Origin of the sequence: Streptomyces malaysiensis subsp. samsunensis (assembly GCF_024519315.1) — a bacterium.
Taxonomy (GTDB): domain Bacteria; phylum Actinomycetota; class Actinomycetes; order Streptomycetales; family Streptomycetaceae; genus Streptomyces; species Streptomyces malaysiensis.
On sequence record NZ_JANIIC010000030.1, the window covers coordinates 1 to 54,424 of the forward strand.

Sequence of the window (54,424 nt, forward strand, 5' to 3'; positions counted from 1 at the left end):
CAGGTCAAAGCGTCGCAGGAAGGACTGCCAGCAGCGGTCCACGTCGTCCGCGGTGGCGCCGGTGCGTGACCACCACAGCCAGACCGGCTTGTTCGCCCCGCCGCTGGGCAGCTTCTCCACGACCAGGCGGACGACGGTGCCCTCGATGATGGGCAACGGCCCGTCGTGGCCGAGCCAGGCCGCCCGCCGTGTCAGCCGCGGGTGAAGCTGGTCCCACGCCTGCGCGGTCGCCTTCCCGTAGAGCCGGGTGTCCGTGACCGTCACGGCCTGCTCGGCACCCCAGGTGGCTGGGGTGCCGAAGACGAACTCGCCACCGTGCTTGGGCGGTCGACCGCCTTTCGGGTCATGGACACGCGGCGGCGTCGGCCGCCGCATGACGCGGTCGGAGCGGAGCCGACCGAGGATCTGCACCGGCAGGTCGCCCAGCAGGTGGGCGATGCGCGGTGCGTCGTAGCCGGCGTCCAGCACCACCAGGATCTCCGGGTCGCCGTCACCCCACTGGCCTGCGGCGACGAGCCGCTCGACGACTTCGCGGATCTGGACCGTGGTCACCGCGGCGACATCCGCCCCGGGCTCCAGGCGGACCGCGTCCAGCACCGCCGTCCAGGACGTGCGGCCGGTCTCCAGCGCGGCGACCACCGAGTACGGCCAGCCCGGCACCATCTGGTGTTTGCCCTCACCCCTGCCGTATGTGTGGCAGAAGGCCCGGTCAGGGCATGTGCCGGCGTCCGGCCGCAGCCACGGCGAGACGTCCGCAGCCAGCACCAGGCGGCCGTCGGCCGCTCTCGGCAGCGGCACCCCGGCCACCGCCCGGCGCAACCGCTCGACATCGATGTGACCACGGTTGAGCCCGCCGTACAGGGCTCCATGGCCGCGGCGGTGTTCCGGCGCGAGAGCCAGGTCCACCAGTGTTTTCACCGGGCCATCCGTGCACAGCAGGGCGTCGCTCAGCTCGAACAGGGCATCCCCGCGTCCGCTCAGGCACTCGTAGAACTCCGCCCGGAAGCGTGACAGCGTTGCGAACGCCTCCCGCTTGTCGGGCTGTTGCAGCACACTCATCTCCACGGCCCCGGTCTGGTCGCGTGCGTCCTTGGTCGGAGCACAGGATCAGGCCAGGGCCACCCACGTGTCCGGCGAATGCCCTGGTGAGCGAACCAAGTTCGAGTCGCGTTTCGACCCGGTGGATAAACGACAAGCTTAGTCGGCATCACCCATCGGTTGCCGGACAGCGTTTAGCTAACTCGCCACCGAAACCCGCAGGTGTTTCACCGCCGCCAACGTCAGGCCCACATCCTCCCCGGATACCTCGGCGGCCCGCGCCCCCGCTGCATCCTCGAACGGAACCGATTGGGTTTCGGATCAATGGTGGTTGAAGCTCGGCGCTGTTCCCTGGGTGAGTGCGGTTGCCAGGGCGGCGAGGCGGTCGTGTTCCTCGGGTGTGAGACGGCTGAACCGGTCGGCGACCGATTCGGCGAAGCGCTCCCGCAGGCGTGCGATCAGCTGTTCGCCCTCCTGGGTGGCCGTTACGCGATTCACCCTACGGTCCTCGCTGTCGCGCTCTCTCGCCAACAGCCCTCGCTTCTCCAGCCGGTCGATCATGCCAGTGACATTGGTCCTGTCGCAGCCGAGAGTGATGGCCAGTTCACTGAAGGACGGCCGATCGGACGTCAGGACGCACAGCAGCTGGGCCTGCTGAGTGGTCAGGCCGAACTCGCGCCCGATGAGCGCGTAGAGGGCGGCGGCCTCGCGGTGCAGCGTGGCTACGGCCGTGGCAAGGGCGTGCGAGGTCATGGGGGACAGTCTAGATGATTGACGTTGTCGACCATTTACGAGACGATCTCACCTATCGACATCATCACCTTTTGAGGGCTCGGGTATGCGCATGAACAGCAAGGTCGCGGTCGTGACGGGAGCATCCCGGGGAATCGGGCGCGCTGTCGCCGAACGGTTGGGGGCGGCTGGAGCCCGGGTGATCGTCAACTACCACTCGGACGCCGTCGCGGCGAAGGATGCCGTGACCGCCGTCGAGCGTGCGGGCGGACAGGCCACCGCGGTGCGAGCCGATGTGCGCGACCCGGCACAGCTGAGCTCCCTGTTCGAAGCGGCCGTCGAGGAGTACGGCGGGCTGGATGTCCTCGTCAGCAATGCCGGGAGGGCGTGGCAGATGTCTCTGGCGGACGCCACGGACGACGACTTGGAGCTGCACCTCACCATCAACACCTGGCCTGTCTTCAGAGCCCTGAAGGAAGCCTCGCTCCGTATGCGCGACGGTGGGCGAACACCGGGCTGACGTCCCGCACCGCAAACCGGCCCGGGCGGCCGCTGCTGAAGGGCGAGGAAGAGGACAATGCCGCGCACCGCAAGGTCCGCGCCCGGGTGGAGCATGTGATCGGCCGGATGAAGAACCACAAGATCCTCCGCGACTGCTGACAGCACGGCAACGGCCTCAACCCGCCTTAGCGGCCGAGGGCTTGGCGCACGGTCAGGTTGTGGTGCTTCCGCAGCCGGTACAGTTCCCAGCACGACAACACCGTCACCGACACCGGAGCGCCGAGCAGGAACACGATCCGGGCAAGGACGGGAACCTCGGCGTTCTCGTTGTTGATCACGTCGAGGGCGGCCATCACCCACACGAGCAAGGTGGCGAGGATCGGCGGCAGCACCTCGTGGATGTCGGCGGTGCGGAACACGTGCATGAGGCACAGCGCGATCCCGTACAGGGCGAAGCCCAGCGACCACGCGCAGAGGGTGACGAGGATGACCATGCCGGGGGTCCCGATGGCGTCACGGAAGCCGGCGGTCGCCGAGTCGGGTGCGACGGCGAGGGGGAACGTGGCCATGGACCCCATCAGAGCCGCCACCGCCCCGAAGGACTTCAGGGACCGACGCAGGTAGAGCCCGCGCAGCGCACCCTGCGCGGCGAACGCGAAAAGGGCGATCGCGAACGGGAAGGCGCACACGAGGACGAGTGTGCTGATCCAGCTCTGGTTGAACTTGTCGTCCGCGACGGTCTCGACGCCCTTGGCGGTGTCGACCGGTTTGTACGTCATGACCAGCACGAGCCAGGCGCCGAGGCCGAGCCCGGTCCGCCACATCTGGATCTTGCGCACCGTCAGATCCTCGACGGTGTCCGGGCGCGAGGGGCGGAAAGCCCGCTGGGCGGCGTAGAAAGGGTTGTAGACGCACTTGAGGATCCGCTGCCCGCGCGTGAGCGGCGGCCGGGGCGGGCGCGGGAACGGCGGCTGCGGGCCACCGCCGGGCGGCTGTGGCGGGTACGGGCCCTGCGGATGCCCCGGGTACCCCTGCGGCGGCACGGGCGCGGGCTGCGGCGGGTAGGGTCCCACGCCGGGTCCGCCGGGGTGCGGGTGGTGTCCGGCCCCGGGGTAGGGCCGGGACCTTGGCCCGGCTGTCCACCGGGTCCGGGTCCGCCCGTCGGACCCCAGTAACCATTGCCGTTCGTACTCATGCAGTGCCCCCGATGTTTGCTCTGTGCCGTGCGGGGCGCGGCTCGAACCGCCCGCTCAGCGCGCGGCGTGATCTTACCCATCGCGGAGGCCGAGAAGCACACGTTTCGGGACCGGCCTGGCACCGGTGGGTAACGACCTGGGGTGCGATAGGGAGCGGCAGCGTTCCTCCGGCAGACCTGATCGCCCGACCCTGCTCGCCACGACCTGTAACCGTCTGTCATTCCGAAGCGGCTCAGGCCCTGTTCGCCTCGGTCGACCGGTGAGCGTCCGGCGGCCCTTTCGCCTCCGGGCGCTTTGGTGATCGAGCCGTCATTGGCGATCTGGTCCAGGACAAGGCCGACGATTCGGTCGTATGCCTTCAGGACTACGTGGCGAAGCAGGGCGAAGACGCCCAGCCGGATTCACTCGTCACGGCGGTTGCGGATCGTGGTGGCTGAGCAGGTGGTGTCCGCTATGGCTGGGCAGGAGCATCCGAAACGGAGGAGCCGGAGCAGCTTGTTGAAGATGATCCGGTCGCTGGGGCAGCAGCGCCGTGAATTGGTCCCGGAGGAGTTCGGTTGGCCATGATGGCAGTGCAGGCACAGGTCTCCTGGTGATCACAGAGCGTCGCAATTCCGTGATCACTGAGCTCTCGAAGAAGCTCCGGGCCGACTGGGCGACCTGGCGGATCTCGTTGTGGGGGAGTGGTATTCGCCCATATCGGATCCTGCTTTCGAGGAGTGGGGCCACGAGACGCTCTGACCGCCGTCGATCACGATGACTTCGCCCGTCATGAAGTCGGAGGCAGGGCCGGCGAGCGCCACGATCCAGGTGGATAGCTCGTCGGGGTGCGCGAACCGCCGGGCCTGAATGGCTCGCAGAATCTTCTGGGGGGAGTTCTTCGTCGGCGCGCATCTCGAACATTCATGTCGGTGGCGAGGTAGCCGGGGTGCCGCATCCACAGCGCTTCGCCGGGCTGCACTTCTTCAACCCCGCTCCGCTCATGAAGGTGATCGAGCTCATGCGGGCCCTGTAGACCGACGAGAGTATCGTCGAGCGCGCATCGGCGGGGCGGGTTCACTGGCGCGTATGTGATCGAGGCGGGTGGAAGGGACCGGTGAGGTTGATTACCCGGGAGTGGACACTGGCTGCGCGAGCATCCCGGCGTCGAGGTCGTGTGCCGTGACGGCTAGTACTGCAACGGTGCTTGCCGTGACTGCTGGTCAGTTCGGTCGTTGGGGTAGTTATGGGTGGGGACCTTGCTGGTGTCAGGTTTTGGGCGAGTGAGCTGGACGCTGTGCACGAGCGGTTCGTGCACCGTTTCAGCAGGTCGGAGCCGCGGGAGTCGGCACTGGCCGATATGCGGGGTCTGATCGCTCCGCGGCAGCGCAAGAACGGCTGGACCTTGGCGGAGGAAGCCGGTCACGCAGGCCCTGACCGCATCCAGCGCATGCTGAACCGGATTGACTGGGACGCCGACGAGGTCCTCGATGACGTGCGCCGGTACGTGGTCGGCAACCTGGGTGACCGGGACGCCCCTATGCGGCAGCTGGCGGCCGGACGCTGATCGACCGCCGTTTGTATCTGCCCACGTCCTGGACGGACGACCGTGACCGGTGCCGCCGGGCCGGCATCGGCGACGAGGTGGCCTTCGAGACGAAAGTGGCGATGGCCAAGGCGATGGTCCGCCGCGCGATCGCGGAGAAGATCCCGTTCCGGCGGGTGACCGCGGACGCTGCCTACGGCTTCTCCAAAGGCTGGCGGTCGGAACTGGAGCGGGCCGATGTCTTCCACGTCATGGCCACCACGCGCCACGACACCGTCGTGACCCGCTGGGTCATCGACCACCCCGTCCACGACCTGTTTCCCGGCCTGGCGAGGCAGAAATGGAAGCGCCGTTCCTGCCGCGACGGCGCCCACGGGCGGCGCATCAACGACTGGGCACGGGTCGAGGTCAGACCCTGGCACCGGCCCGACCCCGATCCGCAGACCGTCGGTGTGACCGTCAGCGTCACGGTGCATGCTGCGGTCCGGCTGACAGTGGGGTTCCCCGCTGCCTGGGGAGGCCGTCGGCTCTGCGGTCACCTCGCGGAGGTCATCTGCTCACTGGCTGATGGGGGGTGACCCGGACACCCGGGAATCCGTTGAGGACGGTGTTCTCGGCGGACTTATCACCGAGGAGGTGCAATCGGAAGAAGGAGCCGATGTACCGGCTCGTGGCGTCCTGCCGCTGGGGCGGGCTCCAGGTGTCTTGTGGGTCGCAGCTGGTGTCGTTGTCGTAGGCCCACTCGGAGTTGAGGAAGTTGTGGTTCGCGCCGGAGAGGTCGACCTCGTAGAAGGGGACCTTGTTCCGCCCGGCCGCGTTCTTGGCGAAAGTGCGACGGTTCATTACCGCGCCTCCGTCGCAGTCCCCGGCCAGCACCGCGAACGGGATCTGCGTGATGCGGTAGTTGAGGTGCTCGGGCGAATCCGGATCGGGAACGTGGTAGTCGGCAGGGGCGAGAGGGACCGCTGCCCGCAGGCGGACTCCGCGGGGGAGGTCAGCCTCGTGGATATCGGCTGCTTGCCAGGCCACGCCCCGGCCGCCGCGGGAATGTCCCATCAGCCCGACGTTGGTCAGATCGAGCCGGCCACGCAGCGCCCGCAGGGGCTCGGCCAGGGCCCCTCGCCGTCGTTCGCGTCACGGAGCATCTCCGGGTGCTTGTTCACCAGTGTGGCGCGCGCCATGTCGGCGGACGTGCCCAATTCCCCCGCGTTGATACCGTTCACGCTTACCGAAACGGCGACGAATCCCTGTTCCGCGAGCGATTTCGCAAGGTAGTCGTAACCTATGTAGCTCGGAGGTCGCCCTCTCCCTCTGTTCGATCCCCGGACGCTGACATGGTTCGTGTGCCGGGTCGCGCCACGAGAGGGTGTTCTCGATGGTGAGGCGGCGGGCCATGAGGCCGGTCATACCGAGGCAGATCATGGCTTCGGGCCGGTGCGGGTGGGTTTCGAGGTCGAGCGGCAGGCGATGGTGGAGCACGTGTACCGCTCCGTCACCGAGGCGGTCGAGCTCCTGGTGGTTCGCCGCGACGCTCGCCGAAACCGTCAAAGCCGCTTCGGCGAAGGCGGCCCGAGCCGGGTGGGCGATACGGCCCGTGCCGCCCTCGTCCCCAACGGCCAGTGGGAATGATCCCCGTTGGGACAACCTCAATGGCCGTCACCAACCGCCCCATCCTTGTCTCAGCTTCTTCTTGTCGATCTTTCCGACCGCGGTCGTCGGCAGCGATGGCACAATGACAACCTCCTTCGGCCGTTTGTAGCTGGTGAGCGCCCCGCGGGTGGCCGACCGGATCTCCTCGGCGCCGATGTCGGGACGGTCGGGCACGACGAAGGCGACGACGGCCTCGCCCCAGTCCGGGTGTGGTATCCCGGTCACAGCCACTTCTCGGACTCCGGGCACGCGAGCGAGCACCTGCTCGACCTCGGCGCAGTACACGTTCAGCCCGCCGGTGATGATCATGTCCTTCTTGCGGTCGACGAGGTAGAGATATCCATCATTGTCGAGATAGCCCAGGTCACCGGTATGCAGCCAGCCGTCGCGCAAGGTCTCGGCGGTTTCGGTTTCACGATTGAGGTATCCCTCCATCGTGTACGGAGTGCGTGCGACGATTTCGCCGACCTCGCCCGGGCCGCAGACAGACCCGTCGTCGTGGACCTCGACCTGCGCCATGGCGACTGCCTGCCCGCAGCTGGACAGTCGGTGCGTGGCGCGGTCCAGCCGGTGATCGTCGCGGCGCAACCGAGTCAGGAAGTTGGGCGCTTCCGACTGTGCGTACAACTGCATGAACACCGGCCCGAAGGTGCGCAGCCCCTGCTCCAGGCGCTCTACGGCGATCGGCGCGGCGCCGTAGAGAATCGTGCGCACCGACGTGGTGTCGACGTCCGGCCGCTTCGTCACCGCGTCCAGCAAGCGGTAGATCATCGTCGGCACGAGGAAGAGATAGCTGACGTGATCGCGATCGATCCGCTCAAGTACGACATCGATCTCGAAGCCTTCCTCGATGAAGACCGACGCACCCTTCGTCAGCGCCGCCTGTAGCAGGAACCCGGCGCTGTGCGGCAGGGGCGAGGTCAGCAGGAGGATGTCTTCCGCGACGAGTTCCATCTCGATGACGTGCGACAGGAGGTTGGCCGCGATGCCTCGCTGGGTGTGCACCACGCCTTTGGGCCGACCGGTCGTGCCGCCGGTGTACATGATCAGCGCGTGCGTCTCCGGCGGCACGGCCGGTTCGGCCGTCAAGGGTTCGTGAGCAACCGCCTCGTCCCACGAGTCCGGGCCTCCGTCGCCACCGCGAACGATCACCCGCGGGTCGGCTCCAAGAGCCTTCGCCGCGTGGACCGAGCCCAGCCGGTCCTTCTCCACCAGGCACACCCGAGCACCGGAGTCCGCCACGATGTACGCCTGCTCATCGGTCGACAGCATCAGGTTCACCGGCACCTTCGCCGCACCCAGCAACGCGATCGCCAGGTCGGCCACCACGTACTCCGCTCCGTTCCTCAAGATGACCACCACCGGGTCGCCAGGGACTATGCCGCGCTCTTGGAGGTGGCCGGCGACCGCCCGCGCCGCCTGGTCCAGGTCGGCATACGACCACGTCCGGCCGTCGGTCACCAGCGCGGGACGTGCACCGTGGCGCCGAACCGCTGCGAGCAAGTAGTCACGGAGAACTGCGTCGGTTCCCATCATGATCAGACCCTGGTGACGATCGGGTGACCGAGCCACTTCACCGCGTCGGCGAGGGCAGCCGACCGTACCACCGGTTCGCCGTTCAGCTCGGCGTACGCCGCGTGGACGTTCAGGACGAACCGTTCGGGATCGAGCAGGTGCGTCCAGCCGGAGAGGTCGGCACTCTGCGCCACGCCGAGCGGAGTCAGTCCCTCCGCGATGCCACGTCGCGCCTCGCCGAGGACGAAGCGGTAGTACCTCTCGTGCTCCGCGATCGTCTCCGTGAACCCGGCGGCGTCCAGGATCTCGCCGTGACCGGGCACGATGACCTCTGGCCGAAGGGAGGCCAACCACCCGAGGGAGTCGATCGCGCCGGACGGCCTGCCAGCCATGACCATCGGTGTATGCCCCGGGAACAGCAGGTCACCGGTGAACAGAACCCTCGCGTCAGGCACCCATACGATCAGGTCGCCATCGGTATGCGCCGTGTATCCGGGGTGGAGCAGATCCACCCGGCGGTCGCCGAGATGGATCGACATGTCGCCGGCGATCGCCAACTCGGGCGCTCGCAAGGTCAGGTCGCCGAACTCGGGCCTGGGCTCCCAGAAGCGGGGAAATGACCCGAGCGTGGTGTCGGCGAGCAGGCCGGCCCGCATGTTCTCGTGTCCGATCAGGCGCGTCGTGGTGGGGAGAAGGCAGTTCCCGTAGGTGTGGTCGCCGTGGTGATGGGTATTGATCGCGAATTCCAGCGGTCGAGAGGGGCAGGCCGTCTCGATGGCCTCCAGGAACGCGCGCGTGCGCCGTTCCGTGGTGCAGGTGTCCACCACCGCGATCGATGTATCACCGGCGATGAAGCCCGCGTTGTTGATCCACCAGGTGCCGTCCGGCTGAATCCAGGCGTAGACGTCGTCGGCGACCTCCACCAGACGGCCGTCCGGGGGCGGTGGGCAGACCTGGCCGACCGGGCTCATCGCGTACCCCCCAGCCGGCGCTTGGCCAGAATGGCCGACGCCGCGACCGCGATGACCACTGCCGCGCCGTTGAAGAACGGCTCGACCCAGTCGTCGGCTCCGGCGAGGGTCAGACCGTTGATGCTGATCGCGACGAAGAAGACGCCGACGAGCGTGCCTGCGACGGTGAACCGCCCCAGTTTGATGGTCGTCGACCCAAGGAAGATCGCCGCCAGCGCGGGCAGGGTGTACCCCGCGCCGACGCCAGCTGCCGCGCTGCCCGTGCGTGCCAGCAGCAGCACCCCCGCGAGTCCGGCGAGCGCGCCCGAGAGGGCGAACGCCATCATCACCGATCGGGCGACCGGCAGACCCACGAGCCGAGCCGCGGACTCGTTCGAGCCGATCGACAGCAGCGTTCTGCCGAATGCCGTCAGGCCGAGCATGTACGCGACGGCCAGTGCGACGACAATCAGCAGCCAGACGGGCCGGGCCACACCCAGCCAGTACTGATTGCCGAAGGCGGCGAGACTGTCGGGAATGCCGAGCAATGTCGTGTCGCCGGCCAGGTACGAGCCCACGCCGGCCAGCAGCGTCGACATGCCCGAAGTGATGACCAGCGAACTCGCGTTGAAGTAAGCGATGATCACCCCGTTGACGAGCCCGATGACCAGACCCGTCAGCATCCCGGCCAGCACGCCGATCGCCAGCGGCAGGCCCAGTTGTGTCACGACCTTGGCCGTCGTGATGGACGAGACCATGACGATGGCACCGACGGAGAGGTCGAACCGTTCGGCCACGAGCGGGACCAGGGCGGCGAGAGCGGCGATGACGAGAATCGACTCGTTGGCCAAGATGTTGCGCATGTTCGCCGTGGTCGGGAAGGTGCTCGAGGTCACGGGCCAGAGTGCGAAGAACGCGGTGATCGCTATCAGGAGCAACACCAGGCCGAATCGCTCGGCGATGTGCGACAGCCGACGCATCGGCGTCACGCGGGTCACCTTGGTTCCCGGCTCGGTGGGCTGGCTGTCGGTGGGGAGATGTGTCACCGAGGTGGTGCTCATTCGTCCTCCGTGGAGTTGAACAGGGTGTGCCCGACCCATTCAGGTGTGATGTCGGATCCCGTCGCACAGGCGACCGGGGTACCGCCGTCGAACACGTAGACGCGATCTGCGAGGTGGAGCAGTTCGTCGAGGTCCGAGCTCACCAGCAGCACACCGGCACCGCCGCGGGCGGCGTCCGTGATCTGCTCGTAGATCTCGGCACGAGCACCGACGTCGACACCTTGCGTCGGTTCGTCGAGCAGCAGAAGCTTCGGATCTTGGCCTAGCCACCGGGCCAGTACGGCCTTCTGCTGGTTGCCACCGGACAGATGGGCCATCACGGTGTCCGGTGCCGCCGCACGAATCGAGAACCGGTCGATATCGGATACCGCGTCTCGAAGCTCCTGGCGCCTGCGGAAGACCCCCTTCCGCAGGTAGCGGTGGAGGTCCGCGACGGAGAGATTCATCTCCAGGCCGAGGCTGTGGAACGCGCTGTGCCGGGCCCGGTCCTCGGGCACGTACGCGGCGCCATTGTGGATCGCTGCGTCGACGCGGCCGCGGCGGATCGGGCGGCCGCCGAGCATGACCCGGCCCGCCACATAGCCGTGGACACCGAAGATCGTCTCAAGCAGCGACGTCCGGCCGGAGCCGACCAACCCGGCCACCGCGACGATCTCACCGGGGCGGACGTCGAGGTCGACATCGTGCAGGGGGCCTCCGGTGAGTCCCTCGACCCGCAGGATCGGGGCGGCCGATCCGTCGGCTGCCGCGGATGCCCGCTTATGGAGGATGCCGCGCTCCTCACCGACGATCAATCGGGTCAATCGGCGTCGGTCGAGGCATTCCGCGGACTGGGTCGTCTGGTGGACGCCGTCGCGGAGCACCGTCACCGAGTGGCTGTGGTCCAGCACCTCGTCGAGGCGATGGCTCACGTAGAGGATGGTCTGGCCATCGGCCACGAGGGCGTCGAGCCTGTCGAGAAGCTCGTCCACCTCGGTGTGGGGGAGGCGAGCGGTCGGCTCGTCGAGTACCAGGAGGTTGACTTCCGTCGTGTCAGCGTCGCGCAGCCCACGGGCGATCGCCACCAAGGTGGCCTCTGCCGGCCGGAGGTCGCGTACGCAACGGCGCGCCGCCACCGGGACCCCGAGCCGGTCGAGCACGCTCTGTGCCTGGTGGTGCGCGGTCCGCCAGTCGATCGACCGGTAGGCCCGGGGCATATCAGGTCCCAGCAGGTTCTCCGTGACGCTCAAGGCGCCGAACAGTCCCAGGTCCTGATGGACGAAGCGGATACCTGCCTGGTGGGACCAGGCGGGGGTGATGCCGTCGGCGCTCCGCGAATGCGGCCCTACCGTGATCGTCCCGCCCGGATCGGCGCGGTACACCCCGGCCATGATCTTGATGAGGGTCGACTTTCCCGACCCGTTGCCGCCCACGAGCGAGTGGAACCGGCCCGGCGCGACCGAGAACGTCACATCGTCGAGGGCCCGCATGCCCGGAAAGGTCTTGGTCACTCCGGCCAGCGCGAGGGCGCCGGCCGGAGCGACGGTCGAGGAGGGTGTTCGCTCCACCTACGAGACACCCCAGATCCGCTTGTAGTTGCCGACGTAGGGAGCGCTTGGGTCATTGCCGTCGTACACGTCGGCCTTCGGGCGGTGGTCGGCGTCCATGCTGCCGAAGCCGAAACCGGCGTCCACCGCCTTCTCACCGGCGAACATGCGGTTCACGCCGTCGGCGGTCGCCCAGCCCGTCCAGCGCCAGGGCCGTCCGAGGGCGAATGACTGGACACCGCTCTTGACGAGCTTGACCGACGCGGGCACACCTTCCTGGCCGACGAGCAGGATCTCGCGGCCGCCGGCTCGCGCTTGCTGCACCGCGGAAGCCACTCCCAGCGAGATCGCGGCGTCCACGGGCACGGTCACGACGTTCGCCTTCGGAGCCTTCTGTAGCGCCGCTGAAACCTTTCCCTGGAGCTTGCCGGCCGCGAGATCCGCTCCGGTGTAGGACACGGTCGTCACCGTGCAGCCGCCACAGTCCTCGAAGCGTTTGTGCGCCGATTCACCGATGTGCCGCGTGCCGGCCGAGTCGTCCTGACGGAGCTGGATGATGTTCGCCTTGCCCTCCGTCTTGGCGATCACCCAGTCCGCCTGGCCCGGCCCGACGCATGTGTCGGTGAAGGTCGCGTAGTCGGTGTTGTCCGGGCCCCAGACGAGCTCGCCGTCGAAGAGCGCCTTGCCGCGGCCGGCCGCGTACTTGTCGTCGCAGTCCAGGGCGTTGGCCGCGAACACCTTGGTACCGGACTTCTGCGCCGCTTCGATCGCGCCCTTCACCGGCGCGCAGTCGATCCCGAACAGCACGAGTGCGTCGGCCTTCGCCGCGGCCGCCGCTCGGATCTGGGCGTTGTACACCGAGGGATCGAGCTTGCCGTCGGCGATGGTGACCTTCCAGCCGAGCGCCTTGCCCGCGTCGGCGAGTCCTTTGGCCGGCATGCTGCAACCCGGTGCCACGGTCGAGCACGCGATGGCCCAGACCTTCTTGCCCTTCTGCACGTCTTATCTCGCCTCACCCGGCCGACCATGACCGTCTCGGCGGGCGAGCGCGCTCACAAGGAGACAGGAAATGAGAAAGACCAAGACCATCCTCACGCTGCTTGCCACGGCCGCCGTCCTGACGGCATGCGGCTCCGGTGGAGCGAACGGCAGGGCGTCAGGCGGCGGGACGACCAGTGAGGACGTCCTCGCCGCCGCCCGTAAGGCGACGAAGGCGAACTTCACCGGCACCGATCGCGCCCTGCCCGCCAATGGCCCGAAGGCCCCCAGAAGGTGTTCTCCGTTGGTCCTACTCGCCCGTGTTCGAGACGCGGTGCTCACGCTCGGTGCCCATCCACTCGGGCTTCTCGGGGGTCCAGCCCAACCCCGCGCGCACCACCTCGTCGACCCACGCTCCGGATTCGTCGAGGCCCTTGATCGCCTTGCGTGAGATCGACGGGAGCAGCCGTCCGTCTTTCTTGACGGTGTCGCCACCCACCAGCACCGTGTCGATGTCGGCGACCGTCACGTGCATGACGATGGCGTTGATCGGATCGACGATCGGGTGCAGCCGGGGCGTGTCCGCACGGATCAGCAGCAGGTCTGCCGCCTTGCCCACCTCGATCGAGCCGCAGACGTCGCCGAGCCCGAGACCGCGGGCCCCGCCCAAGGTCGCGAAGTGAAGGACGTCCTCGGTCCTCAACGCGACGCCCTCGAGTGGCGAGGTGCCATCGGCCTCGATGACCGGCTGGTGGTAGCGGCCCCGCTCGCTGGCCAGGGCGATCCGCATGGCGGTGAAGAGGTCGGGCGAGTTGTTCGACTGGATGTCGGCACCGAGGCCCGTGGTCACCCCGGCCCGGTCCGCGGCCCGCAGGACCGTGTAGCCCAGTCCCATGCCCACTTCGGTCTCCGGCGTCGAGGAGACGGCACACCCGGTGTCGGCGAGGATCTTGAGGTCGTCCGCGTCGACGCAATTGCAGTGCGAGTGAAGTTGCTTCTCCCAGAGCAGTCCGGCCTCGTGCCACCGCTTGATGTCGGACCGGTGGCCCGGTCGCCACCGCGTGTTCGTGTGCGGATGGACCAGACCGTCCAGTTCCCGGCCCATCCGGATCTCCTGGGCGATCTGCTCGAACGGCACCCGCGCCATCTCGTGCGGAGACACCCCGAACCGGACCCGGTCGTCGTCACCGCTGAAGTACGTGGCCCTGATCCGGCGAGCGTCGTCGTAGCGCTGCTCAGGGCTGGTGAACCAGGGGTGGTCAACCGGCTGGTGGTAGAAGCCGTAGCACCAGACGGCACGGATGCCCGAGTCCTTGATGGCGGTGATGCCCGCATCGGCGTGTTCGGGCGTCACGATGCAATGGGAGAAGTCCACCGTGCAGGTCGTCCCGGCGTCCAGCAGAGCGGCGGCCGCGCCGTAGGTGCCGTTGTAGACATCGACCGCCCGGTGACTTCCCGAGTGATTGCGCCGGATGGTCCAGAAGTAGTCATCGAGCGTGAAGTCGGACGTCAGCGCCCGCATCGTCGCCTGCCAGAGGTGGTGATGCGTGTCCACCAGACCCGGGATGATCCAAGCCCAGGAGACGTCGCGCACCTCGGCTCCGGCACGTGTGAGACGGTCCCCGATCCGGGTGATGACGCCATCGGCGATCTCGAGGTCGACCTTCTGGAACTGCCGGAGCCGGGGGTCGCCGACGACGACGTGGGCGCCCGCCAGGATGTATGTGCTCACGTGCTGTGCCTTTCAGGGGTGTGTACGGTCCGGGGAGCGGGCTTCCGCCGCCATGGGATCGTGGGGGCAGGTGCGCCGAGCCGGGACGAGATGGTCCCGAGCGGGCCGCCGTCGAGGACGACGTGGTCGCCGGGCTGGAGCCAGCCCCTGAAGTCCGGGGTGCCCGACCCCTCCATGAGGCAGCCGCCCGGAAGTGTTCCCGACACGATCAGGTCTCCCGGATGGACGCCGGCGCCGGACGAGGCGTAGGCGACGAGTTCCTCGAATGACCAGTCCATGCCGGTGAACGGCTTCGCCAGTACGGTCTCACCGTTGACCTGGACGGAGACGTCGAAGGAGAAGCCGTCGACGCGTCGGAACGGCTTCGCCTCCGATGCCGACAGGATCCACGGCCCGAGGGAAATCGCAGCGTCCTTCCCCTTTCCTTGACCGATCTGCATGACGCGTTCCTCGGCCTGGACGTCCCGTGCGCTCCAGTCGCAGTACAGGACGTACCCTCCGATACACGCGGCCGCCTGGCCCTCGGTGAGGTTGGTGCCCCCGGAGGTGAGCACCGCGGCGATCTCGAACTCGAAGTCGAACGCGAGGCTGCCGGGCGGAATGGCGACCGGCGCATTCCAGGAGTGCAGCGAGGCCGGGTTCGCGAAGTAGAACGCCGGTCGGTCGAACCACGGTTGGGGCAGGTCGTCGAGCACGCCGCGTGCTTTCCGGCAGCTCCGTACATGATCGAGAAACCCCACGCAGTCGCGCAGGCTCGCCGTCCAGTCGACCGGGAGCTCGGGGTGGAACTCGATCGTCTCGTGTGATGTGGAGGCATCTACAGAGAGCGCTTCGAGCACCCCCGGCGCTCCATCGACCGGGCGAAGTCGATTGCCCACCACGTGGCCTGCCGCCGGCCCGTCACCGCTGTTCGTACGTCCGACCGGCACTGGTCACCTACTTTTTACACTCGAATCTATCATTACACTGAAGTGTAATGATTTTGAGTATGCCGCGTCACACTGTCAAGAGGTCCCGCGTCTTCAGAACCGCCGCCCTTGGCCATGAAGAGGAACTCGTACGTGTCCCAGCGCCCCGAGAGTGTCGCCGGGCACGGTGAGGAAGGTGCGGCCGACGGCTTCGACCCGTACCGGGGCGGGCAGGACGAGGCGGACGTATGCGTACGCGTCCGGCCCGCGCTGACGGACCGGCGCGTAGACGAACTCGGTCATTCCTGCTCTGTGAAACGCCGGCGCTGGTCGAGGATGCGGCTCGCCCGAGTGACGACCGGTGTGTCGATCATCTGGCCGTCCATCACGAGGACACCGCCGCTGTCGCGGTCGACAACCTCGCGGGCCCACGCGATCTCCGTTGGCGTCGGCGTCATCACGTCGTTGACCACTGGCACCTGGAGTGGATGGACACACAGCTTCGCGGTCAGACCCAGGCGTCTCGCACGCCGACTGTCGGTACGGGCCTTGGACGGATCGTGTATGTCGGTGGTCACCCCGTCGACAGGGCCGGGCCGGCCTGCCGCTGCCGACGCGATCACCAGACGGGAGTGCGCATGCAGCAGCGCCTCATCGTCATCGGGCGCCACACCCGGCTCCGTGGCCAGATCGACGTTCCCCAGCGCCGCGCGCACCACCCCCTCGGCTCGGCACAGCGTCTCGACGTTCGCCAGACCCGCCGCGGTTTCCACGAGAGGTATGACGGGGGCCGGATGCCGCGCTTCGGCGCGCACGCGCTCGACGTCGCTCGGGTCCTCGCACTTGGGCAGCATGATGGCGGTCGCCAGTCTTCCGACGGCGCTGATGTCGGCACTGAATCCTTCGGTTTCTTGCGGGTTCACCCGCACGATGGCCGAGCCACCACGGTCGAGCCAGGCGCGAGCCGCCTCTCGGGCAGCCGTCTTCCGGTCCTGTGCGACCGCGTCTTCGAGGTCGATGACGACGGCATCCGCACCGGATCTCACCGCGCGATCGAAGAGATCCGCACGATCACCGGGGACGAACAGCAGGGAGCGAGCATGGCCAAGAGAATCAGCCTCCAGTTTCATGCATTATCCTTTCTTTCATGCATCATACTTCCGGATCGGCTCTCCCGGTCGCCCGGCTCCCGCGCGACCTCCCGTTGCGGGGCGTTACGGTCGTCTCCTGCGAACAGGCCGTCGCCGCCCCGTTCGCGACCCGTCAGCTTGCCGACCTGGGTGCCCGGGTCATCAAGATCGAACGACCCGGCCGCGGTGACTTCGCCCGCGACTACGACGAGACCGTGCGAGGGATGTCAAGTCACTTCGTATGGCTGAACCGGTCGAAGGAGAGCGTGGCGCTGGACCTGAAGGACCCCAGCTCACATGACGTCATGGCCGCTTTGCTCGAACGGACTGACGTGTTCGTGCAGAACCTGGCTCCCGGCGCGGCCGATCGACTCGGACTCGGCGCGGCGGAGCTGCGCGCACGATGGCCGCGGCTGATCACGTGCTCCGTCAGTGGTTACGGGACCAACGGCCCGCTGCGGGATGCCAAGGCGTATGACCTGTTGATTCAGTCCGAGGCGGGTCTGGTATCGATCACCGGAACCGAGGCCGAGCCGGCGAAGACCGGCATTCCCGCCGCGGACATCGCCGCCGGTATGTACGCCTTCTCCGGCATCCTGACCGCGCTCTACGACCGCCAACGCACCAATGTCGGCACCGCGCTGGACATCAGCCTCTTCGACGCGCTCGTCGAGTGGATGGGATATCCGCTGTACTACACGGGCCATGGCGGGAACGCGCCGAAGCGCACCGGCACAAGCCATGCGGCGATCGCGCCTTACGGCACGTTCCGAGCCGGCGACGGAACCGACGTGGTGCTGTCGGTCCAGAACGAGCGTGAGTGGGAGGCGTTCTGCTCGATCGTGCTCGATGACTCCAATGTGTCGGCCGACCCCCGGTTCGCCACCGGGGCACTGCGGGTGCGCCACCGCGAGGAACTTGATCGCCTGATCCACGATCACCTTGTGATGCTCACCGGCGAGCAGTTCCAGGCGCGACTCGAGCAGGCAGCGATCGCTCACGCGCGTCAACGCGACCTCCACAGTGTGCTTGAGCACCCTCAGCTGAGCAGTCGGGGCCGATGGCGCGACGTTGACTCCCCGGTCGGCCACCTCCGGGCCACCCTGCCCCCGATCTGCATGGAGGGTGTCGAACCGCGGATGGACAGGATCCCCGCGGTCGGCGAGCACACCGAGGCTGTCCTGGCCGAGCTGGGACTTTCCGGGAGGACATCGATGATCACCTGAGCGGTACAGTCGAGCAGGGACCCACCGCCACTGGCGCTACCATGATGACTCGGTGTGCCGAGCCGCGAAGGATGTGACGTGCGATCGCAGCAACCGCTGGGTACCAAGCGGGACCAGATCGTCGATGACCTCCGTCAGCTGATCTTCTCAGGTGAGATCCGCCGTGGCGAACGCCTTCGTCAGGACGCGCTGGCCGAGCGCTTCCAGACGAGCATCACACCCGTGCGAGAAGCCTTCCGCATCCTGGAATCCGACGGGCTGGTCATCTCGGAGCCACACCGCGGCGTCCGGGTCGCGGCAGTCGACCTCGCCAGGGTGGAGACCATCTACGTCCTGCGCCGGCTCGCCGAGACCTACGCGATGAGACGGGCGACGGTGCGGGTGTCGGCACTCGACATGCGAACCGCCGAGGCGCTCGTCGCCGACATGGAACGAGCGGGATCTGCGCACGACTCGGAGCAGGTCCGTCGACTCAACCGCACGTTCCACTTCTTTTTCTATGACCGCTGCGGTATGCCTGGACTGGCCGACCACATCGCCTCGCTGTGGACCTCGTTTCCCTGGGATGTGCTCCTGGGATTGCCGGAGCGACTCCGCGCATCGGGGGAGGAGCACCGGGAGATCGTCCGTGCGGTCCGGTCGGGTGATCCCGACGCGGCGGCAGCGGCGATCGAGAACCACCTTCGGGAAGGCTTCCTGGCGGTGACCGCACATCTCGGCGGCGACGAAACCACCGATTCGTTCGACGACGACCTCGTCTGATCCGTCAGGCCGGTCGTTTGAGCAGGCCCGCGAACGTCAAGTCGAGCAGCTGGGTGTACGCCTGCGCGAGGTCGAACGGGGCTTCCTGATCGGAGCCGGCGACCCATTCGTACAGAATCCCGAAGTAGCAGCTGTACAGGATCGTGGCCACACGCGCAGGGTGGGTGGACGCCCGGAGCTCGCCACGGTCGACCGCTCTGGTGGTGATGTCCCGGAACACCTCGACCAGGAGGTGGGGGTCGACATCGAACGGACCTCCCGATTCACGCCAGCCCATCAGCATGCGGATCGTCAACGGGCGCTGTACTTGGTTGATCCTCACCAGAGCGCGGAAGTAGTGGCGAAGGACATCCTCGAAGGAGTGCGTCGCCACTACCTCCTCCGACAGCTCTCCCTGTACGAACAGACGCCGTCGCCGCCCCCACTCCGAGATGAAGTCACGCTTGCGTGGGAAGTGGTTGTAGGCCGTCTTCCGCGCGACATCGGCCCGCTCGGCGATCTCGTCGACGGAGGTGCTGACGAAGTCGGACTCGAGGAAGAGCTCGCAAGCGGCGTCGTACAAGCGATCGTGCACGTCCTGCCACCGCCGTTGGCGACGGCTGTTGGCCGGCTCGACTTGCTCAACGCTCATTCGGGTCTCCGTCTCGTCGCCCACATGGACACGATAGCTACACTACAGTGTAACTTTGTCGGTTCCCTCTTCGGAGGGCCACGGATGCGCTTCGGGGGATGGGCGTGATCGAGCCCGACCCGGCGCGTCCGGCGTCGTTCCCTGCCTGCTTCCCGGCCCGTCGCCCCCATCTGCTCGCCGTCCGCCGGGCGCGCGGCTTCCCCGTACGTGTGGACCACCGTGTGCGTCTTCCCGTCCCCGGGCCCCGTCCAGGAGCGGGCCCCTCCTCGACGAGGAGAAGCAGTCATGCCAACTCCGAACACCTCGGGGGACCGGAGTATGGTGTCGGGTTCGTTGGCATCCGCCCTGATGTAGGTGGTGCGGCCCTCCGCGGAGCTGTTGAGCGGGGTCTGTGCGTGAACGAGGGCGATCGGGTCGTTGTCCACGTGGACGATGCGGGCGTCGGGTGCCACGGACTGTGCCACCTCGTGCAGATTGGGCTTGGTCGGAATGCCGGTGCCGATGTCGAGCCACTGCCCGGATGCCGTGGTGGGGGGCGCGTCCTGCGGGGCGCGGTGCCAGAGGGGCCCGGGTGTCCCCGTCGGGCACCGCGATCTGTGGGGTCAGGTGGCCGGGTGCCAGGAGGAGAACCAGCCGTCGGGCACGGCCTCGATCGCCTCGGGCAGTGAGGCGGCCGGGTGGAACGGGCGCCCGTAGGCCCGCGTCACCTTGTTGAGTTCGTCGAGTCGCCCGCGCGCGAGCTCGATCGCGGCGGCGCGCTCGGCGGGGTCGTGGTTCGACACCGCGTCCCGCCAGATCGACTGTCCCGCGAGGTATCCGGAGGCGCCCGCCTTGCCCGCGATCTCGACCTGGGTCCTGAAGTCCTCGTAGCCCACGCCCGCGGAGAGGATGACCCACAGCACGTCGACGCCCGCGTCGAGTTCCCAGCAGGCGTCCGCCGCGGCCTCCTCGCCCGCCGGGGTGTCGACGTACCCCGGGAACTCGACCTTGCACCAGCGCTACGTCCTCCGCAGTCTGGTCGACGAGTGCGCCAGGCTCAGCCTGCCGCTGGTCGTCGAGCCGCCAGCACATCACGAGGTAGAACTCCTCCTCATTGGCCATCGGCCCGGTCTGGCCAGGCCGGCGGTAGCCACCGGTCGTGTCCTGCGCGTTGTGCTTCTCCGGACGAGTCAGGTGATGCGGGCGACCCGATCGACGGGAACGTCGTAGCGAATGCGCTCGAAGGTGGTCTCAGGCACGGGTTTTCAGCCTTTCGATCCCGACGTCGCGCAGCCGGCTGCGGCGCACCTTGCCGGAGTCGTCGCGCAGTGGCCGGTCGGTGAACTCGACCGACCGGGGATCTTGTAGCGGACCAGCCGGTCGACGAGGAAGTCGAGGAGTTCCCGCGCAGTGGTGCCGGGCTCGGCCTGCACGATGGCATGGGCCCGCTGCCCCAGGTCGTCGTCGGGCAGGCCGACCACGACCGAGGAGAGCACCTTGGGTCGAGGACCTTCATGTCGCCGTACCAGGGCCGGCCCACCGATCCCCGGTGCTCGAGCCACTCCTCGCCGGTGATCAGCGTGATCGCGACGGACTCCAGCCCCATGCGGGACGGAAGAACTGGAGCTCCTCAGGTATTGGCGGGCTCACCCATGTCGGGGGCTGCCTCCGGGGCAGTGGCCGAGTAGAAAACGGCCCTCTGCTGCTTGGTGCGGTGTGCTTGCCCCTTGGCGACGAGTGCCTCGAGCGTGCTGCGCACGACTGTGGCCTTGATCTCGCGGTCCGGGAGGGCCTGAGTGAGAGCGGTGGTGACTTCGGCCGCGGAGCGCGGTTCACCGTGCTGGGTGAGGTCGTCACGGATGAGGTCCCCGAGTGTGGCCCCACCCGCTTTTCGTACCCGGTTGGAGCGGCTCTTGCCCGGCTCTGCTTGCTTCTGTCCGGTGCCGGTCGTGCCGGTCTTCCTCTTCGGCTTGCGCGGCGCCGGTGTCTCCGCGGACTTCTGTACGGCGGACGAGCCATTCGCAGAGTTGCTGACGTCGGTGTTCTCGGGTACGTCACCGGCGGCTTCGTCACCGAGGGTCTGCCGCATACTGAGCAGGAGCGCCCGGTTGGTTTCCAGTGCCGACAGTTGCTGTTGCAGGGACGTGATTTCGGTGCTCAGGCGTTCGTGTTCGGCTGTGTTGCGTTCGAGGTCGGCGGTGATCTGCGCCGTGTACTGGGACTTCAGGCTGGTGTTGTCAGTAGAGGTGTCCATCACAAGCTTTCTCGTCTGGGGCTTTTTCATGTTGGTGGTGGATGGTACCTCTGCTCGATGGCTGCGCGGCTACTGACTTCAAGTCAGTAGGTGATGCGTGCGTCTTGGCAACTGTCCGCGAGATCGGTGAGTGCGGTCACCTCGCTTGGGTCTGCTGACAGTCCCCAGCGGGACTTCATCACGGTCCATTCCCCGATGTACCGGCAGTGGGCTCCCGGATCAGTGGGAAGCCGCTGATTGGGGTCCTGGTCGGCCTTGGAACGGTTCTCCCAAGCGCTCACCGCGACAAGGGACCTGGTGTCGCCGATGTCGTTGGCGTAGTCCTGGCGTTCCTGCGCCGACCGGGTGGAGGCACCGCTGTCCCAGGCTTCGGTGAGCGGCACCATGCGGTCCTCTATGCGCTGGTTTTCTGTAGGCTGCCGCTATGCGTGTGGCTTACGGGACCGGGCCATGGTTGCAACGATCCGGCGCGGCAGGTGCCGGACCGCCTGGTCGTACAATTTGAAGTGCCAGCCTGCGATGCTCACCGGTCGGCCCCGCTTCAGGTCTTTCATCGCCTGGTCGACGACTTGATCGACCTCCAGCCAGAGCCAGTGGGGTACCGGGATACCTGCCGCACCTGGGGTACGGGTGAACCCAGGCGCGACAGCGAGGACCCGTACGCCGCGCCCCTTGAGGTCGTGGCGGAGAGACTCGGAAAACCGGATCAGCCACGCCTTGGCCGCGCCGTACGTGCCAGTAGGTAGCAGACCGGCCACAGACGCTATGTTGAAGATCGCGCCCCTGCCTCGCTCGGTCATCCCTGGGATCGCAGCATAGGTCAGCCGCAGCGGGGCCCGGATCAGGATGTCGATCATCCTCTCCTCATCCGCGATCGCGCTGCGCGGATACGGCGTGGGAAGACCGAAGCCCGCGTTGTTCACCAGGATGTCCACCGCGCTATTGCGCAATCGATCTTCGACCTGGGAGCAGCCGTCCATGGTGGTGAGATCGGCCTCGATGGTGTCCACGTAGACGCCGTAGCGGTCGTGAAGATCAGCGGCCGCGGCATCCAAGCGTTCCTTGCTGCGGGCGACCAGGACCAGGTCGTGTCCCTCGGAGGCAAGCCGCCGGGCGAAGCCTTCGCCGATACCGGAGCTACCGCCGGTGATCAGAGCCGTGGTCATGCTTCTCCTGCGCTTTCTGCCCCCGGCGGTCGCCGACGGCGTGACGGGGGACAGGGCTGATGCCGGGTGACGGGCTGGCCCGGGAGGGCATCGGCCGTCCTGGGCAGGCCCGCGCGATCGCGCGCAGCAGTTGCGTACTTCCGTTCTTGATCCCCGGAAGGCCGCCGGGCTCGGCCTGCTTCTCGTCCCCAGCCAATTTTGCCCGCCGCGCCTGCCAGAGCGCACCAGCAAGCACGGTCGCCTCCAACTGCTCGCCGCTCACCCCGATCTGCTGGGCGTACGTACGCGCCCGCTCGTACGGGCCGGGTTGTCCCCATGCCTGCAAGTCCGGGATCGCGTCGTAGGTCTCGATCGTCCGCCGGTGGGCCTGGAGCGCCAGCGGGGCGCGCGGGCGCAGGGCCTGCCGGACCCGGGCCGACTCCGGCTGGACCAAAGCGACACATCGCGCCACTGTCTCCCCGCGCCTCGGCGTGTGCCGACTGGTGCTCGTGCCGCATCCGCTCCCGCCCGTACCTACAGTCCTGCGCAACATATACACGCCCCGATACCCAGACGGCACACGGGCCCTGCTTGCGCGGCTGCATCGGGCCCGCCAGTTGGCCGGCGTGGCCGCTCCGCCAATGCCTGACGTTGGGTCGCTTGGGGCGCTGTGCGCTTCGGGAACCTTCCGCCGCCGCGTCTTCTGGCTCCTGCCCCACGGCCCTGACAACGACCCCGACGGTCCGTACGCCAAGAGTGCACCCGCCGAAGCCGTCGACCCCCGCACCCTCCAACCTCGACCAGGGCGGAGTCGATCCGGGCGACCTCGTCGATTGCCTGGTGGACCGCGGCGGCTGGGACCTTCTGGCCCTGTGCATCATCCCGCAGAAACGCCACACCGAGATCGACGAACTCGTCACGGCCAGCGCCGACGGCACATACGTGCCGATGCGGATCCCAGGTCAACGTGATCCGCACAGCTACTCGCGCATGTGGGTTCCCGCCGAGGACCGAGACAAATGGCTCGACATCGTCGGCCCCGAGAACCCACGGCCATCCCGCCGACTGACAGCGAACTCACCTTCACGGGAGAACCACTCGGCACCACATGCCGGTACGGCGAAGAATCCATGGTCTTCAACGACCGCCGCCTCCAGCGGGCCAAGGCTGACGCCACCGGCCTGCATACCGCCGTCCGGGTCTGTCACCGGGACAGTTGGCGCTGGTGTCGGTGCTGTAGTTCGCCGAGAACCTCTCCGACCGGCAGGCCGCCGACGCGGTCCGCACCCGCATCGACTGGAAATATGCCCTCGGGATGGAGCTGGACGATGCCGGGTTCGACTACTCAGTGCTGTGGGAGTTCCGGGCCGGGCTGGCCGAGGGTGATGCCGCTGACCGGCTGCTGACGGTGATGCTGGAGCGGCTGGTGGAGGCCGGGTTGCTGAAAGCCGGAGGTCGTCAGCGCACCCACGCCGCTCACGTTATGGCGGCGGTCCGCACGCTCAGCCGGCTGGAACTGGCCGGCGAGACGCTGCGGGTCGCGCTGGAAGAGCCGGCCGAGGCCGACGGGGACTGGCTGCTGCCCTTGATCGAGCCGGAAGGGGACAAGCGTTACGGGCGTAAGATCGAGATCGGGAAGGTCCTCGGTGGGAAAGCCGGGGTCACCCCCCTTGCGGAGACCTTCGGCCGGGACGGCCAGAAGATCCCGACCGCCGCGTGGGCACCCCAAGCCCGACCCCCGCCTGCGGACGTTACCGCAGGTGGAGATCCTGCGGCAGGTCTGGGTCCATCACTACTACTGGTACACCCACGGGTGTCTGCGCCGGTGCGACGGCCACGCACTGCCCCCAGCACACCTGCGGTTCGACTCCCCTTACGGCACCGACGCCCACTACTGCCTCAAGCGGGACACCGCCTGGAGCGGCTACCGGGTCCACCTGACCGAGACCTGTGACACCGACCCGCCGGAGGTGGTCATCCACGTGGCCACCACGATCGCCCCGGTCCAGGACGGCGAAATCACCGAACAGATCCACGACGACCTCGCCGACGCCCGCCTGGCCCCGGCCGGACATGTCGTCGATGCCGCCTACATCACCCCGGCCCGGATCGAACGCGCCCGCCGAGTCCACGGCATCACCCTGCTGGGCCCGGTGGTGCCCGACCACAGCCATCAGGCCAGGAGCGGTGGCGGCTTCGACACGTCCGCTTTCGCCGTGGACTGGGACAATGAGCAGGTCACATGGACTCGCGGGCAGATCAGTCAGCAGTGGGGACCACCGCGCATCAACGGACACGACTACATTCAGACCCGATTCGACAAGGCCACCTGCCTTGCCTGTCCCGACCGTCCCCTCGCCAGAACGCACGTCCAGCACGCCCTGACCGCACTGGCCTGCAACCTCACCCGCGTCGCCGACTGGATCGCCCAGCCGACGGCCAGCCGCCGCCGATCAACACGCTTCCACTCCCTCTGCACCGCCACCGCATGACCTCAGAAGATCACCAACAGGGTCCCGGTATTGAGGCTAGGTCACGTCGACGACCAGTTTGCCGGGGTGTCGACTGTGCGTGAAGGTTTGCACGAACGTCCTCGGGAGGTGCTCGAAGCCTGGGACAACGGTCTGCAGGGGTCGATCTCCTTGTCCCGGATCAGGGAGGCGAGGTGTTCCTCGGCCTCGCGGGCGCGGCTCATGTGGTCGAGCACGATGAACCCTTGCGTCGTAACGCGCTTGGTGAGCAGCATCCCGAAGTTCGACGGCCCGGGTGGCCGGTGGGGCAGGTTGCAGCCGTCGATGAGGCCGCAGAGGGCGATGCGCGCGTGGTCGTTCAGGAGCGCGATGGTCGCGTCGAACACGGGGCCCCGGCGTTCTCGAATACACGGTCGATGCCGGCGGGCGCCGCCGCGGCCAGGTGGTCGCGCCAGTCGTCGGCACGGCGGTCGACGGCCGCGTCCAGACCCAGGCGAGTGGTGAGCAGGTCGCACTTCTCGGCGCCACCCGCCGTGCCGATGACGCGGGCGCCAGCCCGCTTGGCGAGCTGAGCGGCGAGGGAGCCGACCGCGCCGCCCGCCGCGGTGACCAGGACGGTGTCGCCCGCCGACGGCCGCAGGATGTCGTAAACGCCGATCCATGCCGTGAGGCCGGTCATGCCCAGGGCGCCCAGCCAGGTTTCGAGGGGGACTCCGGGCTTCGGCGTGATCCTGGCCCACTCCGCTCCGGGCGACGGTACGACGTGCCGTTCCTGCCATCCGGTGAATCCGCGGACGATGTCCCCGACACAGAACGCCGGGTTCCTCGACTCGGTGACCCGGGCGAGGCCGAGCGACCGGACCGGGTCACCGATGGCGACCGGCGGCAGGTAGCTGGGCCGGTCGTCGAGCCAGCTGCGGATCGCGGGGTCCAGGGAGATGAAGAGGGTCTCCAGCAGGACGCCGCCGTCGGGCACCGCTCCGACGTCGGCCCGCATGAGCGCGAAGTCTTCTTCGCGGACCTGCCCGTGCGGCCGTCGGGCGAGGACGAACCGGCGTGAGGTGGATACAGGGTGTGTCATGGGATCTCCTTTCCGGCGGCCGAGAGTAGGGCGGGGGGCCGTTCACCGCTTGGCCGTGCGCGCACATCGCCAGTCGTCGGCGCACGACCGGCCGACGTGCGTCCAGCGAAAGCGGCCCGGCGTGTACGGCCAAGACGTGACCGGTGATGCGTTCCTACGTTCGGGGCGTTCGGCCGTCGGAGTGTGACGGCCGCGGTCACACAACGGAGACACAACGGAGTGCTCATGAGCGACATCTCTCCCGCCGGCCCGGTCAAGGTCGCCGTCACGGTCGACGACCTCCTTCTCTGGGACGGCGTTCCCCTGCCGGCCGGCTCCTCGCCTGTGGACATCACCCGCTCGGTGGCGCGGACGCTGACCGAGCACGGTGTGCCGAGCACCTACGCGTTCGCGCACTCCTATCCGGTCGAGCGGGATCCGGCCCTGATCGCAGCGTTCGAGGCGTGGGTGGAGGCCGGGCACCACCTCGGCAACCACACGCACCACCACGCCCCGCTGCGGTGGATGCCGGCCGAGGACTTCTGTGCGGACATCGCGCGCGCCGAACGCCGCATCGGCCGGCTCATCGAGTCCGCGCCGCAGCGCTACTTCCGGTACCCGATGGACATGTCCTCCGGGTCCGAGAGCAAGCGGGGCCAGGTGGAGGAGTACCTCAGGGACCACGGGTACCGGAACGCGCCGATCACCGCGTGGTTCAGCGACTTCGCCTGGATCGTGCCCTACTACCGGGCCCTCACCAATGGCGACGCCGCGGCACGGAAGCGGCTGCGGGACACCTACGTCTCGGCCGCCGTCGACATGCTGGCCGCGCACGCCGTGTCCGCCCGCGGGCTGTTCGGCGCGGATGTCCCGTACATCTGGCTGATCCACGGCAGCCCGATCGCGGCCGATGTCCTGGGGGACATCCTGGACGCCTTCATCGACCGGAATGTCGAGTTCATCCCGCTGGACGAAGCGATGCGGCACTCGGCGAACTTTGGCATGCCCCCGTGCGACCAGCGGTTCCGCAACCACCTCCAGCGGTACGCGCTCGCCGCCGGGGAGCCGGCGCCCGAACTCGCGCCCGAGGTGCTCGGAGAGGTGATGGCGGCTTCTCCGATGCCCGGTGTCGACACGATCGGGGTCCTCGAGGAGAGCGTGCTCAAGCCGCTCGCCCGGCGGTTGGGCGCCGAGTACCAGTGGGAGTGGGCCTGAGCGGCCCCGGACGACGACCGAACCCGGGCAATTACCCGCCCCGCCCGCACCGTTCCGCAGGAGGACGCACCGCCATGCTCAACCTGTCCCTGATGCTCACCGACAGCGCACGCCGTCTGCCCGGCAAGGCAGCGGTCATCGAGGGGGAGCGCTCGATGACCTACCGCGAGGTGGACGAGGCCGCCAACCGGGTGGCACGCCTGCTGTTGGACAAGGGCCTCCGGCCCGGCGATCGCGTCGCCCTCACCTGCCCGAACGTGCTCGAATTCCCGGCGGTGTACTTCGGCATCCTCAAGGCTGGCGCCGTGGTCGTGCCGCTCAACACCATGCTGAAGCGCGGCGAGGTCGCCTACCACCTCCGGGACTCCGGGGCGCGGGCCTACTTCTGCCTGGTCGGCTCCCCGGATGACGAGGCATGGCGCGGCTTCGAGGACTCCGCGTCCTGCGCGTTCCTCTTCGTGATCGACAGCCCCGGGGCGACCGTCCCGCCGGGCCTGCCCACACTCACCGAGGCCCTGCGGGGCCGACCGGCCGATGATGTGCTCGTCCCCACCGAGGCCACCGACACGGCGGTGGTCCTGTACACGAGCGGTACGACCGGCAGGCCGAAGGGCGCCCAACTGTCGCACGCGAACGTCGTGATGAACGCCCTCGCCACGCATCCGCTATTCGAGGCTCGCCAGGACGACGTGCACCTGGTGCCCCTGCCGCTGTTCCACTCCTTCGGGCAGACCGTGCAGCTCAACGCGGGCTTCGCCGTCGGGTCGACGCTGGTGCTGATGCCTCGGTTCGGCGGGCGGACCGCGCTGGAGTTGATGGCCGAGCACCACGTGACCTTCTTCGCCGGTGTGCCGACGATGTACTGGGCTCTGCTGGCCTCAGCCGGCTCGGACGACCCCGCCTCAGGCCTCGCCGCCACGCTGCGGGTCGCGGTCTCGGGCGGCGCGGCACTGTCCGTCGACACGCTCTCCCAGTTCCGCGACGTGTTCGGCCTGGGCATCCGGGAGGGCTACGGCCTGTCCGAGACCAGCCCGACGGTCGCCTTCAACCGCCTCGACCGGCCGAGCAAGCCGGGTTCGATCGGGCTGCCCGTCTGGGGTGTGGAGGTCAAGCTGATCGCCCCGGACTGGAGCGAAGTCGCCGCGGGACAACCCGGCGAGATCGCGGTGCGTGGCCACAACGTCATGAAGGGCTACCTGGGCCGCCCGGAGGCCACGGCGGAGGTGCTGCGTGACGGATGGTTCCGCACCGGCGACATCGCCACCCGTGACGAGGAGGGCTACTACTTCATCGTCGACCGGGCCAAGGACCTGATCGTGCGGGGCGGATTCAACGTGTACCCGCGGGAGGTCGAGGAAGCCCTCATGACTCATCCCTCGGTGAGCCTGGTCGCGGTGGTGGGAGTGCCGGACGACCGGGTGGGGGAGGAGGTCAAGGCGTACGTCATCCGGCAACCGGGCAGCACGGTCTCCGAGCTCGAGCTGATCGCCTGGTGCCGGGAGCGCCTGGCCGTTTACAAGTGTCCACGTCTCGTGGAGTTCCGCGAGACCCTGCCCGTGAACGCCACCGGCAAGATCCTCAAGCGGGAGCTGCGCTGAGCCGGGGCATTGACCGGTCGGCAGGCGTGGCGTAGCGTCGGCCGCCAGTTCGCGGGGTAGCGCGGCCCGCGGTGAGGAAGTTGAACCATGTACGCCGTCGAGAAGCTGAGCAGCGACGAGTACGCACCGGGGGAGCGCGGTGCGTGGTGGCGCGACCTGGTCTCCGCCATCCACTGTCCGATGACGTTCGCGCTCCGGGACGACTACCGCGGCAGGATCGAGCATCAACGCTCCGCCTCCTACCAGTTGGTCCGCTGGTGGGGCGACGAGGAGCGCATCTCCCGGCGTGAGGCGGACATCCGCCGCCATCCCCATGGCGCCTACGAGCTCCTGGTACCCGTGAGGGGCGTCCTCACCATCCGGCAGGAGGACACCACGGTCGACGTCCGCCCGTCGACCATGACGCTGGCGTCCCTGGACCGCGCGTTGGACCTGCGCCACGGCGATCGGTTCTCCTCGATGGCCTTCGTCATCCCACGGGAGTTGCTGGAGGCCCGCCTTACGCGGCGCCCGCGCGCGGGCGCCGTCCTCGACGCGGGCTCGGGTCTTGGCCGCATCGCCGTCGACATGCTGCGCAGCCTGCGTCGGCAGCGGGGCGCGGTCGACGCCGCCGCATTCGACGCCGTCGCTGACCGCGTCGTCGATGTCCTGGCCCTGGCCTGCAACGCCGGGCACACCGCGCTGTCCGCGGCCGTCCAGGAAGAGCTGGTCACCGCGATCCGGAGCTTCGTCCGGGCCAACGCCCACGACCCCGGTCTCACCGGCGCCCTCATAGCGGCCCGGCTGGGCTGGTCCCTGCGCCACATCCAGGCCCAGCTCCAGCGGGCCGGGACGACGATCTCGGAGCTGATCCGCGAGGAACGGCTCGCGCTGGCACGGCTGCGGTTGCAGGACCCGGGCCGGCGCCACCAGACCATCACCGCCGTGGCCCACTCTTCCGGCTTCGGCGACCTGAGCACCTTCAGCAACGCCTACCGGCGCACATTCGGGGAGCGGCCCTCCGACACTCGCGCCCGGAGCGGCCTGGCTTCCTGAGGCGGCGCGGCCATGCGCGCGCCGGGCAAGCCCGCTGCGCGGTAGCCCAAGCCGTCGCCCTGCCGCGGCACTAGCGTCACCGGCATGGAACCGACACCGCTATCACAATCAGGACCCGACGACGCCGATCTGTTCTCCGTACACGGCCGGACGGCCGTGGTGACCGGCGGCTCGCGCGGGATCGGCGCCATGATCGCGCGGGGCCTCGCACGGGACGGCGCACAGGTGGTCATCGCGAGCAGGAAGGCCGATCAGTGCCGTGCCGCGGCCGAGGCGATCAACGCCTCCGGGGTCCGGGGCCACTGCACCGCCACACCGGCCGACCTCTCCTCCCCGGAGGGCTGCCAACGGCTCGCGGCCTGGCTCGCCGAGCACCACCACAGCGTGGACATCCTGGTCAACAACGCGGGGACGACTTGGGGCGCCCCGCTGGAGGCGTTCCCCACAGCGGGCTGGACGAAGGTACTCGGCACCAACCTCATCGCTCCCTTCGACCTGACCGTCGGGATTCTGCCGCTGCTGCGACGAGCAGGGCGGGCCGACCGCCCCGCCCGCGTCATCAATATCGGCAGCGTCGATGGGATCAACGCCCCCCTGTGGGAGAACTACTCCTACAGCGCCGGCAAGGCAGGGCTGCACATGCTGACCAGACACCTTGCCAAACGGCTGGCGGCGGAGCACATCACCGTGAACGCGATCGCCCCGGGGCCCTTCCTGACTGACATGCTCGGCCACGTGGCCGCCGGCCAGGGCGTCGAGACCGAGTTGCTGGCCCGGGTTCCGCTGGGCCGGTACGGGCTCGCCGGGGACATCGTTGGCGCCGTGCGGTTCCTCGCCTCGCGGGCCGGCGCCTACGTCACTGCCGCGGTCATCCCCCTCGACGGGGGAATCACGGGGTGCTCGGGCTGAGGGCGTGGGTCACGGCGCGGTGGCCACCGGCGAGATGTCCAGGCGGGCCCAAACGCATTTCCCGCCCTCCGTGTAGCGGGCGCCCCAGCCGTCAGAGGACAGCGCCACCAGTTGCAGACCGCGGCCGAATTCGTCGGTGAGGGCGGGGTGCCGCACCCGTGGCGTCGCCTCGGAGCCGTCATACACCTCGCACACCACGCGGGTCTCCAGATGCAGGAGCCGCAGGCGCACCATGCCGGAGGGGTGACTCTGGTCGTTCTGGGAGTTCTGCGCGTTCTGGTCGGGCAGGCCGGAGGCGTGGCGGACGGTGTTCCCGATCAGCTCGCTCACGATGAGCTGTAGGGGGTCGACCAGGGAGGTGAGGGCCCAGCCGGCAAGACGGTCGGTCACCAGGGCGCGGGCGCTGCGGGCGGACTCCGCGGCGCAGGGCAGGTCCCAGGCCGCGATGTGACCCGCGGGGACGCGGCCGGCGGACAGTACCAGGAGCGCGGCGTCATCCCGGCGGTCGGACGTGGTGGGCGAGCCGGTGACGATCGCCTGGCACAGCCCCTCCAGCCAGGCTGTGTCCGGGGCCCGCCCGCCTGTGCCGGGGTGGGCGGCGGCATAGGCGGTCGCGGCCTCGGCCAGCGGCCCCGGGGGGGTGGCGTCCGCGCCGAGCAGGCCGTTGGTGTAGAGGATCAGAACGCTGCCGGGCTCCACGTCCACTTGGGTGACGGTAGACGGTACCCCGGCCGCGTCGTCGGCGACGCCGAGCGGGGGGCTGGGCGGGACGTCCAGGGTCCGCGGCGGTTCCTGGCCATCGGGGCGGAGGATCAACGGCGGCGGGTGACCGGCGTTGACGATGCGGCAGCTGCCGGCCGTGGGGTCGTACAGGACGATCAGGGCGGTGGCGTACGAGGGGGCGTCGGGCGTGCGGCGCTCCAGGCGGGCCGCGACATCGCCGAGGTGGGCCATGATGTCCTCGGCGGGCATGTCCAGGGTGGCCATCACCAGGACCGCGTGACGGATGATGCCCATGATGATGGCCTGTTCCAGGCCGTGGCCCATCACGTCGCCGATGACGGCCAGGACCCGGCCGCCGGGCAGGGGGACGGTGTCAAACCAGTCCCCGCCCACGTCCTGCCCGGCAGCGGCCCGGTAGCGGGCGGCGGCGGTCACGCCGACCAGGCCGGGCAGCTCGCCCGGTAGCAGTTCCCGCTGGAGGCGCTCCGCGCGGGCACGCGTCTGCTCGTACAGCCGGGCGTTCCTCAGGGCCTGGGCGATGAAGGTCGCGACGGCCTTCAGGAGGGTCCGTTCCTCCGCACGGAACGGCCGCGGATCGGCCCAGCTGATGACGCAGGACCCGACGCGTTGCTCCCCGACAAGCAGCGGCAGTACGGCCCAGGCCTGCTTGCGGCCGAGGCGGGCCAAGGACTCCAGCCTGGGCCAGCGGCGCGCGAACTCCTCCGTCGAGGAGACGTACTGCGGCGCGCTCATGGCGGTGATCTCCACCGGAGGACGGGTGGAATGCTCCAGCCGCTTCAGCTCAGCGAGGAACTTCTCCGGGTAGCCGACCGCGCCGACGACGCGGGGACCGGGGCCGGTCTGGTCGTGCATGACCAGACCGGTCGCGCCGAACAGTGGCAGCACGTGCTCGGTGACGGCGTCCGCCACATCGGCGGTCTCCAGGGCCATTGCCAGAGCGGCGTTCAGGTCCGCGACCCGCTGCGTCCGTTCCGCCGCGGCCCGCTCGGCCCGGCGCTGCTCGGTGACATCGGCCCGCTGGACGGCGACGTGGCCGCCGACCTCCACGGCCCGCACCTGGTAGTAGGCCGAAGCGCCGTGATCTTCCGCCGGCAGCTCCATCTCCAGAAAGGCCAAGGATCCCGGCGCGGTCCTGGCGCGGTCGACGAGCTGGGGCAGGCCACGGCCGCGTAGACCGGGCAGAGCTTCCCACGGCACGGCGCCCACGATCTGTGTGCCCTTCTCGGCGGCCATCCCTCGACTCGCGCGGTTGGCCCAGGCCACGCGGTTGTCGGCGTCCAGCACGTCGATGGGCTCGGGGTGCAGCTCCAGCAGCCCGGCGAGCCATTCGTGCTGGGAGCGCCGTGCGGTGATGTCCAGGACGGTGCCGGTCATCCGCGCCAGGCGGCCGGCCTTGTCGTACTCGCCTTTCCCCCGCGCCTCCATCCAGGAGATCCGCCCGTCCTCCCCGACGACACGGTACTCCATCGCGTACAACTGGTCGGTTTCCAGCGCCCGCTCGGCTTCGGCGTCGACCGCCGGGCGGTCATCGGGGTGCACGCGGGAAAACCAGGCATCGATCCGGCTTGCCCATCTGTCCGGGGACAGTCCAGCGCCGCGGATCACCTCCTCGGCGACCTGGTCGATGTCCAACCGTCCCGTGGCCAGGTCCCAGGCCCACGTTCCCAGCCTGACCGGCTGCACGGCCCGGGGGCGCGCGGGCTCCTGCCACCACGGGGCCAGGGCGACGCGCCATCGCCTCGCGCGCAGGAGTTGCCGACTGGTCGTCCTGGCCAGACCGGCAAGGAACGCACGTCGGGCCGCGTCCGGAACGCGGCTCGTCAGCACCGACAGCGCCCCGACCGGGGTGCCCCCCGCGGTGATCGGGACGGACAGTACCCCCACCGTGGTTTCCCACCCCCCGGGGAACCCCGCGCAGCGTTCGGGTGGCAGCGGGGGCGGGGACCACGTCACCTCGCGCGGCGCCATGGTCTCGGTCACCGCCCCGGCCAGGGCTGGGCTGTCCACGCGGGAGATGCGCTCCCACGCCTGGGCCAGGCGCGCGGGCAGTCCGGCCGCCGCGGCCAGCAGCAGCGTTTTCTCTTCCGGCCCTGCCAGATGCACCAGTCCGGCCAGCCCACCGACGCCGACCGCGGCCTGCTGAGCGGCGAGACGCAGCACGTCCACGTCGGCCATTCCCTCAGCCGCTGCTGCTAGCTCCAGCCGGAGGGCATCCACCGCGGCTTCCGCGTCGCCCGTATCCTCCGGCCGACCACCGGCAGGACTGGCGGTCATTCCGCCTCCTAGGTGCACGTGTCCGAAGCGCATCTCAAGGGCCTTATGTGATGCGGACAGCGGGCGTGCATCGCGCTATGGACCCGGAGCGGCGAGTACCACCGAAGCGGTCGATACCCGGCTCACCGTTCCCCCGCCACCAAGCGTACGCCTGGCACCACCGGTTCCACGGAGGGCGAGCTGGCCCGGGACACCCGTACCGTGGGGCCGGTCACTTCTCCTCCGCTCAGGCGAGCCCGGCGATCAGCTCGGCGATGTCCTTGCGGCGCCCCGTGAAGAACGGGATCTCCTCGCGGACGTGCATGCGGGCCTCCGAGGCGCGCAAATGGTGCATGAGGTCGACGATGCGGTGCAGCTCGTCGGCCTCGAAGGCGAGGATCCACTCGTAGTCGCCCAGCGAGAAGGAGGCGACCGTGTTGGCGCGCACGTCCGGGTAACCGCGGGCCATCTTGCCGTGGTCGGCGAGCATGCGGCGGCGGTCCTCGTCGGGCAGCAGGTACCAGTCGTAGGAGCGCACGAACGGGTAGACACTCACGTAGGCGCGGGGCGTCTCGTCGGCGAGGAACGCCGGGATGTGCGAACGGTTGAACTCGGCCGGGCGGTGCAGCGCCATGTTCGACCACACCGGCTCCAGCGCGCGGCCCAGCTTCGTGCGGCGGAAGAGGTTGTACGCCTGCTGGAGCTGGTCGGCGGTCTCGGTGTGCCACCAGATCATGAGGTCGGCGTCGGCACGCAGGCCGGACAGGTCGTAGGTGCCGCGGATGGTCACGTCCTTGGCGGCGAGCTGGTCGAACAGCTCCTGTACCTCGTCGGCGTAGCCGGCGCGGTCCCCGGGGAGCGCGTCCTTCAGCTTGAAGACGGACCACAGGGTGTAGCGGATGACCTCGTTGAGGTCCTTGGCCAGCTTGCCCTTGTTCGGGATCCTGCCGGACTCGGTGGTGGAGGTGTCGTCACTCATCCTGACCAGGGACCGACGTCGGGAAGACACAGGGAGTTGAGGTTCATGGACTGAGTTGTGTTTTTTGTGCAGTGAGGTCAGGCTCGCGCAGCTGCTGTTGGTTCTTCGTTGGCGGAGGCGAGTTGGCGTAGGGCGAGGGTGGCTCCAGCGCCTGGGATGAGGGCCAGAGCGATGGTTGTGCCTCGTTTCATTGGGTCCCGTAGGACGCTGAGGATGGCGACGAGGTACGCGCAGCCGTGGATGGGGCCGGTCAGGGAGGCAACGGCGGGATAGCGCAGGGTGGCCAGGTTGATCAGGAGGACAGCCAGGGAGACGAGCTCGACCACGGCCGCGATTTTTAGATGAGTGCGGTTGCGGCGCATGGTCATGCTCCAGTGGTGGAGCCCGGGCGAACGATCATCAGGACGGTGACAATCGCCCACAACAGGTTGAAGAAACCGGTGAACATGGCTAGCTGAGCCGTGCGTGACTGTTCGATGGGGTTGTGGTTGGTGATGTCGTCGAGGAGTTTGTCCTGGCGGGGCAGGACGAAAGCAACGAGGATGCCGGCCGCGGCTGCGGTCAGGAGGATGGAGGTGATCAACCATCCGCTACCCAGGACGTTCATGTAGGAGGCGGTGGCGAAGCCGAAGACAGGTACGGCCAGGCCGATGCCGGCATAGACGCGGCAGATGCGGTGCAAGAGCTGGACGGCCGCGGTCCCGGACGGATCCGGGCCGTTGGCTACGGCACGGCGGGCGGCTGGCGGGAACATGCTGGCGGCGATGCTGACAGGGCCGATCGCAATGATGGCGGCCAGGACATGGAGAGAGAGGAGGACCTCGGTCATGGCTGGTCGCACTTTGCGGAGTTGAGGGTGTCTTCGGTGGACATGAACGTTCCTTGGGGCAGGTATGTGGACGCGCCTCAGCCGGCAATGGAAGGGCACCACTCGGTGTCCCGCGATTGCGTTCGAAGCCATCGACGGAGTGCCAGTTGTGGTTACGAAGGGATGCCATCGCCTTCTCTACTTGCAGTACGACTGAAACCTAGCATGACTCTGCGGCTCAAGGGCCGACGGGGCTGAACTCGGGTGCTACTCGACCTTCCTGTTTCCAGGCTGCTTCGATGAGTCCATGCCACAGGTGCCGGCGGTCGGCCACCTGCACGATAGGTCGGCGTCGGTGATTGCTTGGGCGAATCCGCCGACTCCGTCCCGGCACGCCGCCTGGATGCCGGGATGCTCGCGCCGCCAGGCGGTGACCGTGGTGGCCCTCCGGTCTGGCAGCACATCGATCCGCTCTCCCGTGGAGGCGTCGGTGATGATGGTGGCGTAACGGTGCCCCTTGCGCAGCGCGAACTCGTCGATCCCGACGACTTGAGGTGTTACGCGGGCGGAACGGGGATGCTCGGCGAGCGTCGCCGGTAACGCTCCGTCAGTCCCTCGGCCTGCTCGACGAACGTCACCTTTCTACAGGTGGGGGGCTGCGCAGTACCGCCGCCGTACGGACAGGTCGATGACAACCGGGCGCCCGCCGACCGCCTCATCGGCGACGGGCGCGAGGTCCGGTAGTGGATCAGCGAGCACCCGGACGCGGATCTGTCCGTCGAGAGCCTCGCAGAGCGCGCCAGCCTCTCCCCTCGGCACTTTGCCCGTGCCTTCCAGATGGAGACCGGGACGACACCCGGCAGGTATGTCGAGCGTGTACGCCTGGAACACGCCTGGCGACTTCTCGAAGACACGGCCGATGGTGTGGGACAGATCTCCCGAGCCTGCGGATATGGCACGCCGGAGGCGATGCGCCGCGCCTTCGTCAAAGCTCTGGGCACCGCTCCTGCCGAATACTCCCGTCGCTTCAGCTCGCACTCACCGCTGTTCGCCCAGCCGTTGTAGTCGCTGAGCACGGCCGGCTGGCGCGTCAGGGGCCATGGCTGGCTGCCAGAGCACCTTTGCTGGGGCACAGGCCGATCGGGGCCAGCGTTGTGGCTCCGCAGTGCAGCTTGTACACCCGGCCCTTCCAATCGAACGCACCCGAGCCATCGAAACCGCTCTCATCGCCGACGAGCAGCCCGCTGACGAGCGTGGCCTGCCGTATCCGCCCGATTTCCGGCGTGAGGGAACCCCAGTGGGCCGGGGATGCTCGGCGGAGCCTGTGGCGAACGCGCGTCTGTCATGCTAGCGTCAGCTCCCGAAGGTGCGCCGGTAGGCGGTGGGGGTGGTGTTCAGCGCGCGCCGGAAGTGCAGTCGCAGGTTGGCGGCTGTGCCTGGTCCGCAGTCACGTGCCACGCGGTCCACTGGGTGATCGGTGGTCTCCAGTAGTTCTCGCGCCAGGCCAAGGCGGGCGTCGAGTAGCCACTGCAATGGGGTCGTGCCGGTCTCCTCGGTGAACCGGCGCATGAGGGTGCGCTGTGAGAGGCCCGCGTGCCGGGCGAGCTGGCGTAGTGTGATCTGCTCGCCGAGGCGTTGCAGAGCCCATTCGCGAGTGTCGGACAGCGACGCGTCGTCGGCTACTGCGACGGGGGCGGGCACGTACTGGGCTTGCCCGCCTTCGCGGTGTGGGGCGGTGACCAGGCCGCGGGCGATCCGGTTGGCCACTGCCGCGCCGAGGTCGCGGCGCACGATGTGCAGACACAGGTCGATGCCGCAGCATCCTCCGGCCGAGGTGAGGACGTTGCCCTCGTCGACGTAGAGCACGTCGCGATCTACTGACACAGCAGGGAAAGCGCGGTCGAACTCATCGACGTACTGCCAGTGGGTGGTGGCACGCAGGCCGTCCAGCACACCTGCCGCGGCCAGCGCGAACGATCCCGTGCAGATCGACACCATTCGCTTACCCTGCTCGTGTGCCTCGGCCAGCGCGGTGAGCATGGCTTCCGGCTGTCGACGGGGTGGCTCGGACCCCGGACGATCACGGTGTCAGCGGCGCCTACCTGTTCCAAGCCTCCGTCGGTGACTACCGCGAAGCCCCCGGTGGTGTGCACCTTCGCGTCGAAGGTGCACACGGTCGTCTGGTACGGGGTCTCCCGTGCGGAGAAGATCTGCGCTGGGATCGCCAGATCAAGGGGCGTGACCCCGTCCAGGGCCAGGATCGCGACCCGATGAACGCTCATGGCAAGATCCTATCGAAGTCAGGCAATTTTGCCTATCGCCAGGTCAAAGCGTTGCCAGCAAGCTGAGGACATGACCAGGCCTACCTGTGAGGCGACCACCGAGGGGTTGGCCGACCTGATCACACCGCTGGCCGAGGCCGTGGTGGAGACGTCGTCGGTGTTCAACCACAACGTCCGCAGTCACCTGCTGGTGGCCGTCACCTCGACCTGTCCGCGGGCACCGACTACAACGACGACCTGATGGTCTCCGTTCAAGCGATGCACGACCTCGGTGTCGCCACGGACAGCCCGAACAGTCAGCGATTCGAGGTCGAAGGCGTCGATCGCGCCGCCGCATTCCTCGTCGAACCCAGGGTGCCCACATCGGACGCCTATCGGGTGTGGCAGGCGATCGCTTTGCACACCTCGCCGGGCATCGCGCGGCACGCTGTGCGTGCTGGTCGGCGAAGGCGTCACTCTCGGCTTTGGCGGCCCGATGTACCACGTCGAGGCGGTCACCGACGAGCAAGCCGATGCCATGTGCGCCGTGTACCCGCGGCTGGACATGATCCGTTCGCACGAAGAATGCACCCCGCAACGCGAGGACTTCGTGCCGGACCAGGATGGAACTTTTCTTCAGCTCGTCCCGCTGGGGCGACTGAGACTCCCCCACCCACGACTCAGTAACAACAATTGGAAACGCCTCAATGACCATCCACACTGTCGAGATCCCCGAGGACTCCGAAGTCTTCGGAAAACCGTCAGCGCCTTCGCGGACTTCGGCTGCTCCGCCGCCGTTCGCTCGCACGGGCATCTGTCCATAGCCGGCACGGTCGGTCGCCGAGCCGACGGCACCATCCCTGACGACATCCGGCACCTGCCCGGCTTCTCCAAGATCAAGGCGCGCCTGATCGACCCTCTCTACCCGACCTGGTCACTGATCGGCGTCAGTGGTCTGGCCAACCCCGGGCTGCTCGTCGAAATCCGCGCCACCGCCGCCTACCCCGACGCAGCCTGACAGGCCGCCGTTCCTGGGCCCTGAACCCTGAGTCCAAGAACGGGTAATCACCTACTTGGAACTCCCCATGAAGACCCTCCAGCGTCCGGATCATCGCAGCCTCCTGTTGCTGGCCTCGATCATCATCTCCTTCCTGGCCTCCTCCAGCGCACCCACGCCGCTCTACGCCACATACGCCGACCAATGGCATTTCTCGCCGATAACAACCACCATCGTCTTCGGCACGTACGCCATCGCCGTCCTGTCCGCGCTACTCGTGCTCGGCAGGGCATCCGACCATCTCGGTCGCAAAACGGTGCTTCTGGGCGCGCTGGCGTTGCAGACCGTCGCCATGGTCGCGTTCAGCGAAGCCAACGACATCGGAGCCCTGTTCGCCGGGCGGATCCTGCAAGGAGTCGCGACCGGCAGCGCATTGGGCACACTCGGCGCGGCGATGCTGGACATCGACCGCGAACGCGGCACACGCGCCAACGCAGTCGCCCCCGGACTGGGGACCGGGATCGGCGCCTTGCTCTCTGGACTGATCGTCCAGTATCTGCCGGCACCCACCCGGCTCGTCTACGTCGTGTTCATCGGGGTCTTCGCCGTGCAGGCCCTCGGCGTGGCGCTGCTTCCGCGAACCACCGCCCGCAGGCACGGACTGCGTGCCGCTCTCGTACCCGAACTCGTGGTGCCCCGGCACCTGCGGCGTACTCTCCTCGCGGTGGCACCGGTGCTGTTCGCCGTGTGGTCGCTCGGTGGCTTCTACGGATCACTCGCCCCGGCCCTGGCCCAGCAACTGTCAGGCACAGGCTCCGTGGTGATCGGTGGTCTTGGACTGTTCGTGCTCACCGTGGTGTCGTCCGTCACTACCGTCGCCTTCGCCCGCACGCCCGCCAGGACTGTGATGTTCCTGGGAACCGCGCTACTCGTGCTCGGCTCGCTCGGGACCTTGGTGGCTGTCGAAGCGTCTTCGGTCACTGGATTTTTTGCCAGCACTTTCGTCTCCGGGATCGGTTTCGGTGCGGGATTCCAGGGCGGGATGCGCACCGTCGTGCCACTGGTTGCGGAACACGAGCGCGCAGGGGTCCTTTCCTCGATCTACGTGATCTGCTACCTGGGCATGGGCCTGCCCGCCATCGTCGCCGGGATCCTCGTCGTGCACGGAGGTGGCCTGCCATCCGCGACTCGGGACTACTCATTGTTCGAAGTCGCGTTCGCGGTCGCGACACTGATCACTCTCCTACGCACCAGGGATACGAGACACCCCACAGACGTGACGTGCCCCGCTCACCAGGACGTCCGCTGTGCACTTTGCACTGAGACGCCTTCCGCTCTCCGAACGTGATCGTTTGGTTTGGGCTGGGTGGGCATGAACTCCTGCTGGCGGCGGGAGAGATGGGAAGGTACGTCCGCTCGCGTCGCTCGTGGAGGTGGCTGGTGCCGTCGGTGCTTGGTCTGCTGGAGGCCCGGGAGAAGAAGGTGCTGGAAGTCGCGCGGCTGCGGGAGGAGGCCGAGCGGGTGCAGGCCGCGCTCGGCGACGCGGAACGCGCACTTCAGCGTCTTGCGGATGCCCGTGCAACGGTGGCCGAGGTGCTGGCCGAGCCGTCTTCCGCGGTTGCGGAGCCGGTGGGAAGCGCGGTGGCGGGGGCGGTGGTGCCGGACGGGTCGAGGGCATGACAGCGTCGGTCCTGGCGCCGGACTGTCAGCGGATCGTGTCGGTGCTGTTGGCGTCGGATGCGGGCCGGGAGGGCATGCGCTGCCAGCAGCTGGCCATGGCCCTGGACCTGGAAGCGGTCCCGGCGAAGGTCGAGGGACTTCGGTCGAAGGCGAAACGCCTGGTGGAGCGGGGGCGGGCCCAGCAGGTGCGGCCGGGGGTGTTCACCGCTTTCGCGGGACCGGCCGACTGAAGGGACCCGGGCGGCGTCCGGCCGGACGGCCGTTCATGAGCATGGTCATGGACCACAGCACCATGGCCTCGTGCATGGCGGGCAGCGTCTCGTGGTCACGCACCAGTCGACGCGAACGCATCAGCCAGCTCAGGGTTCTCTCCACCACCCACCTGCGTGGCAGTACCACGAACCCGGTGGTGTCGTCGGTGCGTTTCACGATCTCGAGGATGAGACGGAGCTTCTCGGCTGCCCAGCCGACCAAGCTGCCGGTATAACCGCCGTCGGCCCACACCAGGCGGACGGAGAAGTACAACTCGCGCAGCCGCTCCAGCAGGGGGACCGCGGCGTCGCGGTCCTGCACGCTCGCTGCGGTCACAACCACGGCCAGGACCAGGGCGAGGCAGTCCACCGCCTACCTCTTGCGGCCGCCCACCTTCTTCCCGCCGTCCCACCCGGACGTCGAGCGCGGGATGTTCGCGGCCGCCCGCACCGACTGCGAGTCCACGATGGCGGCCGTCGGGTCCGGCGAACGGCCCTCCTTCTGGCGCACCTTGTCGCGCAGTCGGTCGTGGAGCTCAGTGAGCATCGGCAGCGTGAACATCGAGCTCAGCGTCATCGCGTGCCCACCGTGGCCCGCCATGCCAGCCATGCCAGCCATGCCAGCCATGCGTGACGGGGAGGGCCCGGTCCGGATCGATGTGCGCCTGCCGCAGGATCCGCGCCGCGCTGTCCGGTGTCAGATGCGCCGCATGGCCACCGCACAGGAACCGTTCGGCCAGCGCCACCACATGGTTGGAACGGTTGGCCAGAGCGGGGGCCGTGGAGCCCTGGCCGAGGGAGAAGATCAGGTGCAGACCGAACTGACCGGCCAGCAGAGCGAGCGCGATGCCGGGCAGCGACCGATCCCGTCCGGCCAGGGGACCCACGAGGCACAGCACCGCGGCCCAGCCGGCCGCCAGGGACCACAGGGAGACCCCGGTGCCCGAGGCGAGCACGTGTCCGCCCGCGGACAGCGCCACGCACACCGCTGAGAACACCGAGGCTCTCAGCAGTCTCAGATCGGCGGCAGCTCGTACTGGGACGTTCATGGCAGCCGCCGTCATCCCAGCCGCCCAAGAACCGGCGGATGCCGGGGGTGGCCGTCGACGCGGACGGTTCCGGACCTGGTTGATCGAGTCGGCCTGCTCGACCCGCTCGTCACGCCGTCCGACGTCCAGGACCGTGACGCTGCCCGTGTTCTACTGACCCGCCTTCACGCCGAGCACCCCGAGATCGTGCTGGTCTGGGCGGGCAATGGCTACGGCGGAGACGAGTTCAGGACCTGGGCCCAGGCCACCCTCGGCATCACCGTCAAGGCCGTCTCCCGGCCCAAGGACGTCAAGGACTTCGTCTTGTTGCCCAAACGCTGGGTGGTTGAACGGTCGAATTCGTGGCCGATGCGGGCCCGCCGCAATGCGAGGCACGGCGGGTCATGAGGGTGATGAAGCTCCACTGGACGTGGGCTTGGGCGCGGCACATGACACTGCTCAACGCCTGAATGGCCAAGCGGGCGTTGCAAGGTCTCTCCCCGGTGTTACCGCGATCCACTGGCTGGCCCGGGACGAAGAGATCGCTGCGACAGTCACCACCGATTTCCTCAAGCGACCCGGACACCGTTCAGGAGTTGGTGCGAACTGCCGGGACGCGCTGGGCGATCAAAGAGTGCTTCCTGGCCGCGAAGAACGAGTGCGATTCGGACCAGTACGCAGACCGTCGCTACGTGGGCTGGTACCGGCACATCACTTCGGCCATGCTCGCGCACGCCTTGCTGGCGGCCATGGCGCACCAGGACCGGGGAAAGGGGGCGGCGCCGGTGGGAGAGCCGGGGCAATCGAGTTCACAGTGGCGGGGTTTCGGCTGATTGATCGGGAACTGTGTCTGCCTGAGTACTGGACTGGTGGTCGAGCCCGCTGCGAGGTTGCGTATGTCCCGGCTGAGCAAAGGCCAGTCCGCCGGTTATGTGGCGGTGGCGCCCAACAGGAGGTCGAAGGCGTCATTCGCCTCGCGGAGCACCGCCGTCGCGTCGTGGCTGCCGAGGCGCCACGCCGCCTGGTAGCAGGCGACGGTCAACTGGGCGGCGAGGACGGCGGTGGCTGGCGGGGTGCCGTGGTCGATCAGGTGTTTCTCGAGGAGGTCGGCGTAGTGCCGGGTCTTGCGGGTGTGGCGGTCTTCGAGCTCGGGGTGCTGCTTGACCAGACGGTGGTAAACCGCGTAGTGGCCGGGGTTGCGGGCGGCCTCGGTGCAGATCGCGAGCAGCAACCGCCGAGATGTGGCCAGTGCCTGCGCGAGATCCTGGAGCGGCTCGGTGGGCGCATCGCGCATGGCCGCGGTGAGCGCGCGCAGGAAGTCGTCCTCGGTGGAGAAGACGACTTCCTGCTTGTCGCCGAAGTAGCGGAAGAAGGTGGTGCGGCCGATCTCGGCCCGCTGGGCGATCTCGTCCACGGTGACGACATCGAACCCCCGCTCCATGAAGAGCGCGAAGGCCGTCTCGATGATCCGTTCCCGGGTCTGGCGGCGTTTGCGGTCCCGCAATGACTCCACCGGAAACTTGTTCGCGCTCATTCGTCCAGGATATCCGCTCGTTCCGCCCGGCGGTCAGCGTCGGCGAGGCGGGCGGCCTCGCGCCACAGCTCCTCCTCGCGGGCCTCGTCGTGCGACTCCGGCGACGACGGCACGTGGCGGCCGCGATCGAGGTAGGACCCGGTCCGAGCGGTCAGCCCGGTCAGGATCGTCTCAGCGAGCCGCGCGCCCGCCTGCTGCGGCGTCATGCCCCGGCCGAGGAATCGCTGAAGCTGGAAGAATCCGTTGAGCACGCCCCGCACGGGCCCCGGGGCGTGGCGGAAGAAATCGGTGCCCGCGACGAGCGCAGGGTTGTAGGAGTAGACGCCGACGCTCTCGGGCAGGCGGCGGGCCAGCGCGTGGGCCAGGTAGATGACGCCGAGTTTGCTGGTCGCGTACGCCCGCCCGGCCTCCCGCGCGCCACCGGCACGAGGCGTGGCCAGTCGTTCCGGCGTCTCCCAGCGCGGCGGCGGCGTGGCGCCGAGCGTATAGCGGAACTGCCCGAAGTGGCAGTCGCTTGAGGTAAGCACGATCCAGCCCGGACCGGTAAACCGGGGCAGCAGCTCCCTGACGAGCAGGTAGTGGGACAGCACATTGACCCCGAAGGTCATCTCGTACCCGTCCGTGGTGCGTTTCTCGGTCGTCGTGACCGTCAGGCCGGCGTTGCCGAGATAGCCACCCAGCGGCGGCAGGTACCCGGTGTCGAGCCCACGCAGAATCTCCTCCACCGCCCGCCTGATCTCGGCGAGCGAAGCAAGATCACAGTCCACGCCTGTGACCGCGGAAGCGCCGGTGGCCTGGGTGAGTTCCGCAGCGAGGCGCTCGCCGCCGCGGCGAGCCAGCACGACGTAGTGGTCCTGCGGCCGTTCCCGGATCAGCAACTCGACGGTCTCGCGGCCGAAGCCGCGGGTCACGCCGGTCAACACGATGGTCCGGCTATCCATGGCAGACTCCTCGGTATCAAGTTCCAAGTGGTACTTAGTACCGTAACATGCCATGGTTCACTTCCACATCGAGCGACGAAACCGCGGCTGACACGCTGGCACGCATTTCCAGGCTCGAATGGATCTACATCCGCGGCGTGTACTTCCCGGCCACGAGGCGTGTGCGGGACCCCGCGAACTGGTACCCGAGCTTCAAGGCGGCGATCGACGGGCTGACCGACAGGAAGCGCAAGGGCCAGGTCCTCACGGTGGGTGTGCTGTCGGACGACTCCGACGAGCACGTGGTCGGCCCGGACATGCGGCTCGGCGACGTTGTGACGCGGCCGCACATCACGGTGCCGATCTGGGACCTGACCCGCCAGGCCGGGACGGCTGCGGGGGAGGCCGCCGATGCCCGGTGGCCGCCCACCCCGCCCGCCCCCGCGAAGGGCTGCCTGTGGGGTCGGGGCGGTTGCAGCGGCCGTTCTGAGGGGCGGCTGTGGTCCAAGCCGCTCCGTCGCGGCGACTACGCGCCGGACCGGGCCGTGGTCGAACGCCCAGGCGAGGCCGGGTGACCGCTGGTGATTCCCATCCCGCGCGAGCTGCGCCCCTGCCCCGACTGCCACAAGGACGTCCTGTGGACGGTGACCCGGAACGGCAAGCGGCTCCTGGTCGACGGCAAGCCGGACGACCAGAGCAACCCAGGTGGCATGACTCCGTTCCTTGGCTGGGCCCGTGAACGGCCCCGCATAAAAGACCTGGAAGACCTCCCGTGACCCTGACTACGCCGCCAAGAAGGCCCGCGTCGAGCACCTCTGTGCCATCGCCGACGGCGAGGTCGTACCCGAGGAGGGCGAGCCTGAAATCGTCTTATGCCTGGATGAGTTCGGCCCGACTCAGCCTCCAGCCCCACCCGGGGAGACAGTGGGCCGGGCACAGTGGACGGCACAAGGACCCCGACAGGGAGCCCCGGCCCCGCCGTGCGGGCGACCTACACCCGCTCGCACGGAGTGCGGCACCTGTTCGCCGCCTGCAACCTGGGCAAGAACAAGCTCTACGGCCACATCAAGCCGAAGAAGAACCGGACGAGGTTCCTGGAATTCTGCCGCTACCTGCGCAGCCTCTACCCGCCCACGATGCGGATCGCGATCGTGCTCGACAACTTCTCCCCGCACCTGACCACGAAGAAGGATACCCGCGTGGGTGACCGGGCCGCGGCCAACAACGTGGAGTTCGCCTACACGCCGGCCAACAGCTCCTGGCTCAACCGCATCGAGGCCCAGTTCACCGCCCTGCGCTGCTTCGCTCTGGACGGCACCGACCACTCCGGCCACAAGGAGCAGGGGAGCATGATCGGCCGCTACATCATCTGGCGGAACAAGCACGCCGCCGACGAACACCTACGTCAGGTAGTCGGCAGGGCGAACGTCGCCTGATGCGGCACTAGCCAGGGCATCAAGGGCAATCTGCCTACTTCAAACGCCCTCGCAGGGCATGGCCGAACAACCACTCCCAAGGAAAGGAAGCTCCCACGGACTCAGAGAAGACGTCAGCCTCGGGAAGGACGCCCGGCAACGGGGGGCGCCGCCGGAGCGGTCACTCCACCGGATGAGGCCATACGCTCGCGCCACAACGCCTCCTCCAAACGGGTAAGCGCTGTTCCTAGGTCCTTCCACTCGTCCTCGGCGAACACCTCGTGGTCGTAGTCCGCGATCAACTGGGTTGCCCGCTCGAGCACCTTCACACCACGGTCCGTCAGCTCTATCACCGCTGCGCGGCCCTGCCCCCCACTCCCGACGGTGGCGACGTATCCGTCAGAGATCAGCGCGTCGATGATGGGATGCAGGCTCTGCACTTTGATCCCCGCTCGCCGCGCCAGTGCGCTGAACGATATGCCTGGATCATGTCGCAGGTGCCCCAAGAGGCCCAGGCGTCGCAGGGACAGGCCGATGCCCTTCAGTGAGTCCTCTACCCGTCCTTCCAAAAGACGCCCCTGGAGGATCATGATCATCGTTGGACCCAGTGGGTACCGTGCCGAGCTGGCGTCCCCCGCGTCTGCCATTCACGCCTTCCTTCCCTGGCTATGTCGGACTACACCCACCGTATCGGAATAAGCAGGTCGACCGTATGGCCTCGTCTCCTCAAGGACGCCTTACCAACGTCCCGCCCACCTGGGCCCCTCTCCATGTCACCGCGCACGCCCACACAGCGCTATCGAACCTAAGCTCAGAGTTCTGCCATCACGAGTACAGGTCTCATCTCATGGCACATCCATCCCGCTACCTGTGGAGGATGAAGAGTCGACAGCCGGCAAGACCCATCGTGGCGGAGCTCGGGCAGTGAGCAGTATGTGAGGGTGTGTGCATGACCACACCGCTCGCCGGGACCTGGGCGCCGAGGTAACAGGCCCGTCGTGCGGGTGTCTGACAGGTGTCGTCGCGCTTGACGGCGGGTTGTCCGGTTCCGGGGCTTCGCGGTTGGCCCGGGGTACGGTCCGCTGGAAAGCATGGGCGGGCGCGAGTCGTACCCGAGCGATCTGCCGGATGAGGCATGGGATCCGGGCAGAAGGAAGCGGAGCTGATCGGCTCCGCTCCCGCGGCTACGCCTGTGGGCCATGCCGCGCACCGCCATGACCGAACTACCGGCCGAGTCCGCGGCCGCCGCGGCTGCTTTGGTTGTAGAACTGCTCGAACTCGCGCAGGACGTGGAGCAAGTGTCGGTGGTTCCAGATCAGGGTGCGGTCCAGGAGTTCCCGTCGGCAGGTCTGCACCCACCGTCTCCCCGGCACCGAAGCCCGGATCAGGACCGCCACCCGGATCACCGACTTCTACAACGCGTGGCTACACAGCGTGTGCGGGTTCAAGAGCCTGATCGACTACGAGCTTGATTACTGAGGCACTCTCGCTGAAGGACTGGCCGCATAATCGTCTCCACGCTGAGAGGGGGTTGACAGCGGCTCGGGGAAACGGAACGACGGAAACGTCGTCACCGCGCCCCGAGCCGACCGCAAGGGGACAAGGGCGAAACGCTGTTGGAGCAGCCCTTGCGGGCATCACCGGGCCAGGCCCCCCGCGCTGTGGTCTTCCCCCACCGCAGGCCCTCCGTCCCCGAATCCCCTCACGGCCCAGGCGCGGGAAGGTGCTACGGCGGACAGAGAGTGAAAATCGGCGGTGGCGACGGCGGCGATTCGCGGAAGGTGACGCGCGAACCGGGGGTCCTGCTGCGCTGCCTCGAGGTGCTGCCTGGTTTCCCATTCGACGAATTCGTGCAACACAGGCTCGTCGAACTGCACCAGAAAGGAGGCGGAGATGAACCCGGGCAAGTGCCGGATCTCCAATACGGTCTCAGCGATGTTGTAGTTTACGAGGGGACGCAGCTCTTCGGCCGTGGTGGCAAGCGTGATCCATGCCCGGTACCTGTCCGTAGCTTCGCAGGTGAAGGTCGGCTGGTTCGGGAGGGCAGTGACGGTACCGTCGTGGCTGCATACGCTGATGGTGGGATCCTGCACGCGCATCGCAGTGGCCATCGCGGCCGCAGCGTCCGGCCGACGGCCGGGAAGCAGAAGTAGGAGCCGCTCGTCGGTGGTGTAGCAGGCAACGCCTTGGCCGATGTCGGCCCGTGCGGGTGTCGGGTCGTCAAGTCGCCCGAATAGCATGGTGAAGAGCCCTGTGCCATTCATGAGTTCATCGATCGCGCGCCATTCATCCTCCGCCGTCTGAGAACGCCGGGTGACCTCATGCGACGCAGACCCCCTCCACGGCGACCTTTCGGACGACGTGCGGATAACAGTAAGAGCCGTCGGGGTACTGCGGCAGCAGGCTCTGAAACTCCTCGCTGCTGAAGGCGTCTCGCAAGGCCGAGACCGATTCCCAAACGGCCACGTTCGTCAAGATGTTGCTGTCTCCCAGACCTCGATGGAGCTGCGCGGAGATGAAGCCGCGCTTGGCCTTCATGATGAAGGAGTCCTCCTGCCAGAGGTCGAGGACGCTCTGCATCTCACCCTCGGGGACGACGAAGGTGTTGATGAGGGTGATGGGCCCGCTGTCCTCGCCCTGCAATTGCTTGAGGAAGGGTTCTGCCGCGTCGATGTTCCTCAGATCGATCACGTCGGCTCCTTAAGTGGGGCGGAAGCGCCCCGAGAGGGATAGGTGAACCGGCTACTCCGCAGCCAGCCCGAATGGCCGTACCGCTATGCCATGCCAATAGGCGCAAGAGGACGGCTGTGTCTTTCGTCGGGTTTGTTGTCAGGTGATGCTCGGTCAGGCTTCTGTCACGGAGACGACTTTGTAGACATGCGCGTCGACCTGGAAGGAACCCGTCGAACTTGGAGTGCTCCGCAGTGCCCCCGCGCAAGCACTCGACGAGCATGTCCTGCTCCTCCGGTTTGACGGTGAAGGCGACCATCATCGTGTGGACATCGCGTGCCGCCGGAAATGGTTGCCACGGTACGGCCTCCTTCAGTCTCAACGCTGAGAGCTTCGAGCGGGCTATGGTCCGTTGGGGGTTCTAATGCATGGAGGACATCAGAGGTGCGGCTTGAGGATGATGCGGCCGACGATGTCCCTCGCGTTCTCCATCAGGGCATGCGCGTCGGCGGCCTTCGCCAGAGGGAAGCGGGCCGCGATCGGGGTGTGCAGCCGATCGTTGACGAGCAAATCGAGGATCCGCAACGCGTCCTCGTGTCGGGCACCTCGAACACCCACGATGTCCGTTTCGAGGCGGGTCAGGTCGAAGACGGTGAAAGGCATGGGGCCAGGCGGGTTCTGCTCTCCCGCGGCCGGGCACAGCCTGCCGCCCAGGCGCAGCGCATCGAGTGCCAGACGTAGCAGCGCGGCGCTGGCCGAGTAGTCGACCGCATGGTCGACTCCTTGGCCACGCGTCAGTTCCAGAAGAGCATCACCCGCCATCTTGAGGTCGTCGGTGATCACCACCTCGTCCGCGCCTGCCGCCCGTAGGCCGGCGGCCTTGTCGGCTTTGCGGGTCGTGGCGATGGTGCGCACTCCGAAGAGGCGGGCCAGAGCCAGGGTGGCCAGGCCCATGGGTCCTGCTGCACCTGTTACCAGCAGGGTGTCCCCCAGCGTCACGCGCAGCCGATCACGCAGCACACGGTGGCTGGTGCCGTGACTCCATAGGATGGCCGCGGCCTGTTCGAGGTCGACGTGATCGGGCAGCGGCAGCCATAGTCGCTCGTCACGCACCAGGTATTCGGCGTAGCTCCCGAGGGACTGATGGCCCGGAACGGCTATGCCGCTGGAGAGGTTGCCCCGACCGCGGTACGTCTCCAACGCGAAGGGGTTCTCCGGATGTACGACGGCGACGACGCGATCTCCGACATGCACCCCCTTCACCTCGGGCCCGGTGGCCAGGACAGTGCCAGCGGCCTCTCGCCCAAGTTGTTGTGGCATCGGAAAAGGGTTGCGGCCAGGCAGTTTCGTCCCGGCTTGAAGCCCTCGTCGGTACTTCAGGTCCCAGCCGGACACGGGGGCCGTGTCCACAGTCACGAGTACATCCGTCGGCCCGAGCTCGCCCAAGGGATGGCGCCCGTATACGAGCATTTCCGGACCGCCGTGCTCGAACACCCAGACTGCAGCTGTGGTCGTCGGCGTAGACATCCTGCACTCCCGATACCTCGTCGGACTTGCAACTCACCAACCCCTAGAGGGTCGTCCTATAAATAAGGACTCTAGTCCTGTGAAGCGATACACGCCAGTGCGGTGGGCCGACTTTGTGATCTCGGCTGGGCTGGGTGAGTGCGGCTGCTGCATGGCTGGTACAAGGGCTCCACCGGCAAAGATCCGCCATCGAGCGCAGCACACGGCTTCGGATGCAGATGGGCCATGTCTGGGTTCTTACCGCGCGGCGGCGGTCTGGCCCTGGGCGTGAGCGCGCAGGAGGAGGGCGACCCAGCTGCGGTAGGGGTGCCAGGCGTCGGCGACCAGCGCGAGTTGCTCGGGGCTATTCGCGGCCGTGGCGTCGGGGCCGTAAGCGGAAGCCATCGCCTTGTGGACGCGGGGTTCGGTGGCAGGAAGGACATCGGGGTGTCCGGTACCGCGGATCATGATCGACTCGGCGGAGAACGGTCCGACACCGGGGAGTTCCTTCAGCTCGGTGAGTGTGAACTCGAGGGTGGCAGCGTCGAGATGTCCGTCGAGGGCTGCGTCGGCGAGCGCGTGGAGGCGCTTGATTTTGATGTCGCTCAGTCCCGGGATGTGGTCGAGGGTGCGCAGCACAGCCGGGGTGGGGAAGGCGTGCAGCCGTTGTCCGGCGACATCGACGGCTTGGCCGTGCTGCCGTGCGAGGCGGTCCTTGATGACGGCGGCCTGGGTCATGCGGATGCGGTTGCCGATGGTCGTCCAGGCGGCGGTTTCGTAGGGCGAGTAGAACAGCACGGGCCGCAGCCCCGGAAACTCGGCTTGGAGGCCGGCGACAACCGGGTCGGCGTCGGCAAGGCGTGGGAAGTTGGTGCCGTCGACGTCGAGTGAGAGGATGCGGGCGATCTGGGCCTCGGGGGCCTTGCCGATCGCGGAATCGGCAGTTGACTGAGTGATCTGCCCGTCGTTAAGGACGGTGATCTCTGCGTTGACCCTGCCGGAAGTGGAGGTTCACGATCCAGGTCGACCGCAGCCGCCGGGTCGACAAGGCCGGCAGTCCGTTGGGCGGCCGGTGGCGGGCCGGCCTCGGAGGACACGAGGTTCTTTGCCACCGCGACCTTCCGGCCGGGCCGGAACAGGTAGGCATCCCCAGCGGCCTCGGCCGGCTCGGTCAGGGTCCCGCTCCAGCCCGCCCGGCAGGCCACAAGCCGGCCCAGAAGGTTCTCGTCCGGTACCGGAACGCCGCTGGTGGTGTCGATGTGATGACCTCGGACCTGGCGGAGTCACCAGAGGTGAGACCGCAGCCCGCGCCGAGTGCCATCAGTGCCAGCCCGTCCCACCGGGCCCGCCCGGGCAGATGCCCGGCCCAGTCCCGAGCTTGACCAACTCATCGTTTTTGTAGGGTGGTTGGGGATTTCGCGGGGAGGGGATCCGCACGGGCGGTGCCTCCCCGCGCTCGACCCATACGAGTGCTTCCCGTGTGCGGCGCAGCCAGGCTCGGCAGGTCAGCACTCTCGAGCCCTCCCGGCCCGGGCTGGCCGACAGCACGAAAGCGTCGATCGTCTCCGTCCGCAGCCACACTCCCGGATCCCGCGGCAGACCCTGTAGATCGGCCTGCACGGCCAGCCGCCCGACGGCATGCAGAAGCCGCCGTGCTTCGTAGCAGGTGGCCGGAGCGGCAGCTGCCACCGTCGCCCGCACTTGGTCGGCAACCGGAACCCACCGCGCGTGGGGCAGCTTCGGCGGGCTCGCAAGTGCGCGGAGCCACCTCATGGCAGCTCGCGCGCCGGCACCGCCTCTTGCTTGCCAGGGCTGCGGCGGTGCCGACCCACCCCGCGTCGGCCTCTCGGGCTGACGCGGGAGACTCCGTTACTCCTTCCTCATGTCGGACGGCGCCACCAATGAGTCTAGAGCTAGAGGTATAGGTTTAGATTCGTGCCTTTCTCCCCTCGCGTCTCGGCCTTCCGCCTTCTATGCTGACCGTTTAGCAGGACGTGTGTCCCTCATTCTAGGACAGGAGTCGTTATGAGTCCCTCCCTCGTCTCTCCCGGGCGACCGGCCGAGCCCAAGATCGATCGCTCCCTCACCCTGCATCTGCGGGGCGACTGGGGCGGCGCCAACCTGCATCGGGTCTGCGGCTGGATCGCCCAGGAACTCGCGGACCGCTGCGGCTCCCGCACCCGGATTGCCACCTGGAACAGCAGGGGCTACAGCGACGCCGTGCGAGCAGTGGGACACGGAGAGGTGCACGTGGCACTCACGACCCCAGCTGCCTTCGCGGCCGCGGCGCTCGACGGGCGCGGGGTCTACCGCGACGAGTCCTTCCCGGACCTGCGAGCTCTTGGTGTGGTGCCGCAGCGGGACCGGCTGGTCGTGGCGCTGCACAAGGACCTCGGCATCACCACTTTCGCCGAGCTGCGGCAGCACAGGCCCATGTTGCGGCTCGCGACGTCCGTGCACGACGGGGTCAATCATGTGGGGCTTGCGGCTCACGAGGTCCTGACGCGGTCGGGTGTCGACGTCGTCGGCTGGGGCGGTGAACTGCTCGAGGACGAGCGTCCGTTCGAATCACTGGACCACGTGAAGGAGGGACGGGCGAACGCCATCGTCCACGAGGCGATCATGCTGCCCGTCTGGCAGGAGATCGGCTGCGACCTGAACTTCCTCGAGGTCGAGGACGATGTCCTCGCCGGCCTGAACGACGACTTCGGCTGGCCGGCGGCGGTCGTGGACGACCACCACTTCCCTGGCCGGGCCGCCTTCAGGACCCTCGACTTCTCCGACTTCCTCGTGTGCGCCCGCGCCGACCTCGCCGACGACGTCGCCTACGCCATCGCGTGGGTGCTGGGGGAGACGCGTCACATCATCGAAGGGCAGTACCGGCACCTGGCTCCCGAGCGGAGCCCGATCACCTACCCCCTCGACCCCGTGACCATCGGCAAGGCCCCCATCCCCCTCCATCCGGGGGCCGCCCGCTACTACGACGCCTTGCCCACGGCATGACTCCCGCCCAGGCACGCAGGGCTGCCGTGGAGGCGTCCCACGCTCTGGCCGCGGCCGGTCAGGGGGACATGGTCTGGGGACACGCGGCTGTGCGCGACCCGGAAGCCCGCGGCATCTGGATCAAAGCTCCGGGCTGGGGCCTCGAAGAGGTCCGTGACGACCGGCTTCAACTCGTCTCCTACGACGCCGAGGTGCTGCACGGAGAGGGTGTCCCGCACAAGGAGTGCCACATCCACCTGGAAATCCTGCGGGCGTCGCCGGAACTGAACTGCACCGTGCACACCCACGCGGTGTCGGCCGTCGCATTCGCCACCCTGGACGTGCCGCTCATGCCGCTCTCCCACGAGGGCGCCTTGTTCTCCGGTGACGACGTGCCGAGGTTCCGGGACACCGGTGGGCTCGTCAGCAGTTCTGACCTGGGAAAGAGGCTCACCACGGCCCTCGGCGCCGCACCCGCCGCCCTCATGCCCAAGCACGGGCTCGTCGCCGCCGGGCGGACCGCCGCGGCGGCCGTCATGCACGCCGTACTCCTCGACCGCGCCTGTGCCGTCCAGTTGCGGGTACAAGCGGTCGGCCCCGCGGTCGTACGTTCCGATGCCTGGGAAGCGCGCGCCAAGCGCGCCCAGTGCTGGCCCGACAGCCAGCTTGAGGCCGGCTACCGCTACCTCGTCCGGCAGGCGGCTGGCTCGCTCGCCGCCGTGGGGGCATCTCCTCACACCACCTGACACCGGAGGCCCGCTTCCCCCTTTCCTCAGCCGGTGCGACTCCCGTCACACCGCTCCCACTCAGTGCACACGAAGGACACAGCACCATGACCGACCAGCCCAACTCCGCAGCCATCACGACCGACTGGACCACCGTCTCCACCGCGGACGGACCGATGCGCGTGTATGTCGCACGGCCTGATCGGCCCGCCGACCGGGCCGTGATCGTGCTACAGGAGGCGTTCGGAGTCAACGACCACATCCAGGACATCGCCAGCCGTTACGCCGCCCACGGCTTCCTCGCCCTCGCCCCCGACCTGTTCCACCGCAACGGCGTCGGTATTCTCGCCTACGAGCAGCACGCCGAGGCCATGCCGTTGATCGGTGCCATCGGGCCGGACGAGATCGTCTCTGACATCGAGGCCGTCCTGACTCATCTCCGGGCGGAGGAAGGCGTACCCGCCTCCCGCACGGCGATCAATGGATTCTGCTTCGGTGGCCGTGCCGCCTTCACCGCCGCCACCGCCATCAGTGGATTCGGCGCCACCGTCGTCTTCTACGGTCCCGGCATCGCTGCCGGCCCCCACGCGGTCGTGGACCGCGCGGTGAACATCGACGCCCCCATGCTGCTGCACGTCGGCTCCGCGGACCCCACCATCCCCGATGAACAGGTCGCCGCCATCGAGGGGGCCCTCACTGCCGCGGGCGTCGAGTTCGAGAGCTACGTCTATGAAGGCGCGGGACACGCCTTTGCCTGCGATGCCCGTCCGCACATGTATGTCGAGGACAGCGCAAGGACCGCCTGGCAGCGCACCCACGCCTTCCTCGACAAACATCTGCCCGCCACCGCCTGACCCATCACCTCCGGACGAAACAAGGACGTTCCATGGGCACCGTCACCGAAGTCATCGCGGTCGTCTGCTCCGACGAGCCCGCCCGCTCGG

General features: G+C 68.1%; 60 protein-coding genes and 11 pseudogenes (1 of these 71 cut by a window edge). 29 read left to right on the forward strand and 42 right to left on the reverse strand.

Annotated elements, in window-relative coordinates:
- Together NQU54_RS24305 and NQU54_RS24310 are read right to left on the reverse strand one after the other, a co-directional pair.
- Positions 1–1,059 (reverse strand): transposase (locus tag NQU54_RS24305; protein WP_257632965.1); only part of this gene is annotated, 1,059 nt, incomplete at its 3' end.
- Positions 1,060–1,359: 300 nt separating this feature from the next.
- The gene (locus tag NQU54_RS24310; RefSeq protein ID WP_257632966.1) at positions 1,360–1,791 is read right to left on the reverse strand and encodes a MarR family transcriptional regulator; all 432 of its coding nucleotides are present in this window, start codon (positions 1,789–1,791) and stop codon (positions 1,360–1,362) included.
- Between the two features lie 91 nt (positions 1,792–1,882).
- On the opposite strand from NQU54_RS24310, the gene NQU54_RS24315 reads away from it, so the two are divergent.
- A complete protein-coding gene (locus tag NQU54_RS24315; protein ID WP_257632967.1) occupies positions 1,883–2,290 on the forward strand; it encodes an SDR family NAD(P)-dependent oxidoreductase in 408 nt (135 codons plus the stop codon).
- A gap of 17 nt (positions 2,291–2,307) precedes the next feature.
- A pseudogene (locus NQU54_RS24320) lies at positions 2,308–2,427 on the forward strand (IS5/IS1182 family transposase); the annotation flags it as partial.
- Between the two features lie 29 nt (positions 2,428–2,456).
- Here the strand turns inward: NQU54_RS24320 and NQU54_RS24325 are convergent.
- On the reverse strand, positions 2,457–3,344 hold the full coding sequence (locus NQU54_RS24325; RefSeq protein ID WP_257632968.1) for a hypothetical protein: 888 nt from the start codon (positions 3,342–3,344) through the stop codon (positions 2,457–2,459).
- 329 nt (positions 3,345–3,673) lie between these two features.
- Positions 3,674–4,049: pseudogene (locus NQU54_RS24330) on the reverse strand (IS5/IS1182 family transposase); the annotation flags it as partial.
- 346 nt (positions 4,050–4,395) lie between these two features.
- Between NQU54_RS24330 and NQU54_RS24335 the strand changes: the two are divergent.
- Both NQU54_RS24335 and NQU54_RS24340 read left to right on the forward strand, forming a co-directional pair.
- Entirely contained in the window at positions 4,396–4,482 is an 87-nt protein-coding gene (locus tag NQU54_RS24335) for a 3-hydroxyacyl-CoA dehydrogenase NAD-binding domain-containing protein (RefSeq protein WP_257633078.1), read from the forward strand.
- A gap of 210 nt (positions 4,483–4,692) precedes the next feature.
- Positions 4,693–5,423 (forward strand): annotated as a pseudogene (locus NQU54_RS24340) (IS701 family transposase); the annotation flags it as partial.
- A 118-nt stretch (positions 5,424–5,541) separates the two neighbouring features.
- Here NQU54_RS24340 and NQU54_RS24345 read toward each other — a convergent pair.
- Positions 5,542–6,048: an alpha/beta hydrolase gene (locus NQU54_RS24345; protein ID WP_257632969.1), complete on the reverse strand. Its 507-nt coding sequence runs from the start codon at positions 6,046–6,048 to the stop codon at positions 5,542–5,544.
- Positions 6,049–6,333: 285 nt separating this feature from the next.
- Between NQU54_RS24345 and NQU54_RS50160 the strand changes: the two genes are divergently transcribed.
- Positions 6,334–6,621, forward strand: coding sequence for a hypothetical protein (locus NQU54_RS50160; protein ID WP_257632970.1), 288 nt, complete (start codon positions 6,334–6,336; stop codon positions 6,619–6,621).
- Between the two features lie 27 nt (positions 6,622–6,648).
- Here the strand turns inward: NQU54_RS50160 and NQU54_RS24355 are convergent, their stop codons facing one another.
- From NQU54_RS24355 to NQU54_RS24395, 9 genes are all read right to left on the reverse strand, one after another.
- Positions 6,649–8,178, reverse strand: a complete 1,530-nt coding sequence (locus NQU54_RS24355) for a class I adenylate-forming enzyme family protein (protein ID WP_306279019.1) — start codon at positions 8,176–8,178, stop codon at positions 6,649–6,651.
- Between the two features lie 2 nt (positions 8,179–8,180).
- Entirely contained in the window at positions 8,181–9,128 is a 948-nt protein-coding gene (locus tag NQU54_RS24360) for an MBL fold metallo-hydrolase (RefSeq protein WP_257632972.1), read from the reverse strand.
- A complete protein-coding gene (locus tag NQU54_RS24365; protein WP_257632973.1) occupies positions 9,125–10,168 on the reverse strand; it encodes an ABC transporter permease in 1,044 nt (347 codons plus the stop codon). Before NQU54_RS24365 ends, NQU54_RS24360 begins: the two co-directional genes overlap by 4 nt.
- Positions 10,165–11,715: a sugar ABC transporter ATP-binding protein gene (locus NQU54_RS24370; protein ID WP_257632974.1), complete on the reverse strand. Its 1,551-nt coding sequence runs from the start codon at positions 11,713–11,715 to the stop codon at positions 10,165–10,167. The genes NQU54_RS24365 and NQU54_RS24370 overlap by 4 nt, the downstream gene beginning before the upstream one ends.
- Positions 11,716–12,693 (reverse strand): sugar ABC transporter substrate-binding protein, encoded by a 978-nt coding sequence (locus tag NQU54_RS24375; protein ID WP_257632975.1) that lies wholly within the window; start codon positions 12,691–12,693, stop codon positions 11,716–11,718.
- Positions 12,694–12,982: 289 nt separating this feature from the next.
- Positions 12,983–14,404 carry an amidohydrolase family protein gene (locus NQU54_RS24380; protein ID WP_257632976.1) on the reverse strand — a complete coding sequence of 474 codons (1,422 nt, stop codon included), beginning with the start codon at positions 14,402–14,404 and terminating at the stop codon, positions 12,983–12,985.
- Positions 14,401–15,243 (reverse strand): fumarylacetoacetate hydrolase family protein, encoded by an 843-nt coding sequence (locus NQU54_RS24385; RefSeq protein ID WP_257632977.1) that lies wholly within the window; start codon positions 15,241–15,243, stop codon positions 14,401–14,403. The genes NQU54_RS24380 and NQU54_RS24385 overlap by 4 nt, the downstream gene beginning before the upstream one ends.
- A 183-nt stretch (positions 15,244–15,426) precedes the next feature.
- A complete protein-coding gene (locus NQU54_RS24390) occupies positions 15,427–15,615 on the reverse strand; it encodes a hypothetical protein (RefSeq protein ID WP_257632978.1) in 189 nt (62 codons plus the stop codon).
- Positions 15,612–16,442, reverse strand: a complete 831-nt coding sequence (locus NQU54_RS24395) for an HpcH/HpaI aldolase/citrate lyase family protein (protein ID WP_257632979.1) — start codon at positions 16,440–16,442, stop codon at positions 15,612–15,614. The genes NQU54_RS24390 and NQU54_RS24395 overlap by 4 nt, the downstream gene beginning before the upstream one ends.
- 17 nt (positions 16,443–16,459) lie before the next feature.
- Between NQU54_RS24395 and NQU54_RS24400 the strand changes: the two genes are divergently transcribed.
- Together NQU54_RS24400 and NQU54_RS24405 are read left to right on the forward strand one after the other, a co-directional pair.
- Positions 16,460–17,668, forward strand: coding sequence for a CaiB/BaiF CoA transferase family protein (locus tag NQU54_RS24400; RefSeq protein ID WP_257632980.1), 1,209 nt, complete (start codon positions 16,460–16,462; stop codon positions 17,666–17,668).
- A gap of 54 nt (positions 17,669–17,722) precedes the next feature.
- Complete coding sequence (locus NQU54_RS24405; RefSeq protein ID WP_257632981.1) at positions 17,723–18,430, forward strand: GntR family transcriptional regulator; 708 nt, start codon at positions 17,723–17,725, stop codon at positions 18,428–18,430.
- 4 nt (positions 18,431–18,434) lie between these two features.
- Here NQU54_RS24405 and NQU54_RS24410 read toward each other — a convergent pair whose 3' ends face one another.
- From NQU54_RS24410 to NQU54_RS24445, 8 genes and pseudogenes are all read right to left on the reverse strand, one after another.
- Complete coding sequence (locus NQU54_RS24410) at positions 18,435–19,061, reverse strand: TetR/AcrR family transcriptional regulator (RefSeq protein WP_257632982.1); 627 nt, start codon at positions 19,059–19,061, stop codon at positions 18,435–18,437.
- Positions 19,058–19,567 (reverse strand): annotated as a pseudogene (locus NQU54_RS50165) (SAM-dependent methyltransferase); the annotation flags it as partial. The gene NQU54_RS24410 and the pseudogene NQU54_RS50165, both read right to left, overlap by 4 nt.
- A gap of 96 nt (positions 19,568–19,663) precedes the next feature.
- Positions 19,664–20,038 (reverse strand): annotated as a pseudogene (locus NQU54_RS24420) (hypothetical protein); the annotation flags it as partial.
- Between the two features lie 267 nt (positions 20,039–20,305).
- A complete protein-coding gene (locus tag NQU54_RS24425; protein ID WP_257632983.1) occupies positions 20,306–20,536 on the reverse strand; it encodes a hypothetical protein in 231 nt (76 codons plus the stop codon).
- Between the two features lie 134 nt (positions 20,537–20,670).
- Complete coding sequence (locus NQU54_RS24430) at positions 20,671–21,294, reverse strand: hypothetical protein (protein ID WP_257632984.1); 624 nt, start codon at positions 21,292–21,294, stop codon at positions 20,671–20,673.
- 83 nt (positions 21,295–21,377) lie between these two features.
- Positions 21,378–21,680 (reverse strand): HNH endonuclease family protein, encoded by a 303-nt coding sequence (locus NQU54_RS24435; protein ID WP_257632985.1) that lies wholly within the window; start codon positions 21,678–21,680, stop codon positions 21,378–21,380.
- Between the two features lie 36 nt (positions 21,681–21,716).
- Positions 21,717–22,460: an SDR family NAD(P)-dependent oxidoreductase gene (locus NQU54_RS24440; RefSeq protein WP_257632986.1), complete on the reverse strand. Its 744-nt coding sequence runs from the start codon at positions 22,458–22,460 to the stop codon at positions 21,717–21,719.
- Positions 22,432–22,893: a DUF6545 domain-containing protein gene (locus tag NQU54_RS24445; protein ID WP_257632987.1), complete on the reverse strand. Its 462-nt coding sequence runs from the start codon at positions 22,891–22,893 to the stop codon at positions 22,432–22,434. The genes NQU54_RS24440 and NQU54_RS24445 overlap by 29 nt, the downstream gene beginning before the upstream one ends.
- Before the next feature lie 220 nt (positions 22,894–23,113).
- Between NQU54_RS24445 and NQU54_RS50170 the strand changes: the two are divergent.
- Positions 23,114–23,287 (forward strand): annotated as a pseudogene (locus NQU54_RS50170) (DUF6009 family protein); the annotation flags it as partial.
- A 497-nt stretch (positions 23,288–23,784) separates the two neighbouring features.
- Here NQU54_RS50170 and NQU54_RS24455 read toward each other — a convergent pair.
- Positions 23,785–23,910 (reverse strand): hypothetical protein, encoded by a 126-nt coding sequence (locus NQU54_RS24455; RefSeq protein ID WP_257632988.1) that lies wholly within the window; start codon positions 23,908–23,910, stop codon positions 23,785–23,787.
- A 289-nt stretch (positions 23,911–24,199) separates the two neighbouring features.
- Between NQU54_RS24455 and NQU54_RS24460 the strand changes: the two genes are divergently transcribed.
- Positions 24,200–24,931, forward strand: coding sequence for a hypothetical protein (locus NQU54_RS24460; protein ID WP_257632989.1), 732 nt, complete (start codon positions 24,200–24,202; stop codon positions 24,929–24,931).
- A gap of 41 nt (positions 24,932–24,972) precedes the next feature.
- On the opposite strand, the gene NQU54_RS24465 is transcribed toward NQU54_RS24460, so the two are convergent.
- Together NQU54_RS24465 and NQU54_RS24470 are read right to left on the reverse strand one after the other, a co-directional pair.
- The gene (locus NQU54_RS24465) at positions 24,973–25,296 is read right to left on the reverse strand and encodes an MDR/zinc-dependent alcohol dehydrogenase-like family protein (RefSeq protein ID WP_257632990.1); all 324 of its coding nucleotides are present in this window, start codon (positions 25,294–25,296) and stop codon (positions 24,973–24,975) included.
- On the reverse strand, positions 25,269–25,991 hold the full coding sequence (locus NQU54_RS24470) for an MDR family NADP-dependent oxidoreductase (RefSeq protein ID WP_257632991.1): 723 nt from the start codon (positions 25,989–25,991) through the stop codon (positions 25,269–25,271). Before NQU54_RS24470 ends, NQU54_RS24465 begins: the two co-directional genes overlap by 28 nt.
- Before the next feature lie 225 nt (positions 25,992–26,216).
- On the opposite strand from NQU54_RS24470, the gene NQU54_RS24475 reads away from it, so the two are divergent.
- The 4 genes from NQU54_RS24475 to NQU54_RS24490 all read left to right on the forward strand — a co-directional run bounded on the left by NQU54_RS24475 (position 26,217) and on the right by NQU54_RS24490 (position 30,727).
- Positions 26,217–27,185 (forward strand): polysaccharide deacetylase family protein, encoded by a 969-nt coding sequence (locus tag NQU54_RS24475; RefSeq protein WP_257632992.1) that lies wholly within the window; start codon positions 26,217–26,219, stop codon positions 27,183–27,185.
- Between the two features lie 74 nt (positions 27,186–27,259).
- Positions 27,260–28,783 carry a long-chain-fatty-acid--CoA ligase gene (locus NQU54_RS24480; RefSeq protein ID WP_257632993.1) on the forward strand — a complete coding sequence of 508 codons (1,524 nt, stop codon included), beginning with the start codon at positions 27,260–27,262 and terminating at the stop codon, positions 28,781–28,783.
- A gap of 87 nt (positions 28,784–28,870) precedes the next feature.
- Positions 28,871–29,818, forward strand: a complete 948-nt coding sequence (locus tag NQU54_RS24485; RefSeq protein ID WP_257632994.1) for an AraC family transcriptional regulator — start codon at positions 28,871–28,873, stop codon at positions 29,816–29,818.
- Between the two features lie 84 nt (positions 29,819–29,902).
- Positions 29,903–30,727 (forward strand): SDR family NAD(P)-dependent oxidoreductase, encoded by an 825-nt coding sequence (locus NQU54_RS24490; RefSeq protein WP_257632995.1) that lies wholly within the window; start codon positions 29,903–29,905, stop codon positions 30,725–30,727.
- Positions 30,728–30,736: 9 nt separating this feature from the next.
- Here NQU54_RS24490 and NQU54_RS24495 read toward each other — a convergent pair whose 3' ends face one another.
- The 5 genes from NQU54_RS24495 to NQU54_RS50180 form a co-directional block, all read right to left on the reverse strand.
- Positions 30,737–33,745: a SpoIIE family protein phosphatase gene (locus tag NQU54_RS24495; protein WP_257632996.1), complete on the reverse strand. Its 3,009-nt coding sequence runs from the start codon at positions 33,743–33,745 to the stop codon at positions 30,737–30,739.
- 226 nt (positions 33,746–33,971) lie between these two features.
- Positions 33,972–34,703: a hydrogen peroxide-dependent heme synthase gene (gene hemQ, locus NQU54_RS24500; protein WP_257632997.1), complete on the reverse strand. Its 732-nt coding sequence runs from the start codon at positions 34,701–34,703 to the stop codon at positions 33,972–33,974.
- 77 nt (positions 34,704–34,780) lie between these two features.
- Positions 34,781–35,071: a DUF3817 domain-containing protein gene (locus tag NQU54_RS24505; protein ID WP_257632998.1), complete on the reverse strand. Its 291-nt coding sequence runs from the start codon at positions 35,069–35,071 to the stop codon at positions 34,781–34,783.
- Positions 35,068–35,532 carry a hypothetical protein gene (locus NQU54_RS24510; protein ID WP_257632999.1) on the reverse strand — a complete coding sequence of 155 codons (465 nt, stop codon included), beginning with the start codon at positions 35,530–35,532 and terminating at the stop codon, positions 35,068–35,070. Before NQU54_RS24510 ends, NQU54_RS24505 begins: the two co-directional genes overlap by 4 nt.
- Positions 35,533–35,778: 246 nt before the next feature.
- Complete coding sequence (locus NQU54_RS50180; protein ID WP_372506015.1) at positions 35,779–36,051, reverse strand: transposase; 273 nt, start codon at positions 36,049–36,051, stop codon at positions 35,779–35,781.
- A gap of 204 nt (positions 36,052–36,255) precedes the next feature.
- Between NQU54_RS50180 and NQU54_RS24515 the strand changes: the two are divergent.
- A pseudogene (locus NQU54_RS24515) lies at positions 36,256–36,576 on the forward strand (helix-turn-helix domain-containing protein); the annotation flags it as partial.
- A gap of 288 nt (positions 36,577–36,864) precedes the next feature.
- On the opposite strand, the pseudogene NQU54_RS24520 reads toward NQU54_RS24515, so the two are convergent.
- Positions 36,865–37,793, reverse strand: a pseudogene (locus NQU54_RS24520) (GlxA family transcriptional regulator).
- A 70-nt stretch (positions 37,794–37,863) separates the two neighbouring features.
- Between NQU54_RS24520 and NQU54_RS24525 the strand changes: the two are divergent.
- The 5 genes from NQU54_RS24525 (at position 37,864) to NQU54_RS24545 (ending at position 40,679) form a co-directional block, all read left to right on the forward strand.
- Positions 37,864–38,034, forward strand: coding sequence for a hypothetical protein (locus NQU54_RS24525; protein ID WP_257633000.1), 171 nt, complete (start codon positions 37,864–37,866; stop codon positions 38,032–38,034).
- Between the two features lie 192 nt (positions 38,035–38,226).
- A complete protein-coding gene (locus NQU54_RS24530; protein ID WP_257633001.1) occupies positions 38,227–38,790 on the forward strand; it encodes a RidA family protein in 564 nt (187 codons plus the stop codon).
- 67 nt (positions 38,791–38,857) lie between these two features.
- Entirely contained in the window at positions 38,858–40,117 is a 1,260-nt protein-coding gene (locus NQU54_RS24535; RefSeq protein ID WP_257633002.1) for an MFS transporter, read from the forward strand.
- 92 nt (positions 40,118–40,209) lie between these two features.
- The gene (locus NQU54_RS24540) at positions 40,210–40,449 is read left to right on the forward strand and encodes a hypothetical protein (protein WP_257633003.1); all 240 of its coding nucleotides are present in this window, start codon (positions 40,210–40,212) and stop codon (positions 40,447–40,449) included.
- Positions 40,446–40,679: a hypothetical protein gene (locus NQU54_RS24545; RefSeq protein WP_257633004.1), complete on the forward strand. Its 234-nt coding sequence runs from the start codon at positions 40,446–40,448 to the stop codon at positions 40,677–40,679. The genes NQU54_RS24540 and NQU54_RS24545 overlap by 4 nt, the downstream gene beginning before the upstream one ends.
- Here the strand turns inward: NQU54_RS24545 and NQU54_RS24550 are convergent.
- The 3 genes from NQU54_RS24550 to NQU54_RS24560 are packed head-to-tail and all read right to left on the reverse strand — an operon-like array spanning position 40,651 to position 41,749.
- On the reverse strand, positions 40,651–41,070 hold the full coding sequence (locus tag NQU54_RS24550) for a transposase (RefSeq protein ID WP_257633005.1): 420 nt from the start codon (positions 41,068–41,070) through the stop codon (positions 40,651–40,653). The two genes, NQU54_RS24545 and NQU54_RS24550, sit on opposite strands and share 29 nt — an antisense overlap.
- Before the next feature lie 3 nt (positions 41,071–41,073).
- Positions 41,074–41,262, reverse strand: coding sequence for a hypothetical protein (locus NQU54_RS24555; protein ID WP_257633006.1), 189 nt, complete (start codon positions 41,260–41,262; stop codon positions 41,074–41,076).
- Positions 41,237–41,749: a hypothetical protein gene (locus tag NQU54_RS24560; RefSeq protein WP_257633007.1), complete on the reverse strand. Its 513-nt coding sequence runs from the start codon at positions 41,747–41,749 to the stop codon at positions 41,237–41,239. Before NQU54_RS24560 ends, NQU54_RS24555 begins: the two co-directional genes overlap by 26 nt.
- A gap of 93 nt (positions 41,750–41,842) precedes the next feature.
- On the opposite strand from NQU54_RS24560, the gene NQU54_RS24565 reads away from it, so the two are divergent.
- From NQU54_RS24565 to NQU54_RS24570, 3 genes and pseudogenes are all read left to right on the forward strand, one after another.
- A complete protein-coding gene (locus tag NQU54_RS24565; protein WP_372506016.1) occupies positions 41,843–42,136 on the forward strand; it encodes a transposase in 294 nt (97 codons plus the stop codon).
- A pseudogene (locus tag NQU54_RS50655) lies at positions 42,114–42,257 on the forward strand (hypothetical protein); the annotation flags it as partial. The gene NQU54_RS24565 and the pseudogene NQU54_RS50655, both read left to right, overlap by 23 nt.
- A 55-nt stretch (positions 42,258–42,312) precedes the next feature.
- Positions 42,313–42,561, forward strand: a pseudogene (locus NQU54_RS24570) (IS701 family transposase); the annotation flags it as partial.
- Positions 42,562–42,656: 95 nt separating this feature from the next.
- On the opposite strand, the gene NQU54_RS24575 reads toward NQU54_RS24570, so the two are convergent.
- Both NQU54_RS24575 and NQU54_RS24580 read right to left on the reverse strand, forming a co-directional pair.
- Positions 42,657–43,262 (reverse strand): TetR/AcrR family transcriptional regulator, encoded by a 606-nt coding sequence (locus NQU54_RS24575; protein ID WP_257633009.1) that lies wholly within the window; start codon positions 43,260–43,262, stop codon positions 42,657–42,659.
- Positions 43,259–44,203 (reverse strand): SDR family NAD(P)-dependent oxidoreductase, encoded by a 945-nt coding sequence (locus NQU54_RS24580; RefSeq protein ID WP_257633010.1) that lies wholly within the window; start codon positions 44,201–44,203, stop codon positions 43,259–43,261. Before NQU54_RS24580 ends, NQU54_RS24575 begins: the two co-directional genes overlap by 4 nt.
- 47 nt (positions 44,204–44,250) lie before the next feature.
- Between NQU54_RS24580 and NQU54_RS24585 the strand changes: the two genes are divergently transcribed.
- The 3 genes from NQU54_RS24585 (at position 44,251) to NQU54_RS49360 (ending at position 45,618) form a co-directional block, all read left to right on the forward strand.
- Positions 44,251–44,757, forward strand: a complete 507-nt coding sequence (locus tag NQU54_RS24585; RefSeq protein ID WP_257633011.1) for a hypothetical protein — start codon at positions 44,251–44,253, stop codon at positions 44,755–44,757.
- A 6-nt stretch (positions 44,758–44,763) separates the two neighbouring features.
- Positions 44,764–44,958, forward strand: coding sequence for a hypothetical protein (locus NQU54_RS50185; protein WP_257633012.1), 195 nt, complete (start codon positions 44,764–44,766; stop codon positions 44,956–44,958).
- 204 nt (positions 44,959–45,162) lie between these two features.
- Positions 45,163–45,618, forward strand: a complete 456-nt coding sequence (locus NQU54_RS49360; protein WP_257633013.1) for a transposase — start codon at positions 45,163–45,165, stop codon at positions 45,616–45,618.
- Positions 45,619–45,731: 113 nt separating this feature from the next.
- Here the strand turns inward: NQU54_RS49360 and NQU54_RS24600 are convergent, their stop codons facing one another.
- The 6 genes and pseudogenes from NQU54_RS24600 to NQU54_RS24625 all read right to left on the reverse strand — a co-directional run.
- Positions 45,732–46,193 (reverse strand): MarR family winged helix-turn-helix transcriptional regulator, encoded by a 462-nt coding sequence (locus tag NQU54_RS24600; protein WP_257633014.1) that lies wholly within the window; start codon positions 46,191–46,193, stop codon positions 45,732–45,734.
- A gap of 627 nt (positions 46,194–46,820) precedes the next feature.
- Positions 46,821–46,952 carry a hypothetical protein gene (locus NQU54_RS24605; protein ID WP_257633015.1) on the reverse strand — a complete coding sequence of 44 codons (132 nt, stop codon included), beginning with the start codon at positions 46,950–46,952 and terminating at the stop codon, positions 46,821–46,823.
- A gap of 282 nt (positions 46,953–47,234) precedes the next feature.
- Positions 47,235–47,861 (reverse strand): NIPSNAP family protein, encoded by a 627-nt coding sequence (locus tag NQU54_RS24610; protein ID WP_257633016.1) that lies wholly within the window; start codon positions 47,859–47,861, stop codon positions 47,235–47,237.
- Between the two features lie 55 nt (positions 47,862–47,916).
- Entirely contained in the window at positions 47,917–48,288 is a 372-nt protein-coding gene (locus NQU54_RS24615; RefSeq protein ID WP_257633017.1) for an antibiotic biosynthesis monooxygenase family protein, read from the reverse strand.
- A gap of 417 nt (positions 48,289–48,705) precedes the next feature.
- Positions 48,706–49,794: a quinone oxidoreductase family protein gene (locus tag NQU54_RS24620; RefSeq protein WP_257633018.1), complete on the reverse strand. Its 1,089-nt coding sequence runs from the start codon at positions 49,792–49,794 to the stop codon at positions 48,706–48,708.
- Between the two features lie 237 nt (positions 49,795–50,031).
- Positions 50,032–50,778: pseudogene (locus NQU54_RS24625) on the reverse strand (DNA-3-methyladenine glycosylase family protein); the annotation flags it as partial.
- A gap of 1,020 nt (positions 50,779–51,798) precedes the next feature.
- Here NQU54_RS24625 and NQU54_RS24630 point away from each other — a divergent pair.
- The 4 genes from NQU54_RS24630 to NQU54_RS24645 all read left to right on the forward strand — a co-directional run.
- Positions 51,799–52,776, forward strand: a complete 978-nt coding sequence (locus NQU54_RS24630) for a TAXI family TRAP transporter solute-binding subunit (protein WP_257633019.1) — start codon at positions 51,799–51,801, stop codon at positions 52,774–52,776.
- A complete protein-coding gene (locus NQU54_RS24635; RefSeq protein ID WP_257633020.1) occupies positions 52,773–53,501 on the forward strand; it encodes a class II aldolase/adducin family protein in 729 nt (242 codons plus the stop codon). Before NQU54_RS24630 ends, NQU54_RS24635 begins: the two co-directional genes overlap by 4 nt.
- An 86-nt stretch (positions 53,502–53,587) precedes the next feature.
- On the forward strand, positions 53,588–54,334 hold the full coding sequence (locus NQU54_RS24640; protein ID WP_257633021.1) for a dienelactone hydrolase family protein: 747 nt from the start codon (positions 53,588–53,590) through the stop codon (positions 54,332–54,334).
- Between the two features lie 32 nt (positions 54,335–54,366).
- A protein-coding gene (locus tag NQU54_RS24645) for a cupin domain-containing protein (protein ID WP_257633022.1) crosses the window boundary here: on the forward strand, positions 54,367–54,424 show its beginning. It continues 926 nt past the right edge of the window; the window shows 58 of its 984 coding nt (coding positions 1–58); its start codon is at positions 54,367–54,369; its stop codon lies off the right edge, out of view.

Bases quoted from the DNA above. Each gene is read 5' to 3' on its own strand.
- NQU54_RS24575 (WP_257633009.1), bottom strand. From the start codon at position 43,262: ATGAGCGCGAACAAGTTTCCGGTGGAGTCATTGCGGGACCGCAAACGC.
- NQU54_RS24315 (WP_257632967.1), top strand. From the start codon at position 1,883: ATGAACAGCAAGGTCGCGGTCGTGACGGGAGCATCCCGGGGAATCGGG.
- hemQ (WP_257632997.1), bottom strand. From the start codon at position 34,703: ATGAGTGACGACACCTCCACCACCGAGTCCGGCAGGATCCCGAACAAG.
- NQU54_RS24395 (WP_257632979.1), bottom strand. From the start codon at position 16,442: ATGAAACTGGAGGCTGATTCTCTTGGCCATGCTCGCTCCCTGCTGTTC.
- NQU54_RS24600 (WP_257633014.1), bottom strand. From the start codon at position 46,193: ATGATCATGATCCTCCAGGGGCGTCTTTTGGAAGGACGGGTAGAGGAC.
- NQU54_RS24365 (WP_257632973.1), bottom strand. From the start codon at position 10,168: ATGAGCACCACCTCGGTGACACATCTCCCCACCGACAGCCAGCCCACC.
- NQU54_RS24410 (WP_257632982.1), bottom strand. From the start codon at position 19,061: ATGAGCGTTGAGCAAGTCGAGCCGGCCAACAGCCGTCGCCAACGGCGG.
- NQU54_RS24630 (WP_257633019.1), top strand. From the start codon at position 51,799: ATGAGTCCCTCCCTCGTCTCTCCCGGGCGACCGGCCGAGCCCAAGATC.
- NQU54_RS24510 (WP_257632999.1), bottom strand. From the start codon at position 35,532: ATGACCGAGGTCCTCCTCTCTCTCCATGTCCTGGCCGCCATCATTGCG.
- NQU54_RS24310 (WP_257632966.1), bottom strand. From the start codon at position 1,791: ATGACCTCGCACGCCCTTGCCACGGCCGTAGCCACGCTGCACCGCGAG.
- NQU54_RS24360 (WP_257632972.1), bottom strand. From the start codon at position 9,128: ATGAGCCCGGTCGGCCAGGTCTGCCCACCGCCCCCGGACGGCCGTCTG.
- NQU54_RS24610 (WP_257633016.1), bottom strand. From the start codon at position 47,861: ATGAATGGCACAGGGCTCTTCACCATGCTATTCGGGCGACTTGACGAC.
- NQU54_RS24580 (WP_257633010.1), bottom strand. From the start codon at position 44,203: ATGGATAGCCGGACCATCGTGTTGACCGGCGTGACCCGCGGCTTCGGC.
- NQU54_RS24400 (WP_257632980.1), top strand. From the start codon at position 16,460: ATGCATCATACTTCCGGATCGGCTCTCCCGGTCGCCCGGCTCCCGCGC.
- NQU54_RS24620 (WP_257633018.1), bottom strand. From the start codon at position 49,794: ATGTCTACGCCGACGACCACAGCTGCAGTCTGGGTGTTCGAGCACGGC.
- NQU54_RS24585 (WP_257633011.1), top strand. From the start codon at position 44,251: ATGCCATGGTTCACTTCCACATCGAGCGACGAAACCGCGGCTGACACG.
- NQU54_RS24635 (WP_257633020.1), top strand. From the start codon at position 52,773: ATGACTCCCGCCCAGGCACGCAGGGCTGCCGTGGAGGCGTCCCACGCT.
- NQU54_RS24490 (WP_257632995.1), top strand. From the start codon at position 29,903: ATGGAACCGACACCGCTATCACAATCAGGACCCGACGACGCCGATCTG.
- NQU54_RS24440 (WP_257632986.1), bottom strand. From the start codon at position 22,460: ATGACCACGGCTCTGATCACCGGCGGTAGCTCCGGTATCGGCGAAGGC.
- NQU54_RS24355 (WP_306279019.1), bottom strand. From the start codon at position 8,178: ATGATGGGAACCGACGCAGTTCTCCGTGACTACTTGCTCGCAGCGGTT.
- NQU54_RS24505 (WP_257632998.1), bottom strand. From the start codon at position 35,071: ATGACCATGCGCCGCAACCGCACTCATCTAAAAATCGCGGCCGTGGTC.
- NQU54_RS24345 (WP_257632969.1), bottom strand. From the start codon at position 6,048: ATGGGACATTCCCGCGGCGGCCGGGGCGTGGCCTGGCAAGCAGCCGAT.
- NQU54_RS24470 (WP_257632991.1), bottom strand. From the start codon at position 25,991: ATGACACACCCTGTATCCACCTCACGCCGGTTCGTCCTCGCCCGACGG.
- NQU54_RS24430 (WP_257632984.1), bottom strand. From the start codon at position 21,294: ATGGACACCTCTACTGACAACACCAGCCTGAAGTCCCAGTACACGGCG.
- NQU54_RS24480 (WP_257632993.1), top strand. From the start codon at position 27,260: ATGCTCAACCTGTCCCTGATGCTCACCGACAGCGCACGCCGTCTGCCC.
- NQU54_RS24475 (WP_257632992.1), top strand. From the start codon at position 26,217: ATGAGCGACATCTCTCCCGCCGGCCCGGTCAAGGTCGCCGTCACGGTC.
- NQU54_RS24545 (WP_257633004.1), top strand. From the start codon at position 40,446: ATGACAGCGTCGGTCCTGGCGCCGGACTGTCAGCGGATCGTGTCGGTG.
- NQU54_RS24560 (WP_257633007.1), bottom strand. From the start codon at position 41,749: ATGAACGTCCCAGTACGAGCTGCCGCCGATCTGAGACTGCTGAGAGCC.
- NQU54_RS24485 (WP_257632994.1), top strand. From the start codon at position 28,871: ATGTACGCCGTCGAGAAGCTGAGCAGCGACGAGTACGCACCGGGGGAG.
- NQU54_RS24525 (WP_257633000.1), top strand. From the start codon at position 37,864: ATGACCAGGCCTACCTGTGAGGCGACCACCGAGGGGTTGGCCGACCTG.
- NQU54_RS24390 (WP_257632978.1), bottom strand. From the start codon at position 15,615: ATGACCGAGTTCGTCTACGCGCCGGTCCGTCAGCGCGGGCCGGACGCG.
- NQU54_RS24495 (WP_257632996.1), bottom strand. From the start codon at position 33,745: ATGACCGCCAGTCCTGCCGGTGGTCGGCCGGAGGATACGGGCGACGCG.
- NQU54_RS24640 (WP_257633021.1), top strand. From the start codon at position 53,588: ATGACCGACCAGCCCAACTCCGCAGCCATCACGACCGACTGGACCACC.
- NQU54_RS24555 (WP_257633006.1), bottom strand. From the start codon at position 41,262: ATGTTCACGCTGCCGATGCTCACTGAGCTCCACGACCGACTGCGCGAC.
- NQU54_RS24435 (WP_257632985.1), bottom strand. From the start codon at position 21,680: ATGGTGCCGCTCACCGAAGCCTGGGACAGCGGTGCCTCCACCCGGTCG.
- NQU54_RS24535 (WP_257633002.1), top strand. From the start codon at position 38,858: ATGAAGACCCTCCAGCGTCCGGATCATCGCAGCCTCCTGTTGCTGGCC.